Source organism: Cobetia sp. AM6 (assembly GCF_009617955.1).
Classification (GTDB): domain Bacteria; phylum Pseudomonadota; class Gammaproteobacteria; order Pseudomonadales; family Halomonadaceae; genus Cobetia; species Cobetia amphilecti.
The window spans coordinates 344,741-401,427 of sequence record NZ_AP021868.1 but is presented as its reverse complement, the minus strand read 5'-3'; the positions used below and the strand labels follow the sequence as shown (position 1 = coordinate 401,427).

Below are 56,687 nucleotides of genomic sequence, written 5' to 3'. Positions count from 1 at the left end.
GCGCATACTGGATCGACTCGATATTGAAGCGCCCACCCGGCGGCAGACCCGCCATCGCCAGGGCCTCATCCTCGCTGAGTTTGCCACCCTTGGGCAGATGGATCGGACTACGCCCTTCGACGTGCAGCGTACGGTCGTGATTGATGACCTCGCCCATCACCTGTGCGCTGTTGCGGGCGAAGGACTGTGCCTGCTGCCAGCGATAGCCACCGAGCAGCAGCAAGGCGATGCCGATGATGATCAGTCCCCAGGTCAACGCCATGCGATGCCTCCTTGTGGTCGGTGCCATCATGCACGACGCGGTGTCGAGGTACGGGCCTGGACGTCGTCGCTCACGTCATGGGCAACGCCCTGCTCGTGTCCGCCGGCCGCTTCCAGCCTCTCGCTCAGCGCCTCGAACTGGCGCCAGCGCGCATGCGCCAGCGGCGTGACACCTTCGGCGTCCGCCAGATTGACGTCGGCACCGTGGGCCAGCAGCTGCTCGACGACCCGTTGATAGTCAACGCCGCCATCCCCCAGCAACACGGCCTCGATCAGTGCCGTCCAGCCGAGCGTATTCTGGTGATTGACGTCGACATCGGTCTCCTCGAGCAGCTGACGGCAGATATCGGCATGGCCACGCTCACTGGCCGACATCAGCGCAGTGGAAGAGAAGCGATTGAGCACCGTCGCCGAGGCGCCATGCGCCAGCAGCCGGCTCAGGCAGCGGCCATAGCCGAGCGCGGCCGCGGCCAGCAGGGGCGTGTCGTGCAGGGCATCGGTCTGCTCGCAATCGGCGCCGGCGGCCAGCAGGGCCTCCACCGCCTCCGGCTGATTGGCCTGCACCGCGACCAGCAATGGCGAGCGCCCACGATAATCCACGTCATTGACTCGCTCGTGCGCATCGGGAGCGGCCAATGCCTGTGCCAGGCCCTCCAGATCGCCATGCTGAGCACACATTGTCATGTCCTTCATCACCACCTCCTGACGCCCGGCAACGGATGCTTACTCTCTGACAGCCTATGCGATCCTGAGCGTGACCGTTAGCCCCGCCAGCGTTCAATCGGCGCCTTGAGCATCGTCGATCAGGCATGGCGTGGTGAATGACAGGCAAAAAAAAGCGCTCCCGAAGGAGCGCCAGTTCGTCATCACCGCAGGGCGCGGCAGACGAGACTCAGAAACGAAGCCCGTCCGGCTGCCAGCCGGACACCGTCAGAATACGGTGTCGTCCTGGCCGCGCCCAATCATCTCTCGGGATGGCTGTGATAGCGCTGAGCTATCAAGACAAGACCGCCGATAAACGAGGCGGCGCCCTGTCACTCCTTCGGCTGCGCCCCGACCAGCGGGGAGCTCGGCAGCCAGACGCGTGCCGCCAGGCCGCCCAGACTGGAGCGCTCCAGTGCCAGCTCGCCCCCGTAGAGCGCCATCAGATCATCGACGATCGCCAGCCCCAGACCGGAACCGGAGCGCCCTTCATCAAGACGCGCCCCACGCCCCAGCGCGGCAGCGCCCTCTTCTTCATTCATGCCGGGGCCATCGTCCTCGATGATCAACAGCACGCCGCCATCGCGGGTCTCGCTGCTGACGCGCACCTGCTGGCGAGCCCACTGCAAGGCGTTCTCGAGCAGGTTACCGACCATTTCCTGCAGGTCCTGCGGGTCGACCCGCACGCTGGCGTCGTCCTCCAGCGCCAGACTCAGCGTGATGCCACGCCGGCTCGCCAAGCGCCCGAGTCCCTCGAAGACCGGCCCTGCCGCCTCACGCAGGCTGATGCGCCCGCTGAGATGCGCGCCACCGGCGGCACTGGCACGCGCAAGGTGGTGGCGCACGGCTTCATCGATGCGTTTGAGCTCGGCGTCGATCCGCGCGCGGTCCTCGCCGTCGAAGCGCTCGGACTGGGCCTTGAGCACGCTGACCGGCGTCTTGAGGGCATGCGCCAGATTGCCGGCCGCCGCGCGCCCGCGCTCGATCAAGCGCTGATCTCGCTCGAGCACGGCATTGATGGCGCGGGTCAGCTCGGTCAGCTCCGGCGGCAGACGGGTCTCTTCCAGCCGCTCCGCCTCGCCGTCGGCGACCTTCTTGAGGCGAGCCCGCAGGCGCCGCAGAGGCGCCAGCCCCCAGCTGATCTGCGCGGCAGAGCCGCACACCAACAGCGATGCCAAGGCCACCAGCGCACCCGCCAGCAGCCACTCGAAGCGCGCGACCTCGGCGTCGACCTCGCTACGGCTGGCCGCCACCATCACGTGCAGTGGCTGGTTGCGACCGGGCAGGCGGATATCGCGCTCGAGGGAGCGCAGCACCTGATGGCGCGGGCCCTTGAGGTCACGGCTGATGATGACGCCCTTGTCCATGTCTTCCAGCGGCGGCAGTCGCTGGTCCCACAGCGAGCGCGACGTCAGCACATTGCCGTTGCGATCGGAAATCTGCCAGTACCAGCCCGAATAGGCCTGATCGAAGCGTGGGTCGCCCAGCGAGCGTGTCAGGCCGGGGCGGCCCTTCTCGCGGTCGAACTGGATGGCGGCGATCAGCACCTTCGACAGCGACAGCAGGCGCTGGTCGAAGGCGGTAGTCACGGCGTCACGGAAGCTCCAGGCCAGACCGAGCCCGGTCAGCGGCATGACGATCAAGGCAATGACCAGCGAGCCGCCCAGCAAGCGGCGGCCGACGGACAGTGGCTTCATGCGTCGCTGCCATCCGCCGGCGTCTGTGTCTCGGCGTCCGGATCACGCAGACGATAGCCACGCCCGCGCAGCGTCTCTATGCGCTCGGCCCCCAGCTTGCGGCGCAGACGGCTGATCTGCACGTCGATGACATTGGAATCGGGTTCGTGGTCGCGGTCATAGACATGCTCGACCAGTTCAGAACGGCTGACCACACCAGGCACGGCGTGCATCAGGTGCATCAGCAGGCGCGTTTCCTGGGCGGTCAGCGACACGGGGCGCCCCGCCAGGCTGACGGTACCGCCGTGGGTGTCACAGGCCAGATCACCCAGCTTGAGCACGGGGTGGGCATGGCCGCGAGAGCGACGCACCAGGGCGCGCAGACGGAAGATGACCTCGGCGGTCTCGAAGGGCTTGGTGACGTAATCATCGGCGCCGGCAGAGAAGCCGGCGGCCTTGTCAGACCAGCGCTCGCGCGCGGTCAGCACCAGCACCGGCACCTCGATGCCGGCCTCTCGCCACTGGGCCAGCCAGCGCGTGCCATCGCCGTCCGGCAGGCCGAGATCCAGCACTACGGCATCGTAGCTCTCGGTCTGGATCAAAAAGTCGGCGTCTCCCCCGGTGGTGGCATGCTCGACCAGCACATCGGCTTCCCCCAGGCGCGCCATCAGCGCTTCGGCCAACGGCATGTCATCTTCAACCAGCAATATCTTCATCGATTCTCGGGCTCCTGACGCAAGCGGCGTTCTACCGGTGGCGCAATGGACAATGGCACTAGCATACCGTTCCTCAGGGCCGCCAGGCACCCTCGGCGCCCTTGTCACAGCCTGCGCTGACACTGCCTGGCCTGGCCACTGCCTGCCTCGTCCTACTGACTCTCGACCTCGGCATTGGCGCCGTCAGTCACGAGCGGCGCGTCGTCCGTCTCGGGCAAGGGCCTGGTCAGGGGCTTGGTCAGAGGCTCAGACAAGGAACCGCTGCCAGCGCGACGCATGGCATCCAGATTGACGCCGCGCACCTCACGCAGGCTGCCATCCGAGGCGCGCACGGTGAATCTGGCCATCTGGCCCTGTGGCCCGAGCATCTCGACCTCATAGATCAGCTCGCCATGCGTCTCTTCGAGCTCCACCTCGACCACCTGACCCAGCCAGTCGCGCTCGAGGCTATCGAGCAGCTCGGACAACGAGATGACACGTCCGGCGGCGACTTCGTCGTGCAGGCTGCGCCAGCGCTCGCTGTCACACAGCGCATGCGGCGGCAGTGCCAGCGCACCGACCAGCAGGCTCCCGAGCCCGAGGCACAGCCAGACATAGCGTTGCCGCCATTGACTGCCACGCGCTGCACGGGCGTCTGGCTGAGCCTTGTGGGGAGTCTGCATGAAGAGGAACCTCGTGAATGACGGCGGGGCTGGTGTGCGCCCAAGGCGGGCGCTTGCGCGTGGCGCTCAATCTAGCAACGGAATGTGCAATCAAACCTGCGTTGGAACAACGCGGACCAACCCGAGAGCAACCACTGACCCTGTGATGCAGAGACTGACAGGAGGCAATGAACCTCAGATGAATTCACGTCTCAGCGACGCGCAAGGTCGCCTGGCCCACAGTGAGTGCCATGCACAGCCATCCTTGAGGAGGGTGTCATGTCCCCATCAGCCGCGTCCCGTATTGCTCCCGCTCGTGAATCAGACTCCGCATCCCGGCAGCCGCCATCCTCGGCCGCAGGCGCCGCCCCGTCGCGCTTCTGGCTCGCCAGCCGCGCAGTCCAGCACTGGCGACACGGCCTGGGCGTCAGCGCACTCGGCCTGATGCTGGGCTCGGCTCCCGCCTATGCCAACGGCATCGAGGACCTGCCGGTGCGCCATCAGCTGTCGGCGGCAGAACTCTCGACCGCAGGGCTCTCTGCAAATGGGCCCTCGACCAGCGAGCACTCAGATGACGGCAAGGCGCACGCCACGCTCGGCGATGATGCGGAGGGTAGCGCGCTGGACACGGCCGCCACCCGCACAGCCGGAAAGCCTGCGACAGCTATCTCTGAGGCCGCGTCTACCCAGGGGCTCGCGCCAGAGCTGCTCACGCAGATGATGATCCACGCCAGTCGCAAGGGCATGATGGAATTCAGTACGATGGATATCCGCGACGATCATGTTCAGTTCACGGGCTGGGGGCATAATGGGTGGCAGATGGAACTGGCCATCAATCTCGCCGATGGAGAATTCATCAGCGAAGCGCTGCGCCAGAGTGATTCCGCGCCCGGCGACAAGGCCATCGATGGCGACAGCATGCGCCAGACCTTGAATTTTGCCGCTGTCGACGGCATCAAGAGTGTACAGAGCGTCGAAGTCGCTGCGCACGCCATCCAGATTCACGGACGCGATGCGCAAGGCAGGCCGCAACGAATGACATTGAACATGCCGCTGCCGGGCAACGCTTTCAACCTCGCTGCCAGCGTGTCCATGAATCCGGATTACCGGCCGTGAACTGATCGACCCGCTTGACCAGCCGCCGTGCCTTGAAGTGGTTCAGGGACTGAACCCGACATCCAGCGCTGGATCAACGCCGAAGCCGCTTGACGGCAACGATGCCAACTTCGATGCTGAACGAGTCAACCGGCCGCCCGATGCCATCAAGCGCCTCATGCAAAAGTGCGTCGCATCGAGCCCCACTTACCCATCCCCCGGCCCAGAGCACGAATGCCCGTTGCGCCGGGAGGGCAATACCCCTGTTTCCTGACCCGATATCCCCGACCACCCACTTTCACCTATCGGGTCATCCTCGCCCGGCCTGACGGCCCGGCTCTATCGTGGAGAAGACACATGCAAGGCCAACAGCACAACACTCTGTGGAACCAGGCTCGCCAATGGCAGGCCAATGCAGGCAACCAACGCCCCTCCAATGGCCTGTCCGGCCTCAAGCTGGTCGCCGCCTGGCTGATCGGTGGCGTGGTCATGATCTTCAGCTTGTTCGCGGCGCTGGTGATGATGGTACTCGGCATCATCATGCTGCCCTTCATCCGCCGTCGCATGAAAAAGCGCATGAGCGAGATGCAGCAGCGCATGCAGGAGGCCCAGGACAAGGCCAGTGGCCGCCAGAACTACTCGCGTGATGCCACGCGTGAAGACGGCAGCAGCACCGAGACGCTGGACGGTGAGTACCAGGTCAAGGAATAAGCCCTGACGCCGGAGACCGCTGAGCGTCTCACATTGGCCGACTCGCAATGATCGTCTCGTATTGATCATCACGACGTTCGCCAAAAACACAAAGGCCGCCCCATGGGGCGGCCTTTTGCGTTGCAGCGTCCTGAAGCTGCCAAGGCAGGCTCAGACGTCTGACCATCACACTCGGTAGACGCTGGCCGTCATCACCTTGGACATCAGGCGCATGGCGCTCTTCAGCGGCCCCGGGAAGCGATGACCACCGGCTTCCAGCGCCCACTGCTCATGATGGGCTTCGTCGATTTCCATCTGGCGCAACACGGCACGTGAGCGCTGATCGCCCTCGGGCAGCGTCTGCTGGTGCTTCGACAGGTGCTCGCCGACCAGTTCTTCGGTCGCGGCCACGAACCCGAGGCTGACCTTGTCGTTGATGGCACCGGCCGCTGCCCCGAGCGCGAAGCTCGTCATGTAGAACAACGGATTGAGCAGGCTGGTATTGGCATCCAGCTCGACGAGTCGTGCATCGCACCAGGCCAGGTGATCGATCTCTTCCTGGGCAGCCAGCTCCATCTGCGTGCGCGTTTCAGGCAGACGCGCCGTGAAACCCTGACCCTGATAGAGCGCCTGGGCACACACCTCGCCGGTGTGATTGATGCGCATCAGGCCAGCGGCGTGCTGGCGCTCTTCGTCGCTGATCGCTTCGTCATGGATGTCGCCCGCCGGAGAGGGACGCGACGGCTGGGCGGCATGTGGCACCAGGGTACGCAGTACGGTGTCGAACTGATGGATCAACTGATCGGCGCGGCTGTGATGACGTTGCGCCGAAATGGCATCGGAATGCGGCATGGGAAGACTCCTGCACGGCGTGAGCAATGAGGCCATCTTACGCAAGCCAGCCCGCGACGGTAAGGGGCAGAGTGTCGCCGGGCGAGGCCTGACCGGCTCCCTTGCGCCGTGGCTTCCCCAATGAAAAACCGGCAATGCCGTTTTCACGACATTGCCGGTATGCGCCTGTGTGCCGCGCGCTTGTTATCGCTAGCCGCTACCTGCCCGCGAACCGCCGGTACAGGCGCCTGCTCTATGCCGGCTCAGCCAGCCGGCCATGTGAAGCGGCGACCACCCATCAGGTGCATATGAATATGATAGACCGTCTGGCCGCCATCTTCATTGCAGTTCATCACCACGCGATAACCGCCCTCGGCAAAACCGTAGTCCTTCGCCAGTCTGGCGGCGGTGTACTGCAGGCGCCCTACCGTGGCCAGCTGATGCTCCTCGATATCGTTGAGCGTGGCGATGTGCTGCTTGGGGATGATCAACACATGGGTCGGCGCCTGCGGATTGATGTCATTGAAGGCCAGCACCTCATCATCCTCATAGACGATATCGGCGGGAATCTCGCGGTTGATGATCTTGCAGAACAGACAGTCCATGACACCTTCTCCCTTGAAGTGGGGCTGCCCACGGCAGCGTGGCCTGCCAGCGTAGCGCCAGCCGGGCAACAGGCCAAGGGCAGACGCAGGAAAACGCGGGCCAGCTTGTGAACAGAGCAATGTCGCCTTTAGGGAAACAGACTGATTCACCGCTGCCAGTGGGCGAATGAGGAAAACAGTAGGATAATCATTGTTAACCCGCTAACGAGAAGCCGCCCGTCATGCCCGTGTTCACTCGCCAAGATTCCTCCCTGCGCAAGGCCAACCACGAACTGGAGGCCGGCCTTGGCGCTCATGGCGAGACACGACCGGCCACTGTCGGCGCTCCCGCCGTCGATCGCGCTGAGCCTACGCGCGCAGAGAAGGCGCGGGCGGCACTGCGTGCCGCGCCCAGGGTCACGCGTGTTGACGGCGAGCAGGCCCCGGGCGAGTTCCTGCAGCGTGCCAAGGGCTTTCTCAAGGCAGAGGTCTATATCACGCACCTCAATGGCCAACCGGTGGTCTGCAAGGATTACCGCCGCTATGCCGGCACGCCGGCGGCATTGGTGGCACGCTGGCTGGTACGCCATGAGCTGAAGATGCTCGAGCGTCTGGGCGACTGGACACACGCCCCCCGCGCCGTGGCGCGCCTGTCACCGCTGTCGCTGGCGATGGAGTACATCCCAGGGCCGTTGCTGAGTGACGCCGCCCTGGATGACGTGACGGATGCCCGCCTCAGTCAGCAGCTGATTCTCGTCGTGCAGCAACTCCATCAGCGTCAGATGGCCCACAACGACATCCGTGGCTCCAACGTCGTGCTGCGCGATGGCGTGCCGGTCCTGATCGACTTCACCTCTGCCGTCCGCCTGCCGCGCCTGCCGGGCACGGCCACTCTCGCGCGCATGATGCGTCGCTTCGATCTGCGTCACTCGCTGAAGCTCAAGCAACGCACCCTCGGCCTGCCGCTGAGCACCCGCGAGGCACGCCTGCTGATCCGCAGCGGCCGCCTGAATCGCACCCTGCGTATCTGGAAGAAGGGCATCCTGCCACGCCTCAAGGGCCGCAAGCACTGAGCCAGCCCGAGCCCAGCCCCCTTCATGTCTCCCGCTAGCGGAACCGCCGCTGTGCCAGCAGGCTCTTGACCAGTGGCGTGATGATCAGCTCGATGGCCAGTGCCATCAGCGCGCCGGGCACCACCAGCGTATGCGGGCGTGACATGAACGAGCCCTGGATCATCGCGAGCAGGAACGGGAAGTCGACACTGCCGGGATCGCGGAAGTGGATCACGACCATCGACTCGGCGTCCGTCGGGATATCCTGCGGCTCGAAGGGGTTGGAGGTATCCACCGTCGGCACGCGCTGGAAGTTGATGTGCGTGCGTGAGAACTGCGGCTGGATGTAGCGCACGTAGTCATCCATGCGGCTCAGGATGGTGTCCACCACCGCTTCCTGGGAGTGCCCGCGCAGCTTGGTGTCACGATCGATCTTCTGGATCCACTCCAGATTCATGGTCGGTGCCACCCCGATCAGCAGATCGACATGACGCGCGATGTCATGCTCCGGCGTCACCAGCCCACCATGCAGCCCCTCGTAGAACAGCAGGTCCGTACAGTCCGGCAGCGACTGCCATTCGGTGAAGGTGCCGACCTTGTAGCCGGCCTCGATCATGCGCTTGTCTTCGGCATGGATGTAATGACGATGCGTGCCGGAGCCCTGCTCGCCATATTCGACGAACAGCGCTTCCAGACGATCCAGCTGGTTGGCCTCGACCGCGAAGTGAGACAGCTCGCGCTTGCGCTCCGGCGCCTCCTGAAACATGCGCACCAGCTCGTCACGGGTATAACGGTGAAAGGCATCCCCATCCACGTAGGCGGCATGAATCGCCTCACGCGAGAACATGCGCTCGAAGGTGCGCATGACGGTGGTGGTGCCCGCGCCGGAAGACCCCGTCACGGCGATGATCGGATATTCCCGCGACATCAGTTGGCTACCCGGGACGACATGGCTGAGACGGCCTGCTCGATGGCGGCACTGGCGCGCGCGCTCGGCTCCGCCAGCCCCTGCTCGCCAGCGAACACCAGCCCGACGCGCAGCGTCGCCAGTACCGCGTCATCGCTGACACGCAGCAGGCGGTGATGGACGCCAAGCCCCTTGCCGGACACGCTGTCGATGGCCGTCTCCACCACGAGCGCGTCACCCAGCCGGCCCTCGCCCTGATACTGCACGGCGAGATCCGCGACGATGCTCATCAGCCCATCGATGTTCCATTCGGGGAAGCCCAGCGCCTGCCAGGCCTGGCCCCGCGCCTCGTGCGCCAGGCTGACTACGCTGTCGTGGCCCAGGTGCTGGCCATAGTTGATGTCGCTGACCCGAATCGTCATCGGGTGGCGATGTACCAGGCGGGAAACCGGAAATTCAAGCCGGATACGGTCCATGCAGACTCCTTGTCGGCGAGACAGGAAAAGGGTTCAGGGCGGACGGCGACGCCATCTTTCGACGCCGGTCAGCCTCAAGAAGGAATATAGGATGACTAGGGTTATCGCATGCCCGACACCGACATGACCAGACCCCGACACGATGGTCGTAGGCGCTCAGGGCATCGAGAGACGCCCCAACGACAAGACCCGGCCTAAGGCCGGGTCTTGTCGTGAAGCAGGCATGTCGCGGGGTGATGGCCCGTGCGACTCAGCGCTTTCAGCTATCGCCGCGCTCGCGAGCGATGGCGCGCCAGGCGATGTCGCGACGCACCAGCATGTCCTGCCAGCTGATGGCATCGACGCCTTCATAGGCACGCTCGGTGGCCGCCGCGACGCTGTCGCCCAGTGCGGTGACGCACAGCACGCGACCACCGCTGGTGACGACCTGGCCGTCCTGCTCGGCGGTGCCGGCATGGAAGACCTTGCAGCCGGTCGCTTCGGCAGCATCGAAGCCGCTGATGACATCGCCCTTGCGGTAGCTGGCCGGGTAGCCGCCAGCTGCCAGCACCACGCCGACCGCCGCGCGGGAATCCCACTCGCAGGTCTGGGTGTCGAGACGCCCGTCTTCGGCGGCCAGACACAGCGCGACCAGATCGGACTTCAGACGCACCATGATCGGCTGGGTTTCCGGGTCACCGAAGCGGCAGTTGTACTCGATGATCTTCGGCGCGCCCTGGGCATCGATCATCAGACCGGCATACAGGAAACCGGTGTAAGGATGGCCTTCGGCCGCCATGCCACGCACGGTGGGCAGGATGATCTCGTCCATCACGCGCTGGTGAACGTCAGCCGTCACCACCGGCGCCGGAGAGTAGGCCCCCATGCCGCCGGTGTTGGGGCCGGTATCGCCTTCGCCGACGCGCTTGTGATCCTGACTGGTGGCCATCGGCAGCACGTTCTCGCCGTCGACCATCACGATGAAACTGGCTTCCTCACCGTCGAGGAATTCCTCGATCACCACGCGTGCGCCGGCATCGCCGAAGGCGTTGTCCTCGAGCATGTCACGCACCGCGGCGCGAGCTTCCTCGTCGCTCATCGCGACCACGACACCCTTGCCCGCCGCCAGGCCATCGGCCTTGATGACGATGGGCGCCGGATGGGCCGCCAGGTACTCAAGCGCCGCATCGACCTCCGCGAAGGTCGCGTAGTCGCCGGTCGGGATGGCATGACGCGCCAGGAAGTCCTTGGTGAAGGCCTTGGAGCCTTCCAGCTGGGCGGCACCGGCCGTCGGGCCGAAGCACTTGAGCCCCGCTTCACGGAAGCGATCGACCACGCCGATCACCAGCGGCGCTTCCGGGCCGACGATGGTCAGCTCGATGGCGTTGTCACGCGCGAAGGCGACCAGCGCATCGAGATCGTCAGCGGCAATCGCCAGATTGGTCAGCTTGGACTCGCGCGCCGTACCCGCATTGCCGGGCGCCACGAAGACCTCCTCGACACGGGATGACTGGGCGGCCTTCCAGGCCAGCGCATGTTCGCGGCCACCGCCGCCGATGATCAGGACCTTCATCTTTTCAACCTTCATGAGCCAGTGAGGATCAGGGCTACCCGCATGGCGCGAGCTACCGAGGAAATATCAGGCTGCGCATTATGGCAGAAAGGCGCCCTGCTCGGGGCGCCCCTTTTCACATCACGATGAATTTATGTGAAAGCTGGATCTGACACGGCGTCACACTCAGCGTCGCTCATCGTCCGGCGGCGTGTCCGACTCATCAGGCGCCGCATCCGCATCGCTCGGCTGTGAGCGTGAGGCATTCTTGCCAGCACCCATGCCAGCGCCCATGGCCTGCTGCCAGAAGCGCAGGTTCTCTTCGGCGACCTCGCGCATCATCTCCATCGGCGAGTGACGCATGGCCTGGGACCACTGCTCCTGCATGCGCTGCTGCTGCTCCATCATCAGCCGCGTACCCTGCTCCAGATAACCGGCCAGCGGCAGCGGCTTGGCCATCGCATAGATGCGGATGAACTGCTCCAGCAGCTCGTTGGAGAAGACCTCGGCCTCGCCCTCGCCCTGCTCCTGCTCGATGATGATGGTCAGCAGGATGGTGCGCGTGAGGTCCTCACCGCTCTTGGCGTCCTCGACCTTGAAGACCTCTTCCGCCAGCACCAGGCTGCGCAGGTCTTCCAGGGTCACGTAGCGGCTCTGCTCGGTGTCGTATAGGCGCCGATTGGCATATTTGCGGATCACTCGCACGTGTCAGGCTCCTGTCGATTTTTCTTCATTGTGCACTCAAGGGGGGGGACTGCAAGAAAAGGCGTCTCCACGCGTCAGTCATTGACGCCATGCCAACGCTGTCCCCGTCGGGTCAGCATGCACGACATGCTAGAATAACGCCCGCTTGCCGCTGTCTGTAAGCGATGCATCCTGCCCTCCACTGCCCCGGTATTGCCATGAATCTGATTTTGCTCGGCGCTGACGACCTGACCGCTCAGGACCACGCACGTGTCACGGACCCGCGCCGCCTGCGCCATCTGCGTGAGGTGCATCGTGCCAACGTCGGCGACGAGATGACGCTGGGGGTGGAGGGTGGCCTGATCGGCCGTGGCCGCCTGGAGCGACTGGACGCGGACAGCGCCGAATTCAGCCTGACGCTGGACCGTCAGCCGCCGGCGCCACTCGACGTGCATCTGCTGCTGGCGCTGCCGCGCCCGCGCATGCTGGCACGCTCGCTGGAACACGTCACGGCATTGGGCGTGAAGCAAATCACCCTGCTGCATACGCGGCGGGTCGAGAAGAGCTATTGGCAGTCGCCGGAGCTCAAGGAAGACAAGATTCGCCAGCATCTGGTGCTGGGACTGGAGCAGGCGCGTGACACCATCATGCCGACGGTGACCCACGAGAAACTGTTCAAACCCTTCGTGGAAGACCGCCTGCCGGCACTGATGACACCAGCATCAGGCACGCCTCCGCGTGGCATCATCGCCCATCCGGGCATGCCGGATGAATGCCCACGCGCCGTCCACGAGCCGGTGATGCTGGCCATCGGCCCGGAAGGCGGCTTCGTGGACTATGAGGTCGAGAAATTCATGGCGGCAGGCTTTGAAGGGGTGCATCTGGGCGAGCGCATCCTGCGCGTCGAGACAGCCGTCACGGCGCTATTGGCCCGTCTGGGCTGAAGAACGCCAGGTCATAGCAGCAGGTCAAAGATGAGGTGCCACCAGGGCCTGGATCTTCCCGGACGACTCGCGCGATATCGACACCGCCTGATCACACATCGAAGCCCGCCAGATGCCGCCATTCACCCCAGTGGATGGCGGCGTCGTAATCGAGCAGGCAACGCTCGAACCAGCGCGCGCCCAACCGCCAGTCGCCGCCGCCCTCCAGCCAGGCACCGGCCAGATACTTGCGCTCGGACCACGGCAACCAGCCTTCACGTACCAGCACCTGCATGGCCTTGTCGGCCCGGGCATCGCCGGTTCTCCCTTCGCTCCAGCGCGCAAAGGCGGCGTCATTTGCGGCGTCTTCCCGCAACGCAGCGCCATACCAGGCCGCGCGAGCCTCCTCATCCTTGTCACGCAGCATACGCTGCCAGCACTCGCGCTGCAGCACGATGGCCAGCAGCTGCTGATTGATCGCCTCATCACCCGCCTCGCGGCGGCGGGCATCCAGTACCTGCAGAATGCGGCGCGGACTGATGCAACCCAGCGCCAGCCATGCTGCCAGTGGCCATGCATCCGCCGGGCGCGCCATCAATTGCATAGCGTCCAGCGTCTTCCCCGCCTCCCGCTGAGGTGCCAGCCCCGTCGGCACACCAGCGCCTTCGCCATCGGCAGAGTGCGATCGCTGATAGGACGCCCCTTCTATCGAGTCGTCATCGCCCTTGCCGGCATCTCCCTTCGCCCAGGCCTTGCCCCACAGCAAGGTCGACAGGTATGCGCGGGCTGGCTCCTCGCCGCCCAGCAGCTCCGCAAGCCTGGCAGTCGCCGGCTGCCAGGCTTGCGCCGAGCCACAGATGGCATCCAGCGGCGGAAAGCCACGCGAGGCAGAATCGGGCCACGGCGGCAGGGAATAGGGCAGTCCCTGCAAGGGTGACTGCGCTTCGCACAGGGCGCGCCACTGCTCATCGTTCAGCCCTGTCGGCAAAGCCTCGTGTTGAGACAGAGCCTCGCGCTGAGGGCGTGCCTGCAAGGTGCCGGGCGTCGGCGTCAACACAGCACAAGGCGGCAGCATCAGGTCGGCCACGCCAGCGTCATCGCCACCACTGGCGCGCAGCACCTGCGAGGCAAGCGCGGCGCAGGTCGCCAGGGCGTCATGATCGCCTGAAGCGCCTGTATCAGCAGAGGCTGTGCCAGCAAAACCTGTGTCAGCAGAGGCAGTGTCACGCAGAGTGAGATCACTGGAGGGAGCCGCACGCTCGTCTGCGACGCAGGACGCCTCATGCGCCACACGCAGGCGAGCCGTCTCTTCGCGGGGGAATCTGCCCGGCAGCAGGCGATCAAGCAACGGGCCATCCAGCAGCTGGCTGTCGAAGGCGATCTGGTCAGGGGGATGACAGTGGAGCCGGGTCGAGGCCGGCAGACGCCGTGAGAGCTGCTGCAGGGCGCGGCTGTCTTCCGGCGCGGCGGCGCGGCTGACTTCCAGGCACTGGACATCATGCTGGGCGACCTGCGTCAGTACTTCCTCGACGGGGTCCCCGACGCGCACCAGCAGGTCACTGCCGCGGCGCAGCAGCATGCCACGCAGGTTCATCAGGCTCTGCCACAACAGGCGCAGACGCGCGGGCCCCAAGCGCGGCAAGCCGTCGCTCGGCGTCAGCCAGCGACGGTCGAAGACATACATCACCAGCATCTGATGCGGGCGACGGGACAGGGGCAGCGCGAACAGCGGGTTGTCTTCCAGCCGCAGGTCGTGACGCAACCACACCAGAGAGGTTTCCGGTGCGTTGCCCGAATTCATGCTGGCGACCTCGTGCATGATGACTCCGTGGAACGTATGGCGTGCAATATTTGTACAAGAAAATCGACATCTTGTACAACACTTCACACGGTACATGTCGCGTTCCGGCGGGTCGGGCATGCGCTGGCGAGGGGTGCAAGTGCGTGATACATTCGAGAGGTTAGGTCACGTTCCATCAATGTTTTCAACAAGATCGCGCAAGTGTCTCCACTCGAACACACACTTGTCATCCAGGGGCTTCAGGAGGAATACGGCCATGCTCGCAAGACATGACATGACCGCACCAACCCGGCATATTCGCCGTCTGCCCGTCGCGGGCAGCCGGGGACGCGCTGCGGACCTCATCCCATCCTGGATGCTGGCACCCCGTGCCGTGCGACTCCCCTTCCTGACGGATCCGCCCCTTGCGACGGTAACGTCATGCCCGGAGCGATTGACGCGCTGAACCCGCGCCAGATCCTCCGTGCAGCCTGAGCCAGCCACTGCCAACCCTTGCTGCCGCGTGACGCATGTCGTGTCTCGCATGGCCCCATGAGAACGTCTTCCTGACAGAGTCTCGTGTGTCCGGCACTTCATCGCGGCAACCTGCAGTGCGCTCGCCTATTCTGTCGGCACCCAGTGGCCGAAACTCCGCCTCCCGATCTCGAAGCTGGCAGTCCGGCCCTGAGCCTGTGTCTGCGCTGCCCACGAATGACGGACTACGTACTACAACAACGACTGGAGCGAGTCTTCCATGACCCTGCTGTTGATCGTGCTATTGCCGTTACTCGGTGCCCTGGTGCCCTTGATGGCCAGAAATCTGCCCCGTGCACGCCTTGCCTGGCTGACCGCGGTGGCACCTGCCCTAGCACTCGGTATCGCCGTCTTCCACCTCGGAGACGTCTTCTCGGGCATGGTGCCCCAGTTCCATCTGCCCTGGATCGCGGAGCTGGGACTCAACCTGTCGCTGCGCTTCGATGGTCTGTCGGGGCTGTTCGTGCTGCTGATTCTCGGCATTGGCCTGCTGATCATCCTCTATTCCCGCTATTACCTGTCGGGCGAGGATTCGCTGGCACGCCTCTACAGCTTCCTGATGCTGTTCATGACCGCGATGCTCGGCATCGTGATGGCAGACAACCTGCTGCTGATGTGGGTGTTCTGGGAGCTGACCAGCCTGAGCTCCTTCCTGCTGATCGGTTACTGGTACCAGCTGAGCGAGGCGCGCAAGGGCGCCCGCATGGCCCTGACCGTCACCGGCGCCGGGGGTCTGGCACTGCTGGCAGGTATCCTGGTCATCGGGCATATCGTCGGCAGCTACCAGTTCGATGACGTGCTGGCCGCGGCGGACCAGATCCGCTCCCACGAGCTCTATCCGGTCGCGCTGGTACTGGTGCTGCTGGGCGCCTTCACCAAGTCGGCCCAGTTCCCGTTCCAGTTCTGGCTGCCCCACGCGATGTCGGCACCGACGCCGGTATCCGCCTTCCTGCACTCCGCCACCATGGTCAAGGCCGGTGTCTTCCTGCTGGCGCGCATGCACCCGGTGCTCGCGGGGACAGACCTGTGGTTCTACATCGTCAGTCTGACCGGTCTTGCCACCCTGCTGTATGGCGCCTGGTTCGCGCTGATGAAGCAGGACCTCAAGGGCGTGCTGGCCTTCTCGACCATCAGTCACCTGGGCCTGATCACGCTGCTGTTCGGCTTCAACAGCCAGATGGCCGCCGTCGCGGGCCTGCTGCACATCATCAACCACGCCACCTTCAAGGCCTCGCTGTTCATGGCCGCCGGCATCGTCGATCACGAGTGCGGCACGCGTGACATCCGCAAGCTCAACGGCCTGTATCGCTACATGCCGCATACCACGGTGCTGGCGATGGTCGCCTCGGCCTCGATGGCCGGTGTGCCGCTGCTCAACGGCTTCCTGTCCAAGGAGATGTTCTTCGCCGAGAGCCTCGATGCCCAGCTGCTGGGCGGCCTGTCGTGGCTGATTCCGGCGCTGGCGACCCTCGGTGGCATCCTGTCGGTGGCCTACTCACTGCGCTTCATCCACGACGTCTTCTTCAATGGCGAGCCGAAGGATCTGCCCAAGACCCCGCATGAGCCGCCGCGCTACATGAAGCTGCCCATCGAGGTGCTGGTGCTGATCTGTCTGCTGGTCGGTATTCTGCCGTCGCTGGTGATCAAGGACCTGCTGGTCAGTGCCTCCGCCAGCGTGCTGGCCGGGCCGGTACCGGACTTCAGTCTCGCCATCTGGCACGGCTTCAATCTGCCGCTGCTGATGAGCGGTATCGCGCTGGCGGGCGGCGTCGCCGTCTATGCCCTGCGCCACCACCTCTATTCCTTCCAGCGCCAGTTCCGCGCCCGCAATGCCCTGCTGGTGTTCGAGGCCAACGTGCAACGCCTCGTCAAGCTTTCCGAGCGCAGCATGGACAGCTTCGAGAATGGCTCGCTGCAGCGCTACATGCTGTGGCTGCTGCTGACCGCGCTGCTGTTCGTCGGCATCGGCCTGCTGGCCGTGCCGCAACTGGGTGGAGAGCTTGAGCAACAGCCCTTCGATGGCATGCTGCTGACCGGCGCCGTGATCACCGGCCTGGCCGGCCTCGGTACCGCGATCACCCACCGCAAGCGTCTGATCTCGCTGCTGATGCTGTCCGTGGTCGGCCTGATGACCTCGCTGGCCTTCGCGCGCTTCGCCGCACCGGACCTGGCACTGACCCAGCTGGCGGTCGAGGTGGTGACGATGATCCTGCTGATGCTGGCGCTGTTCTTCCTGCCCCAGCGCACGCCCAAGGAATCCAGCGCACGCCGCATCATGCGCGACGTGCTGCTGGCCAGTGCCTTCGGCGTGGTGGTGGCGAGCCTCAACTTCGCCATCCTGACCCGCCCGGTGGAGTCGATCTCCGACTTCTTCATGGCCAATGCGGTCTCCGGTGGCGGTGGCCATAACGTGGTCAACGTGATTCTGGTCGACTTCCGTGGCTTCGATACGCTGGGTGAGATCACCGTACTGGGCATCGCGGGCCTGGCGATCTTCAAGCTGCTCAACCGCCTGCGCCTGTTCATGCCGTCCAGTGACCTGGATGGACGTGGCTGGTCGCCGGATCGCCATCCGATGATCCTGGCCACCGTCTCCCAGACGCTGCTGCCGCTGGCACTGCTGGTCTCGGTCTACATCTTCCTGCGTGGCCACAATGCCCCGGGCGGCGGCTTCATCGCCGGCCTGGTGACGGCAGTGGCCATCATCCTGCTCTACATCGCGCGTGGCGTGGACTGGACGCAGCGCTGGCTGCGCTTCCCCTATCAGCCCGTCGCGGCGGCCGGGGTGTTGATCGCCGGCCTGACCGGCGCCGGCAGCTGGGTGTTCGGCTATCCGTTCCTGACATCCTCCTTCGGCCACTTCACCCTGCCCGTCATCGGGGAAATCGAGCTGGCCACCGCGCTGCTGTTCGACCTCGGCGTCTACCTGACCGTGGTCGGCGCGACCCTGATGATTCTCGCCAATCTGGGCAAGCTGACGACTCCGCATCGCCCGACCAAGGAGAAGATGTGATGGAAGCCCTCTACGCCACTACCACCGGCCTGCTGGCCGCCTGCGGTGTCTACCTCACCCTGCGCGGCCGCACCTTCCCCGTCGTGGTCGGCCTGACGCTGCTGTCCTACGCCGTCAACCTGTTCCTGTTCTCCATGGGTGGCCTTGCGATGCACGGCAATCCAGCCGTGGTCGGTGCCGGCTCACCAGCAGCTGACCCGCTGCCCCAGGCGCTGGTGCTGACCGCCATCGTGATCGGCTTCGCCATGACGGCCTTCGTGGTCATTCTGGCGATGCGCGCGCGCGGCGACCTGGGCAGTGACCACGTCAACGGCAATCGCCTGGATGATTCGAAAGAGAAAGAGGACACCAAGTGATGCTGCAACACCTGATTGTCCTTCCGATTGTCCTGCCGCTGCTGGTGGGGGCGGGCCTGCTGCTGAGTCGTGCCACCTCACCGACCTTGCGCCGCACGGTCAGCCTGGTGGCCCAGGCATTGATGGTGGCCATCGCCATCGCGCTGGTGGTGCAGGCCGGTGATGGCACCATCCGCTACTACGCGCTGGGCGACTGGCAGCCGCCGTTCGGGATCGTGCTGGTGCTGGATCGCCTGTCGGCGACCATGGTGCTGCTCAGCTCGCTGCTGGGCCTGCTGGCCTGTCTGTACGCCACGGCGGGCATCGATGAGACCGGCTCCAACTTCCATGGCCTGTTCCTGCTGCAGCTGATGGGCATCAACGGCGCCTTCCTGACCGGCGACCTGTTCAACCTGTTCGTGTTCTTCGAGGTGCTGTTGATCGCCTCCTATGCCCTGCTGCTGCATGGCGGCAGCAAGGCACGCACGCTGTCGGCGCTGCACTATGTGGTGCTGAACCTGATGGGCTCGGCATTCTTCCTGATCGCGCTGGGTATCCTGTACGGCGTGACCGGCACCCTGAACATGGCCGACATGGCGGTCATCGTCACTACGCTGGACCCGGGCCGTGCCGGTCTGATGGAAGCCGGTGGCCTGCTGTTGCTGGTGGTGTTCGGCCTCAAGGCGGCGATGCTGCCGCTGTACTTCTGGCTGCCACGCGCCTATGCCGCGGCCTCGGCGCCGGTGGCGGCGCTGTTCGCGATCATGACCAAGGTCGGCATCTATTCCATCCTGCGCGTCTACTCGCTGATCTTCACCGACAACGCTGGCGCACTGGCGGACCTCGGTCGTGACTGGCTGTGGTGGGCGGGACTCGCCACCCTGGTGGTGGCGATGCTGGGCGTGCTCTCGGCGCGTGATCTGCGCACCCTGGTGGCCTATCTGGTGATGGTGTCGGTGGGTACGCTGCTGACGGCGCTGGGCATGAACACGATCGAGGCAGACAGCGCGCTGCTGTTCTACCTGATCCACTCGACGCTGGTCACCGGCGGGCTCTTCCTGCTGGTCGACGTGGTCGCCGGTCAGCGCGGCAAGGCCGGGGCACGCATCGTGCGCTCGCGCCCGCTGCTGCAGGCAGGCCTGCTGGGCGGCCTCTTCCTGATCGGCACCGCCGCCGCCGCCGGGCTGCCGCCGTTCTCGGGCGCCATCGGCAAGGCGCTGATTCTCGCCTCGGCGACGCCGGAGCAGCAGATCTGGCTGTGGCCGCTGCTGCTGCTGGCCGGTCTGTGCTCGCTGGTCGCCTGCTCACGCGCCGGTTCCAGCGTGTTCTGGCGCACCAGCAAGGCCGAACCCAGCGGCGAGCGCATCGGCGTAGCCCGTGGCATCGCCACTGGCGGGCTGATCTCGGCCGCGCTGATGCTGGTCATCTTCGCGGGGCCGCTGGCGAACTGGACCAAGGCCACCGCCGAGCAGCTGTCCAACCCGGCCCCCTATCTTGAATCCTTGCTCGGCAAGGACGCGGCACCGGAAACCGCACCGCCGCTGAAGGGAGATGTCTCATGATCAAGCCTCGTTCCCGTCTCTTGCCCACGCCGATGCTGTCGGTGCTGCTGCTGATCGTCTGGCTGATGCTGCAGAACAGCGTCGCGCCCGGTCAGATCCTGCTCGGGGCAGTGCTGGCCATCGCGATTCCCATCCTGACCTACCGCTTCTGGGAGCCGCAGCCCGACCTCCAGAAGCCCTGGCGGCTGATCAGCTACTTCCTGCGCGTGATCATGGACATCATCATCGCCAACCTGCAGGTGTCCTACCTGATCCTCAATCCGCGCGCCAAGTTCCGTCCGGCCTTCGTGCGCTATCCGCTGGAGCTTGAGGAGAAGTTCCCGATCACCCTGCTGTCGAGCACCATCACGCTGACGCCGGGCACGGTCTCGGCCTATCTGACGCTGGATGGTCGCCATCTGATCATCCACGCACTGGATGTCGAGGATGAGCAGGAGTTGATCGACGAGATCCGCCAGCGCTACGAGCGTCCGCTCAAGGAGATCTTCGAATGCTAGACATCGCCCTGTGGATCAGCATCGCGCTGTTCGCCGCCTCGCTGGTGCTCAACGTCTTCCGGCTCGCCATCGGGCCGGACCTGCCGGACCGCATTCTGGCGGTGGACACCATGTACGTGAACTCCATCGCCCTGATCGTGCTGTTCGGCATCCAGCTCAACAGCAAGTCCTACTTCGAGGCGGCGCTGTTGATCGCCATGCTCGGTTTCGTCAGCACCGTGGCAGTCTGCAAGTACCTGCTGCGCGGCGACATCATCGAATGACCTGAGCGGAGACTCCCCATGCCCACCTGGTTCTATCCTGTCCTCGAAGGCGTGATCGCCTTCTTCCTGGTTGCCGGCGGCCTGTTTGCCTTCATCGGCTCTCTGGGACTGACGCACCTCAAGGACTTCTACATGCGCCTGCACGGCCCCAGCAAGACCACCACGCTGGGGGTCGGCTGCGTGCTGATGGCGTCGATGATCTACTTCCGCGCCACCACCGGCCACTTCAGCTTTCAGGAAATGCTGGTGTCCATCTTCCTGTTCATTACCGCCCCCGTGACCGCTCACCTGCTGTCCAAGGCGGCGCTGCACCAGAAGCTGGTGGCGGACAGCCGTACACGCAACGTGCCGGAGCGACTCGAAGTCGCCGAGGAGCCGGACGAGGTCAACGCCGAGTCCAGCGAATCCCGCCTGCCGTGATCGGCTCTCGGCTATCGCCAGGCAGGCCCTCATCAAGCGGGGCCAAGCCACGAGGGCGGATTCACGAGCGCTGATTCGCAGGAGCGGATTCACGAACAGCAGGCCAGCAACATGAAAACGCCCCACCAGTGATGACTGGTGGGGCGTTTTCATTTCTCGGGCAATGGCAGTATGACGGGCTTGCTCGTTACCAGCCCTGAGTATGCTGGCGACACAGCGCCTCGAGCAGATCGATATGGTCACTGCGGTCATTGAGCGCCGGGATGTAGCGGAAGTCGCCACCACCGGATTCGGTAAAGTAGCCGCGGTTCTCTTCCTCCAGCTCTTCCAGCGTCTCGAGACAGTCAGCCGCGAAGGCCGGCGAGATGACATCGACGCTTTCCAGCCCTTCACCGCCCCACGCCTTCAGCGTTTCATCGGTGTACGGCTTGAGCCACTCGGCCTTGCCGAAGCGCGACTGATAGGTCATCGCCCACTCATCGTCGCCAAGCCCCAGCGCCTCGGCCAGCAACTGGCTGGTGCGCTCGCATTGCGTCGGGTAGGGGTCGCCTGCGGTGGCATAGCGCTTGGGAATGCCGTGATAGCTCATCAGCAGGCGCTTGCCACGCGGGCCTTCCTTCTCCCAGTGCTCACGCACGCTGGTGGCCAGCGCCGCGATGTAATCCGGGTGGTCGTGATAGTCGCGCACGAAACGCAGCTCCGGCAGATGCGGGCACGGCTTGAGCGCACGCGCCAGGCGATCGAAGACCGCGGCGGTGGTCGTGCGCGAGAACTGCGGATAGAGCGGCAGGATCAGCATGCGATCGGCACCGCGGCTGGCGAGCTTGCGCCCCACCTCTTCCATGGTCGGCTTGCCGTAGGTCATCGCCAGTTCGACGGGAATGTCCTCGCCCAGTGACTCGGCCAGGCGTGCTTCCAGCGCGGCGCGCTGACGCTTGCCGATCGCCATCAGCGGCGAGCCGTCTTCCGTCCACACCGAGGCGTAGGCCTCGGCCACCTTCTTGGGACGCGTCGTCAACACCAGGCCATGCAGAATCGGCAGCCAGAGCAGACGCGGCAGGTCGATCACGCGTACATCACCGAGAAACTCCGCGAGGTAACGGCGCACCGCCTTGGGGGTCGGGGCATCGGGGGTGCCGAGATTGACCAGCATGACGCCAAAACGCGGGGTACTCATGGATGATGGACTCCTGACTAGGGGCAAGAAGAGAGGTGAAGCGGCAGCGCAGCCACTTTCACCGCAGCGCAGCCAACTTCACGACAGCGCAGTCATATTACCAGCTCGCCCTGTGCGTGAGGGATGAAGTTATACTATCATCACGATTTGTATAGCTTTAAGACAATTATTGTCACAACCCCTCCGGAGTCCTCGTGCCCGATACCACTCCCGCTACTCTGCGCCTGGCGACGCGTCATGACTTCGCGCGGCCATTGGTGCTGATCCTCGGCGACCAGCTCAGCCATGACCTGGCAAGCCTCAAGCAGGCACCCGCCGACAGCGTGATCGCCTTCTGCGAGGTCGAGGAGGAAGGCCGCTACGTGCCGCACCACCCGCACAAGATCGCGATGATGCTGGCCGCGATGCGCCATCACGCCCAGGAACTCAGGGAGTGTGGCTGGCAGGTACATGAAAGCCGACTGGAGGATCCGGACAACCTCCAGCGTCTGACCGGCGAGGCAGAGCGTCTGGCTGCCCTGTATCAGTGTGATGGCGTGCTGGTGACCCGCCCCGGCGAGTGGCGGCTGCTGGATGACTTTCTGGCGCGGCGCGAGGCCGGCAGCGTGCGCTGGGAAGTCCTCGAGGACACACGCTTCTTCACCACGCCGGCAGCCTTCGCCGGCTGGGCCGAGGGCCGCAAGCAACTGCGCATGGAGTACTTCTATCGCGAGCAACGCCGTGACACCGACCTGCTGATGGAAGGCAGCGAACCCGCCGGCGGCAAGTTCAACCACGACCACGACAACCGCGAACCGATTCCAGACGACTTCCACGCCCCACCGCCGCCGGTGCATGCCCATCACGCGGATGCGACCACCCGCGAGGTGCTGACGCTGGTCGCGGCGCGCTTCGGGGAGCAGGCCAGTGACGAGGAGCGCCACTTCGGCAGCCTCGAGAACTTCAACTGGGCTGTCACGCGCGCCCAGGCCCGCTCTGACCTCGCGCATTTTCTCGATCACTGCCTGGCGGACTTCGGCCGCTATCAGGATGCCATCGAGGACAGCGACCCGTTCCTGTTCCATTCACGCCTGTCTGCCGCGCTCAATATCGGCCTCTTGAGCCCGCAGGAGGTCTGCAGCGCCGTGGACACCGCCTGGCGGCGTGGCGAGGTGCCGATCAATTCGGCGGAGGGGTTCATTCGTCAGATACTCGGCTGGCGCGAATATGTGCGCGGCATCTACTGGACACGCATGCCCGGCTACAAGCGCGAAAACCGGCTGGAAGCCAGCCGCAACCTGCCGGAATTCTTCTGGACGGGGGACAGCGGCATGCGCTGTCTGGATCAGGCCATCGCCAGCACCCGCGAGCATGCCTACGCCCACCACATTCGTCGCCTGATGGTCACGGGCAACTTCGCGCTGCTGTGCGGCGTGAAGCCCGAGGCACTATGCGACTGGTATCTGGCGGTCTATGTGGACGCCTGTGAATGGGTCGAGCTGCCCAATACGCTGGGCATGGTGCTGCATGCCGATGGCGGCCTGATGGGCTCCAAGCCCTACTGTGCCTCGGGCAAGTACATCGACCGCATGTCCAATCACTGCGCCAGGTGTCAGTACTCGCCGAAGAAGGTCACCGGCCCGCATGCCTGCCCGTTCAATAGCCTCTACTGGCACTTCATCGAGCGCCATCGCGAGGCGTTGTCACGCAATCCGCGCATGTCACTGGTCTACGGCAGCTGGCGACGCATGAAGGACGACAAGCGCGAAGCCCTGCTGCAACAGGCCGACGCCTTTCTGGCTCGCCTCGACAGCGCCGCGGACTATGGCAGTGATGCCCATCGCGCCGGTTACTACGCCGCACCCTCCAGTCTCACGACCGACAAGGAATCCTCATGAGTCGCATCTGGCAAGCCAGCGCACCGGTCACGCTCTACCACGATGGCAAGTGCCCCCTGTGCCAGCGCGAGGTCGCCTGGCTGGCCAGGCATCCCGGGCGGGAGCGGGTCAGAACGGTGGATATCCGTGCATCAGATTTCTCGCCTCAGGCGCTGGGCTTGAGCTTCGAGACGATGATGGGACGTCTGCATGTGCAGGACGCACGCGGGGAGTGGTATGTCGGCATGGATGCCAGCCGAGCACTCTATTCGGTACTCGGCTATCGGCGCCTGGTGCGCCTGTCGCTGCTACCGGGCCTGCGCCCGCTGATGGACTTGAGTTACCGCTTCTTTGCCCGCCATCGCGAGCGCATTGGCCGCTGGGTGCCTCAAAAGCACACTTGAGCCAGGAGGCGCGGGCTCAGAAGCTCAACGGGATACGTGAGCTCAAGGGCTGGTGGTACTGCGGCGGGCGGCCGATCATCTCGTCATTGGCGACCTGCGAGACCAGCCACGCCCGTGACATCCCGCCCCGCTTGAGCTCGCTGTAGACATCCTCCAGCGAGCGGAACAGCATCGGCTTGCCGCGCTTCATCAGCAGCTCACTGCGCTCCTCTTCTTCCTCGCCGGCGGCTTCCAGCACCAGCTGGACCTGATAGAAACGGCTGGCGGCATGACTGATCACGCGTGCCTCCAGTGCAGGGTATTCGGCCATCAAGGATTGCAGATTGCTGGTAAAGATAGCGGACGGCGTGAAGATGCTGGCGGTTCTGGACATGTAAAGACTCCTGCGCATCCAGGGGACTGCGCATGGTAAGGCCGTAAGACGACGACGTGGTACAAGGATAGCCCGTGAAAACAGGGGCTGGGCGACTCAGGCATCCGAGCAGCCCGACACTTCAGGATGAACTTCAAGGCTTCACGCCAGACTGATGGCCAGCGATGACAGTCATGGGGCAGGCGGATGACGATTGAGTGACTCGCAGGCAGAGATCACTGCACTGGTGAGGCACACGCCTCGATGACACGCCCGGAGTCCCGCGCCTTGGCCTCGCTCTTGAGCTCGCTCCAGCGCGCGGCGATCCGGGTCGTCTCGCACCCGGCAAGACCATGCAGCGCAACCAGTGACAATCGCGTCAGCGGGAAGAAGCGCGTGGTGCCGAAGCGGTCGTGGCCCTGAAAACCTCCCGCTGCCAGCACATCGGCCGGATACAGGCTGGCGATCGCATGCTGGAATGCCGACTGCAGGCCAGCCAGACGTTGCTCGAGCGCTGTCAGGCGCAGTGCCCGGTGATATTCGGTCATGCACAGCGTCATCACGAAATCATCGCCGCCGACATGGCCGAGAAAGTCGCCCTCCTGCAGCGCATCGCGCAATACCGTCGCCAGCGCCAGCAGCATGCGGTCGCCCTGCGCGTGGCCGAAGCGGTCATTGAAGGGCTTGAAGTTGTCGAGATCCAGATAGATCGCGGCCCACTCGGCACTGCGCGCGCTGCTGTTCTCTCGCAAGCCCTCTCGCAAGCCCTCGCCCAAGCCCTCGCCCAAGCCCAAGCCCGCGCCAGCCACGCAGTCGAGCAACTGACGCTCGATCGGCCCGTTGCCCGGCAGGCGCGTCAATGGGTTGGCCTCCTCGGCGCTCGCCACCTGCAGCTCCGTGATGATGCGCAGCAGATCCAGGGTGCGCCCCAGCCCCTGATAGCGCCCGCCTCGCGTGATGATGAAGTCCTCATCGCGATCGCTGCCTTCGCGGCCGGTCACCTTGGCCGAGACGCGCTCCAGCGTCTCATCCGCCTCGACGCGCAGCGGACTGCTCTGCATGACCTCATGGATCATACGACGCGCATGCAGTTCCGGCCCGAAGCGCTGGCTCAGCAGCCCCAGCAGGCGATGGCGGATGATCAGGCCCACCGGGCGTTGTTGCTCGTCCACCACGGCCAGCGACATCACCTCCTGCTCGGCATGCAGCCGCTGGGCGACCTCATTGACGGTGACATCCTGCTGCACCGGCGTCACGGCGCGCGCCAGGCTGCCGATACTGCGGCCTGGCGGTGGGCGCTGCTGCAGCCTACGACTCAGATGGCGCAGATGCCGGTCGAGCGCAGCGCGTTGGCCAAGCGGGTCGGCCTCGGCTGGCGCGAACAACCAGCCTTGCAGGTAGTCGGCCCCCAGCTGGCGCACGCATTCCATTTCCGCCTCATGCTCGATTCCCTCGGCGATCACCTGACTGCCACTGCCGTGGGCGATATCGATGATCGAGCGCACGAAGCGCCGCTTGAGCGGGTCGGCATGGATACCACTGATGAAATGACGGTCGATCTTGACGAAGTCCGGCTGCACCGACGACCACAGCTTGAGGCTGGCATAGCCCTCCCCGAGATCATCCAGCGCGATGGCGAAGCCCATCGATTGATAATGGCTGACGGCTTCCCGCATCAGCGCCGAATCCAGCCCCGGCGTCTGCTCGGTCAGCTCGATCACCACCTGATGCGGACGCAGGCCGAAGCGCCGCAGCAGGCGTCGCGTCAGGCCGGGCGAGTGGGCGCCATCCAGCAGCACATCGGGAGACACGTTGATGAACAGCCGCTCCGTCAGGCCCAGCGTCGACCACTGCTCGAGCGCACGCTCGCGACACAGGCTGTCGAGCTCCACCAGGCGGCCGTGCTCGCGCGCCGCCGAGAACATCGTCAGCGGTGAGGCCAGCGGCCCTGCGGCACTCCCGCGCGCCAGCGCCTCATAGGCGAAGACCTCACGGCCGTTGGACGACACGATGGGCTGGAAATGCATGCTCACCTGGCGCAGACGCAGCAACGCCTCCAGTGCATGACAGGATTCGACGACAGGCTGGCCATGAGCGGCTTGCAGGGACGGGGATGGGAGCATGTCAGAATCTGAACATGCTGATATGACAGAGGGATGACAAAGGTGCCACGCGGCGCATGAGGCGCCTCATCCGACAGAGGGGATGCCAGACGTCAGATCGACTATCTCGATGTACCGACTATCTCGATCAAAGCAGGATCACGCCATGCCGGCCTGGCAGCCAGCATGGCGTGATCCTCAAGCGCTCAAATGACGCTTACAGCGAGTTGGGGTCGATGGCCTTGCCGAGGGAGTTGCGGTCGATCCACTTGCCCGCCTTGGTCTCCTTGTAGCGGAAGACGACCATGTCGCCGGCTACCACCGGCACTTCACTGTCTTCGGTCTGGTAGCTGTAGCTCTCACCTTCCACGACCAGCGTGAAGCGGTAGAGGTCCGGCATGCCCAGCCATTCCTTGAAGGGCCCTTCACGCTCCAGGCTCTCCAGCGTGCCGCGGCCCTGCAGCTTGGGGGTACGTGCGCGTCCGCGCCCAAATCCACCTGCCATGCTATCTCCTCCCCGTCAGTGCGGGTCTTGCGAGGCAACGGCGATGCCGCCGCCCGGGTACATGATTGACGCGCGTACGCATCACGTTATTCAGCGAAGGCCTGGCCATAACTGTCGGGCGCCAGGTCCTCGAAACGGGTGTACTTGCCGATGAAGGCCATGTGAACGGTACCGATGGGGCCGTTACGCTGCTTGCCGATGATCAGCTCGGCCAGTCCCTTGTTGTCGGGATTGTCCTTGTTGTAGACCTCATCACGGTAGACGAAGGCGATGACATCGGCATCCTGCTCGATGGCGCCGGATTCACGTAGATCCGACATCACCGGACGCTTGTTGGGGCGCTGCTCAAGCGAGCGGTTCAGCTGCGAGAGCGCCACGACCGGGCAGGCGAATTCCTTGGCCAGGCCCTTCAGCGAGCGCGAGATCTCGGAGATCTCGGCGGTACGGTTCTCGGAAAGACCCGGCACCTGCATCAGCTGAAGGTAATCGATCATGATCAGGCCGATGCCGCCATGCTCACGCGCCATGCGTCGACAGCGCGAGCGCATCTCGTTGGGCGACAGCGCCGCGGTGTCATCGACGAACAGCTGCTTGTCCTTGAGCAGGTTGACCGCCGAGGTCAGACGCGGCCAGTCCTCGTCTTCCAGCTGGCCGGTACGCACCTTGGTCTGATCAATGCGGCCCAGCGAGGAGATCATGCGCAACATCAGCGATTCGGCGGGCATCTCCATCGAGAACACGGCGACCGGCTTGTCGCCGGAGACCACGGCATGCTCGACCAGGTTCATGGCGAAGGTGGTCTTGCCCATCGAGGGACGGCCGGCAATGATCACCAGATCCGACGGCTGCAGGCCGGAGGTCATGTCATCGAGATCACGGAAGCCGGTCGACAGGCCCGTCATCTGGCCCTTGAGATTGAACAGCTCATCGATGCGGTCCACCGCGCCGGTCAGCAGCTGACTCATGCCCTTGGGGCCACCGCTCTTGGGCCGCGACTCGCTGATCTGGAACACCAGGCGCTCGGCCTCGTTGACCAGCTCATCGGCATCACGGCCCTGCGGGCTGAAGGAGCTCTCGGCGATCTGGTTGGCCGCCTGGATGAGCTTGCGCAGCGTGGCGCGCTCGCGAACGATGTCGGCATAGGCCTTGATGTTGCTGGCCGAGGGCGTGTTGCGCGCAAGCTCAGCGAGGGTCGCCAGCCCGCCGACCGACTCGAGCTGGTCACGACTTTCCAGCAGCTCGGACAGCGTCACCACATCCAGCGGGCGACTGCCGCCGACCAGCTGAGACATGGCGTTGTAGATGAGACGATGCTCATAGCGATAGAAGTCGTCGGCCACCAGCCGCTCGGAGACGGTATCCCAGGCGCTGTTGTCCAGCATCAAGCCGCCAAGCACCGACTGCTCGGCCTCCAGCGAATTGGGCGGCACCTTGAGCGCTGCCGTCTCGCGATCCTGATCCTGAATCTCGCTCATGCCTGGCTGACTCCTGCTGATGACTGACATGCCCACGGGGGCTTCTAGTTTCACGCATTGACGCAAGCCTGCCAACCGCCGCGCCCACGCCGAAACCTCTTCCTGACGGGGGCAGGCATTCTACCGGATTTTGTGCGTCATCGCCTCGCCGGCGACCAGGCAAATGCCACACCGACGACAAATCGCGCCCATGAAAAAACCGCCTTCGCATCGAGGATGCAAAGGCGGCTTGGGTACCGCAGCAGTCGCTACACCGGATCACCGGCCAGCCACTGCAAATCAGCGATTACTCGCCGACCACGACCACACGGACAGTGGCAGTCACTTCAGCGTGCAGCTGCAGCACGATGTCGTATTCGCCAGTGTTGCGCAGCGGGCCTTCCGGCATGCGGACTTCGCTCTTGGCGATGTCGATGCCAGACTGGGCGATAGCTTCGGCCAGATCACGCGGACCGATGGAACCGAACAGCTTGCCTTCTTCGCCAGCTTTGGCGACCAGGGACAGTTCGATTTCGTTCAGCTGAGCGGCACGCGCTTCAGCTTCGGTCTTGCGCTCTGCAACCTGTGCTTCCAGCTCAGCGCGCTGAGCTTCGAAAGCTGCCTGGTTTTCAGCAGTGGCCGGAACTGCCAGGCCGTACGGCAGCAGGTAGTTGCGACCGAAGCCAGCCTTGACGGAAACCTGGTCACCCAGGTTGCCCAGCTTGCCAATCTTGTCGAGCAGAATGACTTGCATCTCGTAAACCTCTTATCGATGACTGCCGGCGAGACGTGCGCGAAAATCCGCAAAGACGTCCACAAGCGCCAACAGCAGCAAAATCAGAATCGTGGGCCAGGTGGTCAGCATCATGAAATAGACGCCGACGAGCCATAACCCGCTCATCCCCTTTAACCCGATGTAACCATGTACCAGGGCAATGCCCGCCACCAGCAGCGGTATCCAGATCAGCAGGAGCACTGCAGGTACATTGAGCAATACGCCAATGATCCCGCAGGCTGCCAGTATCAGGATTTCGGGCAAACTCAGCCGAAAGGCATGGAATTCGCTGCGAAACCCACCCGGATTGTAGAGCCCGGACTGCCAACTGCGCGCCAGGGCCAGACAGCCCGTGGCGGCCAGCAGGACCACCAACCCGGTAATACCACCGATGACCAGCCCTGCGAGCTGTTCAGTCGGCACACCTTGAGCGGCAAAGTCGTTCAAGCGTGCGTCAAGCTCAGGGGCATTCTTGCGAATGCTCTCAAGCAGTGGACCGGCTCCGCCTGGTGGCAGGAATATCCCGGACTGCACCATCAGTGCCGCCGTCAGGCTGGCGCCTATCAGCGCCTCACCCCATCGCACGCGAGCGCGCAACAGGGTTGCCATCAGGGTGACCAGCAATACGGTTGCCAGAGGCACCGGATCGCCTTGTACCCACCACCAACCGGCCGGAACGGCGGCGGCGATGACTACGGGTGCGGCAGGCGCAAGGCCACGCCGAAGCGTGACCAGCGCACTGATGGCGGCACTGAACCAGAAGAACCAGGGCACGATTCCCGTCAGCAATGCAATCGCGATGCATTGCAGGGGGCCGCGCATGGCCCAGCGTGCCAGTGCCAGCATCATGGTGTCGCCTTACTGGTGGCTGTCGCTGTACGGCAGCAGAGCCAGGTAGCGAGCACGCTTGATGGCAGTCGCCAGCTGACGCTGGTAGCGTGCCTTGGTGCCAGTGATACGGCTCGGGACGATCTTGCCGGTCTCGGTGATGTAAGACTTCAGGACTTCGATGTCCTTGTAGTCGATCTGCTTCACGCCTTCAGCGGTGAAGCGGCAGAACTTGCGACGACGGAAAAAACGTGCCATTGCAATGACCTCCTGGGGGTGCGGTATCAGTTAGCGTCTTGAGCTTCGGATTCGTCACGCTTGTCTTCGCGACGCGGACGCTTCTCTTCAGCCGGCTTCATCATCGGAGACGGCTCGATGGCCGCTTCCTTTGAACGCACAACCAGGTTACGGATGACGGCGTCGTTGAAACGGAAGATGGTTTCGAGTTCTTCGACCACCTCACCGGTAGTTTCGACGTTCATCAGCACGTAGTGGGCCTTGTGGATCTTGTTGATCGGGTAGGCCAGGTGACGGCGACCCCAATCTTCCAGACGATGCACAGTACCGCCGGCTTCGGTCACGATGGAGGTGTAACGCTCGATCATGGCCGGAACCTGTTCGCTCTGGTCCGGGTGGACCATGAACACGATCTCGTAGTGACGCATGGCTTGGCTCCTTTCGGTTTGACAGCCCCCACGGCGCGTCTCGGGCCGGGAAGCAAGGAGTGGAGTGATTACTACGGTTGTGCCATTCAGACCCGAAGGCCACGAAAGACGCGCGCGGGCGAGGACAGGTGCCCCCATGCCGCGCATTCACTGCAGACTGCACTTCACAGAACCGCAGTATTGTAGAGAGGAGTCAAGGGCTTGGCAAGCGGCCCGTGAAAGACAGCCAGCCCGTTCCACCGGCCGCTGCTCTCTTGCCTCTCTCTTGCCTTTCTCTTGCCCGTCCCCTGACTATCCCCTGCCGACAATTGCCTCAACCGCGGCGTTGACGCACGGCCTCGAACAGGCAGATGCCCGCGGCAACCGAGACATTGAGGCTGGAGACGCTGCCCGCCATCGGCAGCTTGATCAGGCTGTCGCAATGCTCGCGGGTCAGACGACGCATGCCTTTGCCCTCGGCGCCCATCACGATGGCGACCGGGCCGGTGAAATCGGCTTCGAAGGCCATGGATTCGGCTTCGCCCGCCGTGCCCAGCACCCAGACACCGGCTTCCTTCATGGCGTCCAGCGTGCGGACCAGGTTGGTGACCTGATAGACCGGCACCACTTCCGCTGCCCCACAGGCCACCTTGCGCACGGTCGCATTCAGTGAAGCCGACTTGTCCTTGGGCACGATGACGCCATGGGCGCCCGCGGCATCGGCACTGCGCAGGCAGGCACCGAGGTTGTGCGGATCCGTGACGGAGTCCAGCACCAGAAACAGCGGAGCTTCTGCGTGGGACCAGCCATCGAGACGCAGCTTGAGGCCGGTCTCGTTCTCGGTGGCCAGCGGCGCGCACAGCGCGACCAGCCCCTGATGGGCGCCACCGCCGACGGCCAGTGCATCCAGCTCCTCGCGCCCCTTGAGGGTGACGCGCGAGCCGGCGGCACGCGCCTGCTCGATGATCTCGCTCAGGCGCAGCTCGGCCTCGCCCGCCTGCACCCACAGCTCGCTGGGTGCGCGGTCACGTGCCAGCAAGGCTTCCACGGCGTGCACGCCATAGACGGCTTCCAGGCCACCGGGAATCTTCGGCGCGGCGGCGCGAGCGCCACCCTTGCGTGCCCCGCCACGCTCGTGACGCTGAGCGCCGCTGCGCTCACCTCGGGAATGCTCACTTCTGGCGTGACTAGCACGCTCGCCGGCGGGCTTGCCGCGGCCGGGCTTGCGCCCCTTGTCCTGACTCATTGTGCCTTCCTGACTGATGACCCGACGGGCCCTGTCACATTGACGGAAACTGAGCTGCCGCCGACGCGACAGCCTTGAAATCGTGCAGCCTGACGACTGCCCAACGCATCAGCCCCGACCGGAGCCGGGGCTGATGCAGTGACGCGCGAGGAGCAGAGCCGAAATCAGCTACGGCCGTTACCGCGACGCCCGCGCGAGCGCGAACCCCGCTTGCGCGACGGGTCGTCCTTGCCTGCGGCACCCATCGGCGCGACCGGCGCGAACGGGCTGTCGGCAGCTTCTGGACCACTCGGCACGGCCGGACGCGCCGCAGCCGGCGCCTCTGCGGCGGGCTGCTGCTCATTGCCAGCGGCGGCCTTGCGCTCTCCACGGCCCGAGCGATCACTGCGCTCGCCACGCTCACCGCGCGGCTTGCGCGGCGGACGCTCACCTACCGGTTTTTCAGCCGCAGCCGCGTTGCCATTGCCTTCCTGACTGACTTCCTCGGTCAGGGACTTGAGGCGTTCGCGCTCACGCTTGCCGGGACGTCCCTTGGCGGCGGATTCCTTGCTGGCAGTGGAACCACTCTTGCCGGCTGCCGGCTTGTCGCCCTCGCTGCTGCGCGCCTTGCGCGGCTTGCGCTTGGGGCGCGGCGTCGGGTCACTGAGCATGAAGTCGATCTTGCGCTCATCCATGTCGACACGGGCCACCTGGACGGTGACGCCATCGCCGAGACCATAGCTGACGCCGGCACGCTCACCCTTGAGGCGATGCTTCTCGGCCTCGTAGTGATAGTAGTCGGACGGCAGCGAGGAGATGTGCAGCAGGCCTTCGACGTAGTAGGCATCCAGACGCACGAACAGGCCGAACTGGGTGACTGCCGCGACGGTGCCTTCCAGCACTTCCCCGACCTTGTCCTTCATGAACTCGCACTTGAGCCAGTCGTTGACGTCACGCGTAGCCTCATCGGCGCGGCGCTCGGTCATCGAGCAGTGCTCACCCAGCTCGAGCATCTGCTCGAAGGTGTACGGGCACCACTTGGTCGGGCGCTCGGTCACGGCATCTTCAGCGCGCAGCACGGTGTCGGTCTTGCGCGGACCACGGATGACGGAACGAATCGCACGGTGCACCAGCAGATCCGGATAGCGACGGATCGGCGAGGTAAAGTGCGCGTAGGCATCGTAGGCCAGACCGAAGTGACCTTCGTTCTGCGGCGAGTAGACCGCCTGGGTCATACTGCGCAGCATCACGGTCTGGATGATGTCGAGGTCCGGACGCTCGGCGATCGAGGCACGCAGTGCCTGGAAGTCCTTGGGTGCCGGCTCGTCGCCACCTTCCAGCGTCAGCCCCAGCTCACCCAGGAAGGCGCGCAGGTTGTTCAGACGCTCCGGTGCCGGCTGCTTGTGGACACGATAGAGGGCCGGGAGATCGTGCTCATCCAGGAAGCGTGCCGTCGCGACGTTGGCCGCCAGCATGCATTCCTCGATCAGCTTGTGCGCGTCGTTGCGGGTACGCGGCACGATCTGCTCGATCTTGCGCTCATCGTTGAACAGGATCTGCGTTTCGGTGGTCTCGAAGTCGATGGCACCGCGCTTGTCACGCGCCTTGCGCAGCACGCCGTACAGCGCGTGCAGGTTGTGCAGCGACGGCAGCAGTTCGTTGTACTGCTGGCACAGTGCCTGACCTTCCTCACTTTCCGGGTCGGTCAGCATGGTGCCGACCTTCTCGTAGGTCAGGCGAGCATGTGAACGGATCACGGCTTCAAAGAAGCGATAGTCGAGCATCTCGCCACTGCTGGCAGAGATGGTCAGCTCACAGACCAGCGTCAGACGATCGACATGCGGGTTGAGCGAGCACAGACCGTTGGAGAGCAGTTCCGGCAGCATCGGCACGACCTGACCCGGGAAATACACCGAGTTGCCGCGCACATAGCCTTCCTGATCCAGCGGGCTGCCGCCACGCACGTAGTGGGAGACGTCGGCGATGGCGACCAGCAGCTTCCAGTTGCCGTTGTCGTCCTGCCAGGCACAGACGGCGTCATCGAAGTCCTTCGCGTCTTCGCCATCGATGGTGACCAGCGGCGTCTCGCGCAGGTCGATACGGCCCTTCTTGTCTTCTTCCAGCACCTCGGCGGAGATGGTCGAGATCTGGTCTTCGACTTCCGGCGGGAATTCACTGGGAATATCGTGCGAGCGGATCGCGATATCGATTTCCATGCCCGGATCCATGCGCTCACCGAGCACCTCGACCACTTCACCCACCGGCTGCACGCGTGTGGCGGGCTGCTGAGTGATGCGCACGGACACCACCTGACCGTCCTTGGCACCATTGGCCACGCGGTTGGGGATGATGACTTCCTGCGCGATGCGCGAGTTCTCGGGAATCAGCACACCGAAGTCCGGCTCGGACTGACGATAGATGCCGACCAGGGTCTGGGTGTTGCGCGCTAGCACCTCGACGATGGTGATCTCGTCGCGGCCACGACGGTCACGGCCACTGACGCGAGCCAGCACCTGATCACCATGGAAGACGCGACGCATCTGGCGCGGCGGCACGGCGAGGTCCGGCTTGACGCCATCTTCGCGCGCCAGAAAGCCGAAGCCGTCGCGATGACCGACGACGCGGCCACGGATCAGATCCAGCTTGTCGATCAGGGCATAGGCACCGCGACGATTGCGCAGCACCTGACCATCACGCTCCATGGCATTGAGGCGACGGCGCACAGCTTCCTGCTGCTCCTCGTCCTCGAAACCGAGCATGCGGCTCATGTTCTCGTGGGTAATGGGCTTGCCATACTCTTCCAGCTTGTCGAGCAAGAACTCTCGGCTGGGGATGGGCTTGTCGTACTTATGGGCTTCGCGTTCCGCGTGCGGGTCGTCGCTGAGCGTCCATTGGGTCATTAATCAGGATTCCTTGACGATGAATTCGAGACGGGCAGCGATCGCGGCACGGAATGACAGGTTGTCTCTCATCCGCGCATTATAGCCTCTACCCTTGGGCCGACCCAACCATTCCCCGCCACTCATCACGGCGGAGGGGCCATTCAGTGCTCTCAATGGCGGCCCGAGGCCAGACTCTCAAGTCTGAAAGCTCGCCAATTGATGAGCTTCATCTGTCTGTTCTCTGTCTGTCCTCTGTCTGTCCTCTGCCTGTCTTCTGTCTTCCCTCATCAAGCGAGAGAGGCTTTCTGCGGCTCGCTCAGCAGGACATGAAAGAAAAAGCTTGCATTCCCGCAGTACATCCGTATTATTCGGCACCACTTGCCCAGATGGCGGAATTGGTAGACGCGCTAGCTTCAGGTGCTAGTGTCCGTATGGACGTGGAGGTTCAAGTCCTCTTCTGGGCACCAATTTCAGGTTTCATGTTGGCGTGACACACGTTAAGATGGATACCAGAAAACGGGTAAAGCATTTAAGTTTCAACAACTTGACTGCTGATCCGGGTCTGCGGACCGAAACGAGTTCTGATGTCTGCCCAGGTGGCGGAATTGGTAGACGCGCTAGCTTCAGGTGCTAGTATCCGTAAGGATGTGGAGGTTCAAGTCCTCTCCTGGGCACCACGGACGTCAGACTCACAACGAACGACCCCTGTATCGCGCTTCGCCCAGATGGCGGAATTGGTAGACGCGCTAGCTTCAGGTGCTAGTATCCGTAAGGATGTGGAGGTTCAAGTCCTCTTCTGGGCACCACGATGCGCACTCGAACAGGGAACATGGCATCCACTACCAAGGATTTCATGCTCGTTCAGCTGCAAGACTCAGCTCTTGAGACTTCAGCACACAACTTGATGCCCAGATGGCGGAATTGGTAGACGCGCTAGCTTCAGGTGCTAGTGTCCGTATGGACGTGGAGGTTCAAGTCCTCTTCTGGGCACCATCAAATTGATATCCGATGCATCCTCGCAGCGCCTGCTGCTCACATCGCGATACTCTCCCTCGCTATATCCTGACTGACTCACCCTCTTGTTTTGCTCAGACCCACAGCGCCCTGCGTTGTCTTTCGCATGTCGCGAAGAAAATACCGCCCTCCTCATGCGCAACTTGTCCACACCCATTACTACGCCTGGCGCTGTGGATAACTCTTTTCAGCTGCACCCCTTCAGTCGGCACCTGTCCGCCGAACTCCTTCAGTACGTTCCTGTCAGTCGGACCTTGGCAGCGCGCTCAGTAACGTGATGGCGTACGACTGAAACTGTCGACCTGCCAGCCATCGCGCACGACTTGCGCCTCGAGGCGCTGCTCGACGTCATCGGGAAGCTCATGGAAGAAGTCCAACCCTGTCAGAGACTCGATGCGATCGATGCTGACCAGAAAACGGTCCAGCGGCTCATCTCCCCTCACCTGCTGCGGGAAGAGAAAGGCCAGCGCACGCGGTGCCTGCCGACCCGAGCCGGGCGAGATGATGATCTTGTAGAAGGCATCGGGAATCTCGATCAGATTGGGCAGCCGCTCGATACTGCCGCTGAAGACCGGCCCTGCCGTGATCCATAGTGCGCCTTCGCGCGGAAGGATGCTGTCCATGATGGCGGCTTCCAGCCGTTGCCAGAGCTTGCGATTGAGCGCCGGTGTCTGTGGCGAGATATTCGTCATGCGAAAGGTCTGATGCTGCGCCTTGACGCCGTAGATCTTGCCGATGGCGTAGTTGGGCGCCAGGTGTCCGCGGTCGTAGCCACTGTTGCGATAGCTATCCGGCGTGACGGGCCACAGCGAGCGCCAGTCGCGCTCGAACTCGTCAGGACGCTCCCCCAGCCGCGACCCTTGAGTATTCTCGAGCCGCCATGTCACCCACAGCGGGTTGGCGCGCAGATCAGACCAGCCCACCAGATAGGCATCGCTGCGCAAGCCGCGCGCCAGCGTCTTCCAATCCAGTGCACGCGCCTGCGGCACGCCCTGCCAGACGTAGAACTGCTGGTAGTCGCGCTCCTGCCACCACCAGAGCCCACCCCCTACCAGTGCAAACACCACGCTGACCCCGAAGCCCCGCCACAGCTTGCGGCCGGCCGAGCGAATATCGTCCATCACATCCAGCATCCCGCCATTTCCTTCTTGTCGTTGCAGTTACCTCGGCAAGGCATGCATCCATCATTTCGCCATGGCTCGCGGGCCACAGCGACGTCATTCACGTTCCTGCGTCGATTCCATCATGCCAGAGTTCTGCCAGCGAGGCTGACGGTTGCCCCAACTCAAGCCACAATAAGCAGGCAGCACCCGCTTGATGCACCATCGGCGAGCAGAGACCTCCTGACAAATCTGCCCGAATACTGATGGCGCAGAACCTGACCACATGTTCAGTATCTGGCATGCCATCTGCATCCATGAATGCCAGCAAGCGGTCAGCAATGCCACACAGAGTACCCATCAAGGTGCCGGTGGCACCCGCGACACTGCAACGACTGACATGCAAGCGCCTCCTGACAGGCGAGCCGTGACCGCAGCACATCCCGACGGTTGTGCTCCATTGATGAGAAGGAATCCGACCATGGCCAATCAGAGCCGCCGTAACTTCATGCGCAATAGTCTGCTGGGGCTCGCTGCCCTGCCGCTGGGCGCCGCCATACTCTCACCCCGCGCCCTTGCCGCCGACCTGCCGCGACTGGATACCTCCAATCCGCAAGCCAAGGCGCTCAACTACGTGGAAGTCGCCAGTGAAGCCAAGGACCACCCCGCCTTCAAGCCGGGTTCGGACTGCGCCAACTGCATGTTCTACAAGCCCGAGAACGAAGGCTGCCAGCTTTTCCCAAGCCATAGCGTCGAGCCGAAGGGCTGGTGTCAGTCCTGGACCAAGCGCCCGGCCTGAGGTGCGCAACCGGAACCCTCTGGCTGAGAGCACGAGCATGAGCACGAGAGCCGATTGAGACAAGAAAACCGCCGCGAGGGTGTCCTCACGGCGGTTTTTTCATGCCTGCCTTATGCCGATTGCGCGCCGGTCAGGGCTGGCATCCTCTCGGCACCCCCCTCGATCCGCCATGAGCGTCACCTGACGCCCTGTCAGCCGGGATTGGCATCCTCCGGCAGTGGCCACTGGTAGCGCCTTGCCACCTCATCGTTCTCCATCGACTCCAGATGGACAGGAAAGCCCCACAGCTGATGCAGATAGCGCATCACGGGGTAGACGCTGCGCGCCAGCGGGCGCCGATCATCCTGCACATGGCGCAGGGTCAGCGAGCGATCACCGCGAATGTTGGCGGCCCACACCTGGATATTCGGCTCACGGTGGCTCAGTGCGTACTGTACGCACAGCGCCTCACGAATGCGCTTGTAACCACGACTGTCGTGAATGGCGTCGATGACGAGATGCTCATCGCTGTCGTCATCGACCAGCGAGAACAGCTTGAGATCCCGGATCACCTTGGGCGACAGGAATTGCTGGATGAAGGACTCATCCTTGAAGTTGCGCATCGCGAAGTGCACCGTTTCCAACCAGTCGCTGCCGGCGATATCCGGGAACCACTCACGATCCTCATCGTCGGGGTGCTCACAGATACGCTTGATATCGGTGAACATCGCGAAGCCCAGCGCATAGGGATTGATGCCGTTGTAATGCGGGTGATCGAAGCCGGGCTGCTGCACCACCGAGGTATGCGACTGCAGGAACTCGAGGATCACGCCCTCGCCGATCAACCCCTCATCGTAGAGCTGATTCATGATGGTGTAGTGCCAGAAACACGCCCAGCCCTCATTCATCACCTGCGTCTGGCGCTGCGGATAGAAGTACTGCGCCAGCTTGCGCACGATACGCACCAGCTCACGCTGCCAGGGCTCCAGCAACGGGGCATTCTTCTCGATGAAATAGAGCAGGTTCTCCTGCGGCTCCGGCGGATAGCGGCCGCGGCGATGCAGACCGAGAGGATCATTGACCTCATCGATCACCTCATCCTCTTCGCCCGCCTGGGGGATCGTGGTCCACAGCGCATTCACCTGGGCCTGCAGGTAGGCTTCACGCTCCTGCTGACGCTGGACCTCCTCTTCCGGCGAGATGGCCGAAGGGCGCTTGTAGCGATCCACGCCATAGTTCTGCAGTGCATGGCAGGCGTCGAGCAGCTGCTCGACGGCGTCCACGCCATGACGCTCCTCGCACTCGGACACGTATTTCCGCGCGAAGACGAGGTAGTCGATGATCGCCGAGGCATCCGTCCAGGTGCGGAACAGATAATTGCCCTTGAAGAAGCTGTTGTGGCCATAGCAAGCATGCGCCATGACTAGAATCTGCATCATCAGGGTGTTCTCTTCCATCAGATAGGCGATGCAAGGGTCGGAGTTGATCACCAGCTCATAGGCCAGCCCCATCTGCCCTCGCCGATACGCCTGCTCCACCGACAGGAACTGCTTGCCGAACGACCAGTGATGGTAGCCGACCGGCATGCCGATGCTGGCGTAGGCATCCATCATCTGCTCGGACGTGATCACCTCGATCTGGTTGGGGTAGATATCCAGCTTGTACTGCGCGGCGATGCGCGCGATCTCGCTTTCGAAATGCTCGAGCAATTCGAAGGTCCAATCCGACCCGCTGGCCGGCTGGGTGTCTTCCAGCCGGCTATCGATGCGCTTGCTCATTCGGTCATCAAGACCGCCATCAAGACCATGACTCATGAGGCCTCCTGGCCCGGCGCGACTGCCGGGCACGTCGCATGATGTGATCAGGCGCTGATGCGGCGCTTGAACAGCTCGCGGAATACCGGGTAGATATCGCCTGCCTCGACGATCTGCTGCATGGCAAAGCGTTCCGGAAATTCCGCCTCGACCCGCTCGTACTCCTCCCATAGCGCCTGATGGGCATGCGGCGTGATCTCCACATAGGCGTAGTACTGCAGGCGCGGCATCAGCTTCTTGATCATCAGTTCGCGACAGTTGGTGGAATCGTCATCCCAGTTGTCGCCATCCGAGGCCTGCGCCACGTAGAGATTCCACTCGCCGGCCGGATAGCGCGATTCGATCACCTCATCGAGCAGCGTGAGGGCACTGGATACGATGGTGCCGCCGGTCTCGCGGGAGTAGAAGAACTCCTCCTCGTCGACTTCCTTGGCAGCGGTGTGGTGACGGATGAAGACCAGCTCGACCTTCTCGTAGTTGCGCTCCAGAAACAGATACAGCAACAGGAAGAAACGCTTGCCGATGTCCTTGTGCGCCTGGGTCATCGACCCCGAGACATCCATCACGCAGAACATCACCGCCTTGTTGGACGGCATCGGCTGATTGATGAGGTGGTTGTAGCGCAGATCATAGGTATCGAGGAACGGCACCGCCTTGAGGCGCGCCTCGAGCCGCTCGATTTCCGCCTTGAGCTCACTGATGCGCACCTTGTTGCGCAGCACCGGGTCCTTGCGCTCCTCCTGCTCCAGCGCTTCGACAGCCTCCTTCAGCGCCCGCTTGATCGGGGAACGCATCGCGATGCGCCGCGCCTGCGCTGAACGCATCGAGCGCACGATGTTGATACGTGCCGGTGTACCGTCACGCGCGATCCCCGCGCGCACCGGACGCACCTCTTCCATGTCCGCGATCTGCTTGCGTTCCAGATGCGGCAGTTCCAGCCCGTCGAAGACGAACTCGAGAAATTCCTCACGCGACAGGGTGAAGGCAAAGTCATCTTCCCCCTCGCCCTGGTTGGAGGCCTGGCCCTCGCCACTGCCACCTCCCCCACCACCGCCACTGGGACGGCGCATGCGGTCCCCTTCGACAAATTCCTTGTTGCCGGGATTGATCACACGCCGCTTGCCGCCCTGTCCGTGCTGGAAGACCGGCTCGGAAATGTCACGCGTCGGAATGGAGACTTCCTCGCCGCGCTCCATGTCGGTGATGGAGCGCCGATTGACGGCATCCTCCACCGCCCGCTTGATATGACTGCGATAGCGCCGAATGAAGCGCTGTCGATTCACTGCACTCTTGTTGCGTGCATTGCTGCGTCGATCAATGAAATAACTCATTCGCCCTCCTTGCCGGCCCCGCCCTCAGCGGATGGCCGGATGGCAAGTGCCGGCGGCAATCGTGCCCGCCGGCAGGCCTGTCGTCAGTCGGCAGGGCTTACTGCGACTTGCGTACGCGCAGATACCATTCGGACAACAGGCGCACCTGCTTCTCGGTGTAGCCGCGATCCACCATGCGCGCCACGAAGTCCTCGTGCTTGCGCTGGTCGGATGCCGAGGCCTTGGCATTGAAGGAGATGACCGGCAGCAGCTCTTCGGTATTGGCGAACATCTTCTTCTCGATCACCGCACGCAGCTTCTCGTAGGACTGCCAGCTCGGGTTGGTACCGTTGTTCTGCGCCCGTGCGCGCAGCACGAAGTTGACCACCTCGTGACGGAAATCCTTCGGGTTGGAGATGCCCGCGGGCTTCTCGATCTTCTCCAGTTCCTCGTTGAGTGACTGACGGTCCAGCAGTTCGCCGGTCTCGGGATCGCGATACTCCTGCTCCTGGATCCAGAAGTCGGCATAGGTCACATAGCGATCGAAGATGTTCTGCCCATACTCGGAATAGGACTCGAGGTAGGCGGTCTGGATCTCCTTGCCGATGAAATCGACATAGCGGGGCGCCAGGTATTCCTTGATATAGCGCAGGTAGCGCTCGTGGGTTTCCTTGGGCAGCTGCTCCTGATCGAGGCGCTGCTCCAGCACGTAGAGCAGATGGACCGGGTTGGCCGCGACCTCACTGGCATCGAAGTTGAAGACCTTGGAGAGAATCTTGAAGGCAAAGCGTGTCGAGAGCCCATCCATCCCCTCGTCGACACCGGCGCTATCGCGGTATTCCTGGATCGACTTGGCGCGCGGATCGGTATCCTTGAGGTTCTCGCCATCATAGATGCGCATCTTCGAGTAGACGCTGGAATTCTCCGGCTCACGCAGACGCGACAGCACGATGAACTGGGACAGCATGCGCAGCGTATCCGGGGCACAGGGCGCCTGATTCAGCGACGAATGTTCCAGCAGCTTGGCGTAGATCTTGACCTCCTCGGAGGCGCGCAGGCAGTAAGGCACCTTGACGATATAGACGCGATCGAGGAAGGCCTCATTGTTGCGATTGTTGCGAAATGCCTGCCATTCGCTCTCGTTGGAGTGCGCCAGCACCACGCCATCGAAGGGAATCGCGCCCATGCCTTCCGTCGGGTTGTAATTGCCCTCCTGGGTCGCGGTCAGCAGCGGATGCAGCACCTTGATCGGCGCCTTGAACATCTCGACGAATTCCATCAGCCCCTGGTTGGCCTTGCACAGCCCGCCGGAGAAGCTGTAGGCATCCGGGTCGTCCTGGGCATAGAGCTCCAGCTGACGGATATCGACCTTGCCGACCAGCGCGGAAATGTCCTGGTTGTTGTCATCGCCCGGCTCGGTCTTGGAGATACCGATCTGATTGAGGCGCGAGGGGTAGAGCTTGACCACGCGGAACTTGCTGATATCACCGCCATATTCCTTGAGGCGCTTGGCGGCCCACGGTGACATGGCACTGCGCATGCAGCGCTGGGGAATGCCGTACTCCTTCTCGATCAGCTCGCCATCTTCCTCCGGCGAGAACAGCCCCAGCGGAGACTCGAAGACCGGCGAGCCCTTGATGGCATAGAAGGGAATCTGCTCCATCAGCAGCTTGAGACGCTCCGCCAGAGACGACTTGCCGCCGCCCACCGGGCCGAGCAGATACAGGATCTGCTTGCGCTCCTCCAGTCCCTGCGCCGCATGCCGGAAGTAGGAAACGATCTGCTCGATAGCCTCTTCCATGCCATAGAACTCGGCAAAGCTTGGATAACGGCGGATCAGCTTGTTGGAAAAGATACGGGAAAGACTGGGGTCCTTGGCGGTATCGATGACCTCCGGTTCACCGATGGCCGCCAGCATGCGCTCGGCAGCGCTGGCGTAGGCAGTAGTGTCCTGCCGGCACAACTCCAGGTACTCCTGGAGACTCATCTCTTCTTGCTGAATCCGCTCGTAGCGGCTCTGCACGTGATCGAAGATGCTCATGGAAGCCTCCTTGTCGCGACATCAGTCGCTGGGACCATCGCCGGGCCCACTCAGGTAAGACCGCAAAATTCGTTCGTCCGCTCAGCCTGAAAAGCGTACGCAGGACGACTGCCTCGGCGTGTTTATCAGCATAGGTCGATATAGGGTGCTGGTGTCCAATACAGTGAATGAATGCATTCAACGAACTTTCCGCCGGCGGAGCCAGTTCTGCCAAGCACCGCAGGATCTACGGCAGCCAGTGGGTCAGCAGACACTTCGATGGCGCCTGAACACCTCTGACAACGCGTTGAAGAAAGCTTCGAAAGACGCGAAAACTCGACCAATGCTTCTGCTGTCGCGGGTGATTCACTCATGTCATGTTGCACTGCAGCACACCTTGAGCATAGGAACAGACTGACGGTTGACGCCAGTCACTCTCACGCCCAGACGACACTGCATACCAGCCAGTCGAGCAAGAATGGCCGCGCCCACACTTCACTCCCGACCACCTCCGCCACGCTTCATACAGCCTCCTGGCTCACCACAAAGACCATAAAAACAACGACTGGCGACGAAGTGGCTACCAACCTGATCAGACTCTTGCCTCAGTCACGCATGACGTTGACAAGACCGGACAACCGGCCACAAAAAAAATCCCCACCGCCGGGGCGATGGGGATCTCGAGGGAGGCGCTCACGCCTTCGGGACTGCCTGAATCAGGAGACTCACAGCACGTCGCGAATATCCTTGAGCAGGGCGTCGAGCAACTCGGTGGTGGTGTTCCAGGAGCAGACGAAGCGTGCGCCACCCGCACCGATGAAGGTATAGAAGGTCCAGCCACGCTCACGCAGTGCCGCCAGCACATGCTCGGGGAAGCTGGCGAACACGCTGTTGGCCTCGCCGGGGAACAGCAGCTCGATTCCCTCCAGCGCCTCGAGACGCTCGGCCAGATACTGCGCCATGCCGTTCGCATGGCGGGCGTTGTTCAGCCAGACATCATTTTCCAGCAGCCCCATCCAGGGCGCCGCGATGAAGCGCATCTTGGAGGCCAGCTGACCGGCCTGCTTGCAGCGGTAATCGAAATCGCGTGCCAGCTTGCGATCGAAGAAGATCACCGCCTCCCCCATGGCCAGACCATTCTTGGTGCCGGAGAAGCACAGCACGTCCACACCCGCCTTCCAGGTCAGCTCAGCCGGCGAGACATTCAGCGCGGCGCAGGCATTGGCGAAACGGGCGCCATCCATATGGATCTGCAGATCATGACGGTCCGCCACTTCACGAATCGCCTGCAGCTCTTCCAGGCTGTAGACGGTGCCGACCTCGGTGCACTGGGTCAGGGAGATCACGCGCGGACGCGGATAGTGGATATCGCTGCGCTTGGTGACCAGCTGCTCGATGCCTTCCGGCGTCAGCTTGCCGTTGGGGCCCGGCGCGTTGAGCAACTTGGAGCCGTTGGAGAAGAACTCCGGCCCGCCGCATTCATCGGTCTCGATATGGGCCAGTTCGTGGCAGATGACACTGTGGTAGGACTGGCACAGGTGGGCCAGCGACAGGGAGTTGGCGGCGGTGCCATTGAAGACGAAGAACACCTCACACTCGGTCTCGAACAGCTGACGGAAGCTGTCGGTGACCTGCTGTGTCCAGCGGTCATTGCCGTAGGCGAGATCATCATCACGATTGGCCTGCATCATGTACGCCATCGCCTCGGGACAGATACCGGACGTGTTGTCACTGGCCAGAAAGCGTGAAGTGCACGCTTCATCGGCAGCAGAGGTCGCAGCGGGGGTCGGGGCAATGGCGTCAGTCGTCATGGGAATTTCCAGAGCGGGACAGGGGATCACCCTGTCCGGTGAAACAGACACGGCTCCCGGATGGCAGGAGCCGCTGCAGAAACTCCATCATAACAGCGCTGCACGCCGCCGCCAGTGGCAGGTGAAGGCTGCACGCAAGCCACCGGAGGGCGCCTCGCGAGAGGAGACGAGCCAGATGACACTCGCCTCGCCAGCACCCTCAGATGGCCTGCAACGCCGGATAACCTCGCCGCCCCTGCAAGCCCCCGCTGTGCAGCACGCGAATGCGCGTACCGCGTGCGATCAGACCATTGGCCAGATGATGCGCCAGCGCCGCAAACAGCTTGGCGGTGTAGACCGGCTCCACCGCAACGCCGGTCTCGGCCTCGAAGCGCTGAATGAACTGGATCAACCAGTCAGGCGCCTTGGCAAAGCCGCCGGCCTGCGCCCCCAGCCACAGGCCCCACTCCGGCGTCTTCTGCTGGCTGCCGCCACTTTCCGCCAGCAGGCGACGCACACGATGATAGAGCTGATCGCCATGATTCATGGTCGGCACCCCGATGACCCGCAGCCCATCGCGCTCGCCCAGCGCACTCAGCACCCCGGCAAGCGTCGTGCCGCTGCCACAGGCCAGCAGCACCAGCTGCGGCGCAGATTCGCCCGGCACCGGCTCGGCCAGCGCCTGAGCCAACGGCGCCAGCCCGGCGACGCCTTCCACGCAACCGCCACCCTCGGGAATCCATACCCCCTCGCCATGGCGCCTGGCAAAATCAGGCTGGTCGCGCTGCCGGTACTCGGCTCGCGAGACGAAACTCAAGCGCATGCCATTGTCGCGCGCATCGGCGAGCGTGGGCGTCAGCGGCGCTTCGGGATGCCCGCGCACCAGGCCATGCGTCTCGATGCCCAATCTGGCACCCGCCGCCGCCAGCGCATGCAGATGGTTCGACCAACCACCCCCACAGCTGATGATGCCCCGCTTCTCGCTCAACGCCCTGGCCAGCGGCAGACGCAACTTCCAGGCCTTGTTGCCGGAAATCTCGCTGTCCAGCGTGTCGGCGCGCAGGCACTCGACGATCACACCGGCCTCATCGGCCAGCGGCCACGCCAGGCGCTCGACCGCTGGCGGCGTGAACAGATCCATCAGGCTGTCCAGTGTCTCGGCTACCGGCGGGGAGGCGGCCAGCGATGATGAAGTCCGAGCATCCTCCCTGTGAGGCGGCAAAGGACTGTCCTCGGTGTCCGGCATCAGAGCCTCAGCGGTGGCATGGCGTGAGGCGGCAGCGTGCGGTGACATGAGCAGATCCCATCGTGGCGGCAAGGCAGAGATCAGAGCGCATCGAGCCGCTGGCGCGGCGCCCGAGGCAAACTCTGAAGACGACAAAGCCACCACGGAGGCACATGCAGCAAAGGCACGGCGTCCGCGGTGGCTTCCATCAGTCTAGGCAGTGGTCAGGCTCAGCTCAACGCTGAATATCCCCATGCGTGATCGCGGTCAACTCAAAGGGCAGCGGCCGCCATGGTGCCCTGCGCGATCGCGCGCTTGGCATCCAGCTCTGCCGCCTTGTCGGCGCCACCGATGATATGCAGCTCCACCCCCGCCGCCTCCAGAGGCGCCTTGAGCTCCAGCACCGAATCCTGCCCGGCGCACAGCACGATGCTGTCCAGAGCCAGATGCTGCTCTTCGCCATTGAGGCTGACAGTCAGGCCTTCGCTGTCGATCGAGCGATACTCACAGCCGGCGACCATCTTGACGCCACGCTGCTTGAGGGTCGCGCGATGCACCCAGCCAGTGGTCTTGCCCAGCCCCTTGCCGGGCTTGGAAGTCTTGCGCTGCAGCAGCCACACCTCACGAGGCGCCTGCGGCACCACGGGTGCCTTGAGGCCGCCAGGCGTGCTGACCGAGAGATCCACCCCCCACTCCTCGCACCACAGCTCACCATCCAGCGAGGGCGACGGCTCGACGTGAGTCATCAGCTCCGCGACATCGAAGCCGATCCCGCCAGCCCCGATCAACGCCACGCGACGCCCGACCCGCTCCGGCGCACTGATCGCCTCGGCATAGCTGAGCACCTGCCCCCGCTCGATACCGGCTTCGACACCCTCGATATCCGGCGTCCGCGCCTTCACCCCCGAGGCCAGAATCACGGCATCGAATTCCGCCAGCATCTCGGCGGTGGCGCGAGTATTGAGACGCACCTCGACCCCACAACGCACCAGCTTCTCGTTGAAGTAACGCAGTGTCTCGTCGAACTCTTCCTTGCCGGGGATGCGGCGCGCGAAATTGAACTGCCCACCCACCTCGGACTGCGCCTCGAACAGCACCACCTCGTGACCACGCTCTGCCGCCGTCACGGCGGCAGATAACCCCGCAGGACCTGCGCCCACCACTGCCACGCGGCGCTCATGTCGCGCAGGCTCGATCACCATCTCGGTTTCATGGCAGGCACGCGGATTGACCAGACACGAGGTCAGCTTCATCTGGAAGGTATGATCGAGACACGCCTGATTGCAGGCGATGCAGGTATTGATGATGGCAGCATCGTCCGCTCTGGCCTTGCTGACCCATTGCGGGTCCGCCAGGAACGGTCGCGCCATCGACACCATGTCGGCATGGCCCTCGGCCAGCACCGACTCGGCAACCTCGGGCATGTTGATGCGATTGGTGGTGATCAGCGGCAGACTGAGCTCCTGCTTCATGCGCTGGGTCAGCCCGGTGAAGACAGCGCGCGGCACGCTGGTGACGATGGTCGGCACACGCGCCTCATGCCAGCCGATGCCGGTATTGATCAGGCTCGCCCCTGCCGCCTCGATGGCCTTGCCGAGCGCGACCACTTCCTCCCAGGTGCTGCCCTCATCGACCAGATCCAGCATCGAGAGGCGATAGATGATCAGAAAGTCCTCACCCAGCGCGGCACGGATACCGGCGACGATCTCCACCGCCAAGCGGATGCGATTCTCGAAGCTGCCCCCGTACTCATCCTCGCGCTGATTGGTGCGCCGACAGATGAACTGGTTGATGAAATAGCCTTCCGAGCCCATCACCTCGACGCCGTCATAGCCGGCCTCGCGGGCCAGGCTGGCGCAGCGCACGTAGTCAGCAATCTGCTCCTTGACCTCTGATGTGCTCAGCGCGCGTGGCGTGAAGGGGTTGATCGGCGCCTGAATCGCCGAGGGCGCGACCTGATCCGGCGAGTAGGCATAGCGCCCCGCATGCAGAATCTGCAGACAGATGCGCCCATCCTCGGCGTGCACCGCCTCGGTGACCTCACGATGGTGCTCCGCCTCCTCCGGGGTGGTCAGCTTCGCGGCCCCCTGCATGACAGCCCCTTCCGCGTTCGGCGCGATACCGCCCGTGACGATCAGCGCCACCCCGTGGCGTGCACGCTCACGATAGAACGCCGCCAGGCGCGCGAAGCCATCGGGAGTCTCCTCAAGCCCCGTGTGCATAGAGCCCATCAGCACACGGTTCTTGAGCGTGATGTGGCCCAACGTCAGCGGACGGAAGATATTCGGATAGGCAGTCATTGCGGTCTCTCCTTGGCTGTCTCGAGCCCCTCGGACAATCATTGTTATATCGCGCCGCCGCCACTCTCATCAGCAACACTCACTGAGTCATGGTCGTCAGTAACAGGTTGTCAGGACATCAACGACTGATGACAGATGGCAAACGGTCGTATGAAACGAGTGATCCCAGTGTAGAGCATCGCGCCATGGGCTCAATACTCCCAAAGGCCACATTGCGAATGACATCAGTGATGACATCAGAGAGGTGAGCAACCGCGCAGGACACCCATCAACGGGAAAGAACGAAATGTCGTGATGTGCCCATGGAAGGCCGACAAGCCTGGAGCATGGCCAGGTCGAGAAGAGAGAAGAGGAAAGAGGCAAGGACAGGGAGACAAGCGGGCCGGGCCAGTACAGAAGACTTTCCGACAGCCAGAAACGCAAAAACCCGAGCTCGAAAGCTCGGGTTTCACGAATTCTATGAGATCGAATGGCGGACCGGACGGGACTCGAACCCGCGACCTCCGGCGTGACAGGCCGGCATTCTAACCAACTGAACTACCGGTCCGCATTGGTGGGTGATACTGGATTCGAACCAGTGACCCCAAGCATGTGAAGCTTGTGCTCTAACCAACTGAGCTAATCACCCAACACAAACGATCTTTGCTGCAAGCAGCGGTGATATCTCGCGATTCTGATGGCGGACCGGACGGGACTCGAACCCGCGACCTCCGGCGTGACAGGCCGGCATTCTAACCAACTGAACTACCGGTCCACTTCAGAACAACTCAACATCGGGCGCATGACAAACGAGAATGGCGGACCGGACGGGACTCGAACCCGCGACCTCCGGCGTGACAGGCCGGCATTCTAACCAACTGAACTACCGGTCCACGACAATCGCTTGCTTCTGCTCACGAACCAGGCCATTTAATCAAGTAACGCTTTGAAAAGCAATGACTTTTTTCAAATGGTGGGTGGTACTGGGTTCGAACCAGTGACCCCCAGCTTGTAAGGCTGGTGCTCTACCAACTGAGCTAACCACCCCTGTCTCGTTGGCGCTGCATTCTACGGAATCCGGCCCATGAGTCAATACTTTTTTTGCGCACAATTTCAGCAATCGCCCGCGACAGAGTATTGATAAGACAGGACTTTCCCGCTGCATCTCGCCTGCAGGCCAGTAAACATCAGCGTTGCGTCATCATTCTGACATGCCGCTGTCGCCATCGAAGGCCAGGGTAATGCCCCTCGCATGGTGGCGATTCACTGCCGTTTTCCGCCCAGCGCCGGGTGATTGGCCAAGGCCTGCGCCGCACGCGAAATCAGTCCTTCACGCGTCTCGCCACTCGCTTTTCGTGGCTTGAAATCATGTTCGCCATCATTCAGCCAAAGCAATGTAAGGCTTTCCGGCAACGGATATTCCGTCACTTCCTCGCGAGTTCCGAAGGGATCGCGGCTGCCCTGACAGATCAAGCCGGCCATCGGGATATCCGGCAGATGGTCGATACGCAACTTGTCGGGCTTGCCCGTGGGATGAAACGGATAGCCCAGCGCGTACCACCCGACCGGCAACGGCGCATGCGCCGCCCGGGTCAACTCCACCAGCAGATGGGAGGCCACACGACTGCCCATCGACTTGCCGCCGACCAGCCAGGGCAGCGATCGCAAGGAGTCGACGGCCGCCACACACACCATCAGCGCCTGACACCAGCGCGCCATCTCCTCGATCAGCCCGGGCAGCCGGGGCGGCGGTCGGCGGCGGCTTTCGCAGCGCATCCTGACGAGATAGCCGAAATCGAATGCCAGCCACGCCATGTCCTGCATCAGGCAGGCAGCGCCGAACTGTTGATGGAAGTCGGTCTCACGCCCGGCGCCGGCACCATGCGCATGCAATAGCAGGGCACGCCCCGGTCGTCCATGGATTTCAAGCGGCCCCAGTTCCGCCAACCAGCCTCGCCACGGCCCTCGCGCGGCCAGCGCGTCGTGGGACATGGTCTGGCGAGCAGCAAGCTCCGAGGCGACATCGGCCAGGCTGGCGACACGAAAGCCTTCCTCGGCGTAAGGGCTGGGGACCTCAGCCGTATTGGACGCATTGGCATCTTCGTCCGATGATGAAGTGACGGCGGGCAAGCGAAATTCTCCTGTTGATCTCGTACGGCTCGCGCCAGACAACGCTGGAACCGATGAGGGGTAAACGCTGCATTCCAGCGCGAGGGATGGCCTGTCAGTCGGTCATGGTCGCGCGTGATATCGGTCAGCGCCAGCCCTGCCGCCCTGACAGGGGCGTCGATGACATGACCGCTTCCGCAGCGCCGCTTCCAGCACCGTCACCACCAGCACTGCGCTTTCGCCCACTGCCGACGAGGTCGTGATATGCGTACAGCTCTTGAGGCTTCGGCCTGTCATCCCCGCGTGAACCATCATCATCACGCAAGCCATGATTTTTCTCGCATGGCCGTCATCTGGGGCCTGCTCAGCCTCTGTCTGGCGGTGTGGCTCAACCTCATCTGGCTATGGCCATCACTGGGGCCGGAAGTGGCCTGGCTGAGCTACGGCCGCCTCGCTCCCTTGCAGCACCACCTGCTGCTCTACGGTCTGGGCGGCTCGGCAGTGATCGCCGGCGGCTACTCCATCGCCATGCACAGTGTCCTGCAACGCGAATCACGCACGGACGCCGAGACGGCGATAGCGGATATCGCACTGCCCCCCTTCACGCTCAAGTTGATGCATTTCACCTTCCTCGGCTGGCAGGCCGTGGTCGCGCTCGGCGCACTGGCGATTGTCGCAGGCTACTCCTCGGGCCAATACATGGCCGAAGCGCCCTGGCTCGTCGATCTCCTGATGACCCTCGTCTGGCTGGCCGTGGCGTGGGTCTTCTTCACAGTGCTGGAACAGCGCACGCTGCGCCGCCTGCCGGTGGCCTGCTGGTACTTCATCGCCGGCCTGATGCTGGTGTTGATACAGCATGTGTTGATCTCGCTCAGCGTGCCGATCGGCCTGCTGGAATCGATACCGCTCTTCACGGGCAGCCTCGAGGCACTGATTCAGCGCTGGCAGGCAGGGCCACTCCCCGGCGGCATGTTCGCATTCGGCGTCATTGCCCTGCTCCATCACATGGTGACGAGCCGCTCACGGCTGCCGCTCTACTCGCATCGGCTGGCCGCCACCAGCTTCTGGATGCTGGTGCTGCTGGCGACATGGGGAGGTGCTCCGCTGCTGTTCGCGAGCGCCCTGCCGGCCTGGAGCCAGACGCTGGGCATGGCGATGGGCCTCCTGCTGCTGGCGCCGGGGCTGGCACTCAGCCTCAATGGCCTGATGACACTCAAGGAGGATTGGCACTCATTGCGCCGGGATCCGCTGATCTGCCTGCTGGCGGCAGCTCTGGTCAGTTATGCCCTGGCGGTTCTTGAATACAGCCTGCTGTCACTGCCGACCCTCAATGCCCTGACCTTCAGTGCCGCCAACAGTCTGTCGCCGGCAGCAAGCCTGGGAGTGGTCGCGACAGTCGCCATCGTGATGGCCTATCACCTGCTGCCCCCGATGCGCTCCCTCGCGCTGCTCAAGACTCACGCCCTGCTGGTCATCATCGGCACCCTGCTGTGCGTTGCCGCCAGCTGGGCGACCACGCTGCTTCAAGGCAGCATGTGGCATGTGCTGGCAAATGACGGCAGGCCGCTATACACCTTGAGCGAGGTGCTGGAAGCGGCCCGCATGCCGATGATGATCTCGCTGGGCGGGCTCGCCTGCTGGGCGCTCGGCTTGCTGCTGATGCTCCTCAATGTGACGCGCACCCTGGCTGATCAAAAGAGCGAACGCCAAGCCGCTCATGAGCGTCAGCGCCTGAGCTCCGGCTCGCACAAGGCATCATCAGAACCTGCCATGCACTCTGCGTCCCCCTCTACCACGCCCCCTGCCACATCCTCGGGAGGGCACTACGCATGAGACATGTCCTGCTCGAACGTCACGCCGGCCTGATGACGGCACTATGCCTGCTCACCATGAGCCTCGGCGCCCTCGCCCAGCTGGTGCCGCTCGGGGCTCACCCCAGCCTCGCCAGCGCACCCGAAGACCTCAAACCGCTGAGCGCCCTGGCGCTGGAGGGCCAGCGCATCTACCAACGCGAGGGCTGTCAGCAGTGCCACACACGCATGGTGCGCGATCTACCGGGCGACACGGCGCGCCACGGTGATGCGACGACCGCCCGAGAGCGCTATTACGACCGCCCTTCGCTGTGGGGCGTCGAGCGCTGGGGGACGGATTTGAGCAAGCTGCCTGCGCAGCATGACGATGCCTGGCAGCGCCTGCATCTGCATGACCCGCGCAGTCAGGTGCCGGGCTCAGCGATGCCCGCCTACCCGTGGCTGTTCGAGCGGGCATTGAGCGGTGAAGGCATCGCGGCACGCATGCGAGCCCTGCAAGGCCTGGGCGTGCCCTACGCGGAAGACGAGATTCTCGCCGCCCCCAATGACGTGCGTGGCACTGCCGAAATCACGGCGCTGCTCGCCTACCTGCAGCAGGCCGCCCCCGCGAGCGACATCGCCAGCCGTGGCCCATGACAGGACACCGCTCAGGAGACACGACATGAATCTGCTGGAGACAACTGGACTCCCCCTGTTCTGGAATCTCTGGGTGCTGGCCCTCACGCTGGGCAGCCTGGTGCTGTTCGCCATGCTGGCGCTGGGCAGCCTTTCGCGCGCTGCAAGCGCTGACAGCGACGAGCGCGAAGGCGATGGCCCCATGCAGGAACATCGCATCAACGGCGTACGTCAGCCTGGCACACCAGCACCACGTGCCTGGGGCATACTGGCACTGGCGACGCTGGCCGCCGCACTGATCCTGCTGCTCGGCGCAGCTGGCTGAGGCAGGTCGTCGCGGTATGGTCATGCGGGGCCAACCCGGCCTAAAGTTCACACACCTTGCAACGCCCATGGGTTGGGCAGGATAATGAATTAATAAAATCTAATATTATGGCGCCACGAAATTGCACTGCATTAGCCGATAAGCGCTCAGACTCTGGCCGCTCGATTCAATTCGGCTAGGCAGGGTAGCGGCGGGCGACAAGGCCCCGCCCCACCGTTGTTGCGCCCGAAAGACCCCTCCCGCTGCCCTGCCCCAGGGGTAGCGGTGACATTCCTCAGGAGAGTCACCATGACGGCCAATGCACAGGCATCACACCGCTTGCGCGCCCATGAAGCCCGCTGCCAGACCTGTTCGCTGAGTTCACTGTGCCTGCCACTGGCACTGAACATGGAAGATATCGACCAGTTTGACGCCATCATCCGCCGTCGCGCGCCACTCAGAAAAGGGGAAGTACTCTTCACCCAGGGCGATGCCTTCGATTGCGTCTTCACGGTGCGCTCCGGAAGTCTCAAGCAGATCACCAATGAAAACAGCGGCATGGAGCAGCTGACCGGCTTCTACCTGCCCAGCGAGCTGGCCGGGCTGGATGCCATCGACAGCAATTGCTATCCCGGCACTGCGGTGGCGCTGGAGACCACCACCGTCTGCGAGATTCCCTTCGACCGCCTCAATGCGCTCTCGGAGCAGATGCCGGAACTGAGAACCCAGCTGTTCAAGAGCCTGAGCAAGGAGTTGCACGAAGATCGCCGCATGATGATGCTGCTGTCGCGCAAGACAGCCGATGAGCGACTGGCGAGCTTCCTGGTCAACCTGTCACAGCGCTTCCGTCGTCGTGGCTATTCGCCGTACAGCTTCCGCCTGTCGATGGCACGCGCCGATATCGGCAACTATCTGGGGCTTGCCGTCGAAACCATCAGCCGTATCCTGACCCGCTTCCAGACCCAGGGGCTGGTCGACATTCGTGCCCGCGAGGTGCATATCCTGCATCTGGATGGCCTGATCGAACTGGCCGAAGGCGAGTGTCAGGGCGGTCGCTGATGACGCCTGCTGACAGCACATCACGCAGCGCGACACTGCGCTGATCAGCCGCCAGGGCGCCATTTTGGCACTACACAAGAAGAAGCCCGCCACGCAATGTGCGTGGCGGGCTTCTTCCTTCTGTCAGGCCAGTCGTCATGACAGTCCTGATAACCCTGACAGTTCTGGCAGCCCAGACAGTCCTGACAGCAGGCCTTGCCTCAGCCGCTCAAGCCTTGCTGGCAATCAGCGGTTCTCGAGGCGGTTATAGTCCAGCAGGCCCGCTTCGACAGGGCGATCAGCATAGTTGGTGCGCAGCACGCTGTCGGAAAACTCCCAGAAGCGCGGATCAGTCCGGCGCACCCCGATATCGGCCTGCAGGGCGCGATAGTCCTCTTCGGTCTCGAGTGCCGCCACCCGCTCTGCCAGCCCCGTCAGGGTGTCAGCCGTCAGACGCCAGAAGGCATTCGGGTAATCGCCCGCCACGCCACGCAAGACATCGAGAGTGTCTTGCTCAGGACGGCGATTTACCTCCTCATCGAACAGGCTGGTGATGTTGGCGTGGGCGGAATTGCGCAGCACGCTGTAAAGGCGCGGCGAGTCATCAGTGCCATCCTCCAGCGCAACGATCGTCACCTCCGGCATCAGGCTGGCCGAGACTCCCTGCACCGCAGCGAGGGCCTGCAGCTCATGTCGCACGTGCTCGTCCTCGACATTGCTCAGGCTGCGCTCATGGCCGAGTTCCGGCGCGAGGCGCTCCTGCATGCGCCGCATCAGACCAAGGCGAGCCTGGTTCGGGGATGACAGCTCCTGCGGTGTCCAGACGATGCCACTGGGTGCATCGAACTGCGGCGGCTTCTTGAACAGCAGCTCGACAAGCCCGGGGCTGACGTCGCGATACCAGCTGTCATGCACCGCCTGGCGCTCGCCCGCCGGCAACAGCACCAGCAGGTTGTTCTCGCCTTCCATGCGCAGGAAGTCCATGTACAGACGGGTGACCAGCTGATGGCCGAGATTGCCATAGACATCGAAGCCGGCGACCAGCAGATAGTGGATGCGCTCCAGCATCGGGTAATCGATGATCCAGCCCGTCTTGGGCACGCCACCGACCAACCCCTTCATCACCGCCGCATTGTCGAAGTGGCGATAGATGGTCAGGGCCGCGTTGGGATTGCGCCCCTGGCCGGGGCCGTCGGTCCAGCCGCTGCCGTCCCACAGCACTCGCTCATCCAGGCGCAGATCGCCATCGAGATAGGCCTGGGACATCAGGCGCTGCTTGGCCTTGAGGTAGGCGGTCTGCTTGCGCTCGAACTTGACCCAGGAGCTGATCGGCAACGCATTGCTGCTCTGCTCGGCGGGCAGGCTGAGATTCTTCCCTTCCTCGGCCAGGGTGCGTTCCACTTCCGGGTGGCTGAACATCTTCGGATCGGTGAAGCCGACCCAGAAGTGATCATTGATCACATCCACCGCGACCTGACCGCGACAGACCGGCCCCTTGATGAAGCCCATGATGGTGTTCTGCGACTCATCCAGCATGAAGCGATAGCGTGACTCGGCCGGGATGGCCTCGAAGGTCAGGAAAGGATTCGAGGCCGTCTTGAGGTCGTAATCCGGCAGGTCATCCACCGGGTAATCCGGTGTCAGGAACAGCGCCTGCCAGCGCTTGAAGCGAGCATCATCGAGCGCATAGGGCAGATGATTCTTGGCCAGGATCGTCGCGCGCTCCTGCCACAGACGGTAATAGACCCGCGGGCGTCCGGCGTCATCGTGGGGCAGGCTCGCGCGCTCATCGGCGGTGTAGGAGGCATAGGGTGCATCGTAGGGGCGGCGCGTGGAGATGCGCTTGATCGGCTCGCCCGGCGGGGTGCTGGAACGCACCAGCTTGAAGAAGATCGGCCGTCCATCCGCGCCCTTGATGTCCGGGAAATACACATGGCTCAGGAAGAGATGCTCGTAGATATAGCGATTCATCAGGCGCTGCTTGAGGCTGTCGCCGTTGAAGAAGCGCTCGGCCTGCTCGATGTGCGGCATCAGCGCCTGGGGCAGTGGTGCCGGACCGGTCATCGCGCCACCCTTGGCCAGCCAGTTCACCAGCGTGCGGTG

At 63.5% G+C, this 56,687-nt stretch carries 49 protein-coding genes and 9 tRNA genes (2 of these 58 running past the window's edge); 21 read left to right on the top strand and 37 right to left on the bottom strand.

Annotated features, from left to right (window positions below):
- The 5 genes from CLAM6_RS01875 to CLAM6_RS17770 all read right to left on the bottom strand — a co-directional run.
- On the bottom strand, positions 1-262 hold the 5' portion of the coding sequence (locus CLAM6_RS01875) for a hypothetical protein (RefSeq protein WP_043334718.1). Its footprint begins 236 nt before the window's first position; only the first 262 of its 498 coding nucleotides appear in the window; the start codon lies at positions 260-262; its stop codon lies off the left edge, out of view.
- A 26-nt stretch (positions 263-288) separates the two neighbouring features.
- Positions 289-954, bottom strand: coding sequence for an ankyrin repeat domain-containing protein (locus CLAM6_RS01870; protein ID WP_052384714.1), 666 nt, complete (start codon positions 952-954; stop codon positions 289-291).
- A 341-nt stretch (positions 955-1,295) separates the two neighbouring features.
- On the bottom strand, positions 1,296-2,660 hold the full coding sequence (locus CLAM6_RS01865) for a sensor histidine kinase (RefSeq protein WP_043334721.1): 1,365 nt from the start codon (positions 2,658-2,660) through the stop codon (positions 1,296-1,298).
- On the bottom strand, positions 2,657-3,355 hold the full coding sequence (locus CLAM6_RS01860; protein ID WP_043334723.1) for a response regulator transcription factor: 699 nt from the start codon (positions 3,353-3,355) through the stop codon (positions 2,657-2,659). The genes CLAM6_RS01865 and CLAM6_RS01860 overlap by 4 nt, the downstream gene beginning before the upstream one ends.
- 152 nt (positions 3,356-3,507) lie before the next feature.
- Positions 3,508-4,017, bottom strand: a complete 510-nt coding sequence (locus tag CLAM6_RS17770; RefSeq protein ID WP_064503321.1) for a PepSY domain-containing protein — start codon at positions 4,015-4,017, stop codon at positions 3,508-3,510.
- Positions 4,018-4,275: 258 nt separating this feature from the next.
- Between CLAM6_RS17770 and CLAM6_RS01850 the strand changes: the two genes are divergently transcribed.
- Together CLAM6_RS01850 and CLAM6_RS01845 are read left to right on the top strand one after the other, a co-directional pair.
- Entirely contained in the window at positions 4,276-5,112 is an 837-nt protein-coding gene (locus CLAM6_RS01850; protein ID WP_043334725.1) for a hypothetical protein, read from the top strand.
- A 336-nt stretch (positions 5,113-5,448) separates the two neighbouring features.
- Positions 5,449-5,802 (top strand): hypothetical protein, encoded by a 354-nt coding sequence (locus CLAM6_RS01845; RefSeq protein WP_052384715.1) that lies wholly within the window; start codon positions 5,449-5,451, stop codon positions 5,800-5,802.
- Between the two features lie 165 nt (positions 5,803-5,967).
- On the opposite strand, the gene coq7 is transcribed toward CLAM6_RS01845, so the two are convergent.
- Both coq7 and CLAM6_RS01835 read right to left on the bottom strand, forming a co-directional pair.
- Entirely contained in the window at positions 5,968-6,633 is a 666-nt protein-coding gene (coq7, locus tag CLAM6_RS01840) for a 2-polyprenyl-3-methyl-6-methoxy-1,4-benzoquinone monooxygenase (RefSeq protein ID WP_205700843.1), read from the bottom strand.
- Between the two features lie 242 nt (positions 6,634-6,875).
- Positions 6,876-7,217, bottom strand: coding sequence for a histidine triad nucleotide-binding protein (locus CLAM6_RS01835; protein WP_043334727.1), 342 nt, complete (start codon positions 7,215-7,217; stop codon positions 6,876-6,878).
- A gap of 221 nt (positions 7,218-7,438) precedes the next feature.
- Here CLAM6_RS01835 and CLAM6_RS01830 point away from each other — a divergent pair, with 221 nt between their 5' ends.
- The gene (locus CLAM6_RS01830; RefSeq protein WP_052384716.1) at positions 7,439-8,269 is read left to right on the top strand and encodes an RIO1 family regulatory kinase/ATPase domain-containing protein; all 831 of its coding nucleotides are present in this window, start codon (positions 7,439-7,441) and stop codon (positions 8,267-8,269) included.
- A 34-nt stretch (positions 8,270-8,303) separates the two neighbouring features.
- Here CLAM6_RS01830 and CLAM6_RS01825 read toward each other — a convergent pair whose 3' ends face one another.
- The 4 genes from CLAM6_RS01825 to phaR form a co-directional block, all read right to left on the bottom strand.
- Positions 8,304-9,176, bottom strand: coding sequence for a phosphoribulokinase (locus CLAM6_RS01825; protein WP_043334728.1), 873 nt, complete (start codon positions 9,174-9,176; stop codon positions 8,304-8,306).
- On the bottom strand, positions 9,176-9,631 hold the full coding sequence (locus CLAM6_RS01820) for an acyl-CoA thioesterase (RefSeq protein WP_052384717.1): 456 nt from the start codon (positions 9,629-9,631) through the stop codon (positions 9,176-9,178). Before CLAM6_RS01820 ends, CLAM6_RS01825 begins: the two co-directional genes overlap by 1 nt.
- A gap of 259 nt (positions 9,632-9,890) precedes the next feature.
- A complete protein-coding gene (purD, locus tag CLAM6_RS01815; RefSeq protein WP_043334731.1) occupies positions 9,891-11,183 on the bottom strand; it encodes a phosphoribosylamine--glycine ligase in 1,293 nt (430 codons plus the stop codon).
- A gap of 165 nt (positions 11,184-11,348) precedes the next feature.
- Positions 11,349-11,867: a polyhydroxyalkanoate synthesis repressor PhaR gene (gene phaR, locus CLAM6_RS01810; protein WP_043334733.1), complete on the bottom strand. Its 519-nt coding sequence runs from the start codon at positions 11,865-11,867 to the stop codon at positions 11,349-11,351.
- Between the two features lie 197 nt (positions 11,868-12,064).
- Here phaR and CLAM6_RS01805 point away from each other — a divergent pair, with 197 nt between their 5' ends.
- Entirely contained in the window at positions 12,065-12,790 is a 726-nt protein-coding gene (locus CLAM6_RS01805; protein WP_043334736.1) for a 16S rRNA (uracil(1498)-N(3))-methyltransferase, read from the top strand.
- A gap of 91 nt (positions 12,791-12,881) precedes the next feature.
- Here CLAM6_RS01805 and CLAM6_RS17765 read toward each other — a convergent pair whose 3' ends face one another.
- A complete protein-coding gene (locus CLAM6_RS17765; protein WP_052384718.1) occupies positions 12,882-14,588 on the bottom strand; it encodes a deoxyribodipyrimidine photo-lyase in 1,707 nt (568 codons plus the stop codon).
- Between the two features lie 715 nt (positions 14,589-15,303).
- On the opposite strand from CLAM6_RS17765, the gene CLAM6_RS01790 reads away from it, so the two are divergent.
- Genes CLAM6_RS01790 through CLAM6_RS01765 form a run of 6 tightly spaced genes read left to right on the top strand, consistent with a single transcriptional unit; the run spans position 15,304 to position 21,173 of the window.
- Positions 15,304-18,096 carry a monovalent cation/H+ antiporter subunit A gene (locus tag CLAM6_RS01790; protein WP_043334738.1) on the top strand — a complete coding sequence of 931 codons (2,793 nt, stop codon included), beginning with the start codon at positions 15,304-15,306 and terminating at the stop codon, positions 18,094-18,096.
- Positions 18,096-18,452: a Na+/H+ antiporter subunit C gene (locus CLAM6_RS01785; protein ID WP_043334740.1), complete on the top strand. Its 357-nt coding sequence runs from the start codon at positions 18,096-18,098 to the stop codon at positions 18,450-18,452. Before CLAM6_RS01790 ends, CLAM6_RS01785 begins: the two co-directional genes overlap by 1 nt.
- Positions 18,452-19,993, top strand: a complete 1,542-nt coding sequence (locus CLAM6_RS01780) for a monovalent cation/H+ antiporter subunit D (RefSeq protein ID WP_052384719.1) — start codon at positions 18,452-18,454, stop codon at positions 19,991-19,993. The genes CLAM6_RS01785 and CLAM6_RS01780 overlap by 1 nt, the downstream gene beginning before the upstream one ends.
- Positions 19,990-20,490 carry a Na+/H+ antiporter subunit E gene (locus tag CLAM6_RS01775; RefSeq protein WP_043334742.1) on the top strand — a complete coding sequence of 167 codons (501 nt, stop codon included), beginning with the start codon at positions 19,990-19,992 and terminating at the stop codon, positions 20,488-20,490. Before CLAM6_RS01780 ends, CLAM6_RS01775 begins: the two co-directional genes overlap by 4 nt.
- The gene (locus CLAM6_RS01770) at positions 20,484-20,753 is read left to right on the top strand and encodes a K+/H+ antiporter subunit F (protein WP_043334744.1); all 270 of its coding nucleotides are present in this window, start codon (positions 20,484-20,486) and stop codon (positions 20,751-20,753) included. The genes CLAM6_RS01775 and CLAM6_RS01770 overlap by 7 nt, the downstream gene beginning before the upstream one ends.
- 18 nt (positions 20,754-20,771) lie before the next feature.
- The gene (locus tag CLAM6_RS01765) at positions 20,772-21,173 is read left to right on the top strand and encodes a Na+/H+ antiporter subunit G (protein ID WP_043334746.1); all 402 of its coding nucleotides are present in this window, start codon (positions 20,772-20,774) and stop codon (positions 21,171-21,173) included.
- 187 nt (positions 21,174-21,360) lie between these two features.
- Here CLAM6_RS01765 and hemH read toward each other — a convergent pair whose 3' ends face one another.
- The gene (gene hemH / locus CLAM6_RS01760) at positions 21,361-22,350 is read right to left on the bottom strand and encodes a ferrochelatase (protein ID WP_043334748.1); all 990 of its coding nucleotides are present in this window, start codon (positions 22,348-22,350) and stop codon (positions 21,361-21,363) included.
- Positions 22,351-22,544: 194 nt separating this feature from the next.
- On the opposite strand from hemH, the gene CLAM6_RS01755 reads away from it, so the two are divergent.
- Positions 22,545-24,227, top strand: a complete 1,683-nt coding sequence (locus CLAM6_RS01755) for a cryptochrome/photolyase family protein (protein WP_225347495.1) — start codon at positions 22,545-22,547, stop codon at positions 24,225-24,227.
- Positions 24,224-24,610 (top strand): thiol-disulfide oxidoreductase DCC family protein, encoded by a 387-nt coding sequence (locus CLAM6_RS01750; RefSeq protein ID WP_043334750.1) that lies wholly within the window; start codon positions 24,224-24,226, stop codon positions 24,608-24,610. The genes CLAM6_RS01755 and CLAM6_RS01750 overlap by 4 nt, the downstream gene beginning before the upstream one ends.
- A gap of 16 nt (positions 24,611-24,626) precedes the next feature.
- Here CLAM6_RS01750 and CLAM6_RS01745 read toward each other — a convergent pair whose 3' ends face one another.
- The 10 genes from CLAM6_RS01745 to rnr form a co-directional block, all read right to left on the bottom strand.
- Positions 24,627-24,983, bottom strand: coding sequence for a DUF6482 family protein (locus tag CLAM6_RS01745; protein WP_225347494.1), 357 nt, complete (start codon positions 24,981-24,983; stop codon positions 24,627-24,629).
- Between the two features lie 215 nt (positions 24,984-25,198).
- Positions 25,199-27,085: a bifunctional diguanylate cyclase/phosphodiesterase gene (locus tag CLAM6_RS01740; RefSeq protein ID WP_153635082.1), complete on the bottom strand. Its 1,887-nt coding sequence runs from the start codon at positions 27,083-27,085 to the stop codon at positions 25,199-25,201.
- 196 nt (positions 27,086-27,281) lie between these two features.
- Positions 27,282-27,569 carry a hypothetical protein gene (locus CLAM6_RS01735; RefSeq protein WP_043334752.1) on the bottom strand — a complete coding sequence of 96 codons (288 nt, stop codon included), beginning with the start codon at positions 27,567-27,569 and terminating at the stop codon, positions 27,282-27,284.
- 86 nt (positions 27,570-27,655) lie between these two features.
- Complete coding sequence (gene dnaB / locus CLAM6_RS01730; protein WP_165873876.1) at positions 27,656-29,044, bottom strand: replicative DNA helicase; 1,389 nt, start codon at positions 29,042-29,044, stop codon at positions 27,656-27,658.
- Between the two features lie 286 nt (positions 29,045-29,330).
- Entirely contained in the window at positions 29,331-29,777 is a 447-nt protein-coding gene (rplI, locus tag CLAM6_RS01725) for a 50S ribosomal protein L9 (RefSeq protein ID WP_043334754.1), read from the bottom strand.
- Positions 29,778-29,789: 12 nt separating this feature from the next.
- A complete protein-coding gene (locus tag CLAM6_RS01720) occupies positions 29,790-30,644 on the bottom strand; it encodes a hypothetical protein (protein WP_043334783.1) in 855 nt (284 codons plus the stop codon).
- A 12-nt stretch (positions 30,645-30,656) separates the two neighbouring features.
- On the bottom strand, positions 30,657-30,884 hold the full coding sequence (gene rpsR / locus CLAM6_RS01715) for a 30S ribosomal protein S18 (protein WP_024952281.1): 228 nt from the start codon (positions 30,882-30,884) through the stop codon (positions 30,657-30,659).
- 26 nt (positions 30,885-30,910) lie between these two features.
- Positions 30,911-31,291, bottom strand: a complete 381-nt coding sequence (rpsF, locus tag CLAM6_RS01710) for a 30S ribosomal protein S6 (RefSeq protein ID WP_043334756.1) — start codon at positions 31,289-31,291, stop codon at positions 30,911-30,913.
- A 313-nt stretch (positions 31,292-31,604) separates the two neighbouring features.
- Positions 31,605-32,516, bottom strand: coding sequence for a 23S rRNA (guanosine(2251)-2'-O)-methyltransferase RlmB (rlmB, locus tag CLAM6_RS01705; protein WP_082388189.1), 912 nt, complete (start codon positions 32,514-32,516; stop codon positions 31,605-31,607).
- A gap of 164 nt (positions 32,517-32,680) precedes the next feature.
- Positions 32,681-35,395, bottom strand: a complete 2,715-nt coding sequence (gene rnr, locus CLAM6_RS01700; protein ID WP_084589528.1) for a ribonuclease R — start codon at positions 35,393-35,395, stop codon at positions 32,681-32,683.
- 362 nt (positions 35,396-35,757) lie between these two features.
- On the opposite strand from rnr, the gene CLAM6_RS01695 reads away from it, so the two are divergent.
- The 4 genes from CLAM6_RS01695 to CLAM6_RS01680 all read left to right on the top strand — a co-directional run bounded on the left by CLAM6_RS01695 (position 35,758) and on the right by CLAM6_RS01680 (position 36,370).
- Positions 35,758-35,844: transfer RNA gene (locus CLAM6_RS01695), tRNA-Leu, on the top strand.
- Positions 35,845-35,967: 123 nt separating this feature from the next.
- Positions 35,968-36,054, top strand: a tRNA-Leu gene (locus tag CLAM6_RS01690).
- Between the two features lie 42 nt (positions 36,055-36,096).
- Positions 36,097-36,183: transfer RNA gene (locus CLAM6_RS01685), tRNA-Leu, on the top strand.
- Between the two features lie 100 nt (positions 36,184-36,283).
- Positions 36,284-36,370, top strand: a tRNA-Leu gene (locus CLAM6_RS01680).
- 287 nt (positions 36,371-36,657) lie between these two features.
- Here CLAM6_RS01680 and CLAM6_RS01675 read toward each other — a convergent pair.
- The gene (locus CLAM6_RS01675; protein WP_225347493.1) at positions 36,658-37,524 is read right to left on the bottom strand and encodes a DNA/RNA non-specific endonuclease; all 867 of its coding nucleotides are present in this window, start codon (positions 37,522-37,524) and stop codon (positions 36,658-36,660) included.
- A 448-nt stretch (positions 37,525-37,972) separates the two neighbouring features.
- On the opposite strand from CLAM6_RS01675, the gene CLAM6_RS01670 reads away from it, so the two are divergent.
- A complete protein-coding gene (locus CLAM6_RS01670; RefSeq protein ID WP_043334757.1) occupies positions 37,973-38,290 on the top strand; it encodes a high-potential iron-sulfur protein in 318 nt (105 codons plus the stop codon).
- Positions 38,291-38,481: 191 nt separating this feature from the next.
- Here CLAM6_RS01670 and CLAM6_RS01665 read toward each other — a convergent pair whose 3' ends face one another.
- The 12 genes from CLAM6_RS01665 to CLAM6_RS01610 form a co-directional block, all read right to left on the bottom strand.
- Positions 38,482-40,047 carry a SpoVR family protein gene (locus CLAM6_RS01665; RefSeq protein WP_052384722.1) on the bottom strand — a complete coding sequence of 522 codons (1,566 nt, stop codon included), beginning with the start codon at positions 40,045-40,047 and terminating at the stop codon, positions 38,482-38,484.
- A gap of 83 nt (positions 40,048-40,130) precedes the next feature.
- Positions 40,131-41,414, bottom strand: a complete 1,284-nt coding sequence (locus tag CLAM6_RS01660; RefSeq protein WP_043334759.1) for a YeaH/YhbH family protein — start codon at positions 41,412-41,414, stop codon at positions 40,131-40,133.
- 97 nt (positions 41,415-41,511) lie between these two features.
- Positions 41,512-43,434, bottom strand: coding sequence for a PrkA family serine protein kinase (locus CLAM6_RS01655; RefSeq protein ID WP_043334761.1), 1,923 nt, complete (start codon positions 43,432-43,434; stop codon positions 41,512-41,514).
- Positions 43,435-44,138: 704 nt separating this feature from the next.
- The gene (locus CLAM6_RS01650; RefSeq protein ID WP_052384721.1) at positions 44,139-45,224 is read right to left on the bottom strand and encodes a threonine aldolase family protein; all 1,086 of its coding nucleotides are present in this window, start codon (positions 45,222-45,224) and stop codon (positions 44,139-44,141) included.
- Between the two features lie 199 nt (positions 45,225-45,423).
- Complete coding sequence (locus CLAM6_RS01645; RefSeq protein WP_084589529.1) at positions 45,424-46,497, bottom strand: 1-aminocyclopropane-1-carboxylate deaminase/D-cysteine desulfhydrase; 1,074 nt, start codon at positions 46,495-46,497, stop codon at positions 45,424-45,426.
- Between the two features lie 203 nt (positions 46,498-46,700).
- Positions 46,701-48,728 carry an NADPH-dependent 2,4-dienoyl-CoA reductase gene (locus CLAM6_RS01640; protein ID WP_043334766.1) on the bottom strand — a complete coding sequence of 676 codons (2,028 nt, stop codon included), beginning with the start codon at positions 48,726-48,728 and terminating at the stop codon, positions 46,701-46,703.
- Positions 48,729-49,198: 470 nt separating this feature from the next.
- Positions 49,199-49,275 (bottom strand) — tRNA-Asp (locus CLAM6_RS01635).
- Between the two features lie 4 nt (positions 49,276-49,279).
- Positions 49,280-49,356, bottom strand: a tRNA-Val gene (locus CLAM6_RS01630).
- A gap of 49 nt (positions 49,357-49,405) precedes the next feature.
- A tRNA-Asp gene (locus tag CLAM6_RS01625) sits at positions 49,406-49,482 on the bottom strand.
- Between the two features lie 41 nt (positions 49,483-49,523).
- Positions 49,524-49,600 (bottom strand) — tRNA-Asp (locus tag CLAM6_RS01620).
- A 78-nt stretch (positions 49,601-49,678) separates the two neighbouring features.
- A tRNA-Val gene (locus CLAM6_RS01615) sits at positions 49,679-49,754 on the bottom strand.
- Between the two features lie 216 nt (positions 49,755-49,970).
- Positions 49,971-50,837: an alpha/beta family hydrolase gene (locus CLAM6_RS01610; RefSeq protein WP_052384482.1), complete on the bottom strand. Its 867-nt coding sequence runs from the start codon at positions 50,835-50,837 to the stop codon at positions 49,971-49,973.
- Positions 50,838-51,158: 321 nt separating this feature from the next.
- Here CLAM6_RS01610 and CLAM6_RS01605 point away from each other — a divergent pair, with 321 nt between their 5' ends.
- From CLAM6_RS01605 to fnr, 4 genes are all read left to right on the top strand, one after another.
- Positions 51,159-52,649 (top strand): cbb3-type cytochrome c oxidase subunit I, encoded by a 1,491-nt coding sequence (locus tag CLAM6_RS01605; RefSeq protein ID WP_043333188.1) that lies wholly within the window; start codon positions 51,159-51,161, stop codon positions 52,647-52,649.
- On the top strand, positions 52,646-53,263 hold the full coding sequence (locus CLAM6_RS01600) for a cbb3-type cytochrome c oxidase subunit II (RefSeq protein WP_052384483.1): 618 nt from the start codon (positions 52,646-52,648) through the stop codon (positions 53,261-53,263). The genes CLAM6_RS01605 and CLAM6_RS01600 overlap by 4 nt, the downstream gene beginning before the upstream one ends.
- Before the next feature lie 25 nt (positions 53,264-53,288).
- On the top strand, positions 53,289-53,567 hold the full coding sequence (locus tag CLAM6_RS01595) for a hypothetical protein (protein ID WP_043333189.1): 279 nt from the start codon (positions 53,289-53,291) through the stop codon (positions 53,565-53,567).
- Between the two features lie 288 nt (positions 53,568-53,855).
- Positions 53,856-54,605: a fumarate/nitrate reduction transcriptional regulator Fnr gene (fnr, locus tag CLAM6_RS01590; RefSeq protein ID WP_043333190.1), complete on the top strand. Its 750-nt coding sequence runs from the start codon at positions 53,856-53,858 to the stop codon at positions 54,603-54,605.
- 225 nt (positions 54,606-54,830) lie between these two features.
- Here the strand turns inward: fnr and CLAM6_RS01585 are convergent, their stop codons facing one another.
- Positions 54,831-56,687: the 3' portion of a fatty acid cis/trans isomerase gene (locus tag CLAM6_RS01585; RefSeq protein ID WP_052384484.1), read on the bottom strand. It continues 642 nt past the right edge of the window; the window shows 1,857 of its 2,499 coding nt (coding positions 643-2,499); its start codon lies beyond the right edge, outside the window — the gene reads right to left on this strand; its stop codon occupies positions 54,831-54,833.

Coding starts and splice junctions, on each gene's coding strand:
- CLAM6_RS01870 (WP_052384714.1), bottom strand. CDS start 954: ATGAAGGACATGACAATGTGTGCTCAGCATGGCGATCTGGAGGGCCTG.
- CLAM6_RS01865 (WP_043334721.1), bottom strand. CDS start 2,660: ATGAAGCCACTGTCCGTCGGCCGCCGCTTGCTGGGCGGCTCGCTGGTC.
- CLAM6_RS01860 (WP_043334723.1), bottom strand. CDS start 3,355: ATGAAGATATTGCTGGTTGAAGATGACATGCCGTTGGCCGAAGCGCTG.
- CLAM6_RS17770 (WP_064503321.1), bottom strand. CDS start 4,017: ATGCAGACTCCCCACAAGGCTCAGCCAGACGCCCGTGCAGCGCGTGGC.
- CLAM6_RS01850 (WP_043334725.1), top strand. CDS start 4,276: ATGTCCCCATCAGCCGCGTCCCGTATTGCTCCCGCTCGTGAATCAGAC.
- CLAM6_RS01845 (WP_052384715.1), top strand. CDS start 5,449: ATGCAAGGCCAACAGCACAACACTCTGTGGAACCAGGCTCGCCAATGG.
- coq7 (WP_205700843.1), bottom strand. CDS start 6,633: ATGCCGCATTCCGATGCCATTTCGGCGCAACGTCATCACAGCCGCGCC.
- CLAM6_RS01835 (WP_043334727.1), bottom strand. CDS start 7,217: ATGGACTGTCTGTTCTGCAAGATCATCAACCGCGAGATTCCCGCCGAT.
- CLAM6_RS01830 (WP_052384716.1), top strand. CDS start 7,439: ATGCCCGTGTTCACTCGCCAAGATTCCTCCCTGCGCAAGGCCAACCAC.
- CLAM6_RS01825 (WP_043334728.1), bottom strand. CDS start 9,176: ATGTCGCGGGAATATCCGATCATCGCCGTGACGGGGTCTTCCGGCGCG.
- CLAM6_RS01820 (WP_052384717.1), bottom strand. CDS start 9,631: ATGGACCGTATCCGGCTTGAATTTCCGGTTTCCCGCCTGGTACATCGC.
- purD (WP_043334731.1), bottom strand. CDS start 11,183: ATGAAGGTCCTGATCATCGGCGGCGGTGGCCGCGAACATGCGCTGGCC.
- CLAM6_RS01805 (WP_043334736.1), top strand. CDS start 12,065: ATGAATCTGATTTTGCTCGGCGCTGACGACCTGACCGCTCAGGACCAC.
- CLAM6_RS17765 (WP_052384718.1), bottom strand. CDS start 14,588: ATGCACGAGGTCGCCAGCATGAATTCGGGCAACGCACCGGAAACCTCT.
- CLAM6_RS01790 (WP_043334738.1), top strand. CDS start 15,304: ATGACCCTGCTGTTGATCGTGCTATTGCCGTTACTCGGTGCCCTGGTG.
- CLAM6_RS01785 (WP_043334740.1), top strand. CDS start 18,096: ATGGAAGCCCTCTACGCCACTACCACCGGCCTGCTGGCCGCCTGCGGT.
- CLAM6_RS01780 (WP_052384719.1), top strand. CDS start 18,452: ATGCTGCAACACCTGATTGTCCTTCCGATTGTCCTGCCGCTGCTGGTG.
- CLAM6_RS01775 (WP_043334742.1), top strand. CDS start 19,990: ATGATCAAGCCTCGTTCCCGTCTCTTGCCCACGCCGATGCTGTCGGTG.
- CLAM6_RS01770 (WP_043334744.1), top strand. CDS start 20,484: ATGCTAGACATCGCCCTGTGGATCAGCATCGCGCTGTTCGCCGCCTCG.
- CLAM6_RS01765 (WP_043334746.1), top strand. CDS start 20,772: ATGCCCACCTGGTTCTATCCTGTCCTCGAAGGCGTGATCGCCTTCTTC.
- hemH (WP_043334748.1), bottom strand. CDS start 22,350: ATGAGTACCCCGCGTTTTGGCGTCATGCTGGTCAATCTCGGCACCCCC.
- CLAM6_RS01750 (WP_043334750.1), top strand. CDS start 24,224: ATGAGTCGCATCTGGCAAGCCAGCGCACCGGTCACGCTCTACCACGAT.
- CLAM6_RS01745 (WP_225347494.1), bottom strand. CDS start 24,983: ATGTCCAGAACCGCCAGCATCTTCACGCCGTCCGCTATCTTTACCAGC.
- CLAM6_RS01740 (WP_153635082.1), bottom strand. CDS start 27,085: ATGCTCCCATCCCCGTCCCTGCAAGCCGCTCATGGCCAGCCTGTCGTC.
- CLAM6_RS01735 (WP_043334752.1), bottom strand. CDS start 27,569: ATGGCAGGTGGATTTGGGCGCGGACGCGCACGTACCCCCAAGCTGCAG.
- dnaB (WP_165873876.1), bottom strand. CDS start 29,044: ATGAGCGAGATTCAGGATCAGGATCGCGAGACGGCAGCGCTCAAGGTG.
- rplI (WP_043334754.1), bottom strand. CDS start 29,777: ATGCAAGTCATTCTGCTCGACAAGATTGGCAAGCTGGGCAACCTGGGT.
- CLAM6_RS01720 (WP_043334783.1), bottom strand. CDS start 30,644: ATGCTGGCACTGGCACGCTGGGCCATGCGCGGCCCCCTGCAATGCATC.
- rpsR (WP_024952281.1), bottom strand. CDS start 30,884: ATGGCACGTTTTTTCCGTCGTCGCAAGTTCTGCCGCTTCACCGCTGAA.
- rpsF (WP_043334756.1), bottom strand. CDS start 31,291: ATGCGTCACTACGAGATCGTGTTCATGGTCCACCCGGACCAGAGCGAA.
- rlmB (WP_082388189.1), bottom strand. CDS start 32,516: ATGAGTCAGGACAAGGGGCGCAAGCCCGGCCGCGGCAAGCCCGCCGGC.
- rnr (WP_084589528.1), bottom strand. CDS start 35,395: ATGACCCAATGGACGCTCAGCGACGACCCGCACGCGGAACGCGAAGCC.
- CLAM6_RS01675 (WP_225347493.1), bottom strand. CDS start 37,524: ATGCTGGATGTGATGGACGATATTCGCTCGGCCGGCCGCAAGCTGTGG.
- CLAM6_RS01670 (WP_043334757.1), top strand. CDS start 37,973: ATGGCCAATCAGAGCCGCCGTAACTTCATGCGCAATAGTCTGCTGGGG.
- CLAM6_RS01665 (WP_052384722.1), bottom strand. CDS start 40,047: ATGAGCAAGCGCATCGATAGCCGGCTGGAAGACACCCAGCCGGCCAGC.
- CLAM6_RS01660 (WP_043334759.1), bottom strand. CDS start 41,414: ATGAGTTATTTCATTGATCGACGCAGCAATGCACGCAACAAGAGTGCA.
- CLAM6_RS01655 (WP_043334761.1), bottom strand. CDS start 43,434: ATGAGCATCTTCGATCACGTGCAGAGCCGCTACGAGCGGATTCAGCAA.
- CLAM6_RS01650 (WP_052384721.1), bottom strand. CDS start 45,224: ATGACGACTGACGCCATTGCCCCGACCCCCGCTGCGACCTCTGCTGCC.
- CLAM6_RS01645 (WP_084589529.1), bottom strand. CDS start 46,497: ATGTCACCGCACGCTGCCGCCTCACGCCATGCCACCGCTGAGGCTCTG.
- CLAM6_RS01640 (WP_043334766.1), bottom strand. CDS start 48,728: ATGACTGCCTATCCGAATATCTTCCGTCCGCTGACGTTGGGCCACATC.
- CLAM6_RS01605 (WP_043333188.1), top strand. CDS start 51,159: ATGGCCGTCATCTGGGGCCTGCTCAGCCTCTGTCTGGCGGTGTGGCTC.
- CLAM6_RS01600 (WP_052384483.1), top strand. CDS start 52,646: ATGAGACATGTCCTGCTCGAACGTCACGCCGGCCTGATGACGGCACTA.
- CLAM6_RS01595 (WP_043333189.1), top strand. CDS start 53,289: ATGAATCTGCTGGAGACAACTGGACTCCCCCTGTTCTGGAATCTCTGG.
- fnr (WP_043333190.1), top strand. CDS start 53,856: ATGACGGCCAATGCACAGGCATCACACCGCTTGCGCGCCCATGAAGCC.